Annotated in this window: 51 protein-coding genes, 4 pseudogenes and 1 other annotated feature (1 of these 56 running past the window's edge); of the genes and pseudogenes, 38 read left to right on the top strand and 17 right to left on the bottom strand. The window is 58.1% G+C overall.

The features are described from left to right. Together EIEH_RS13445 and EIEH_RS13440 are read left to right on the top strand one after the other, a co-directional pair. Positions 1–1,082 carry the 3' portion of an HAAAP family serine/threonine permease gene (locus EIEH_RS13445; RefSeq protein ID WP_015871821.1) on the top strand. It extends 211 nt beyond the left edge of the window, so only the last 1,082 of its 1,293 coding nucleotides appear in the window; its start codon lies off the left edge, out of view; its stop codon occupies positions 1,080–1,082. A gap of 98 nt (positions 1,083–1,180) precedes the next feature. Next, positions 1,181–2,548 (top strand): L-serine ammonia-lyase, encoded by a 1,368-nt coding sequence (locus EIEH_RS13440; RefSeq protein ID WP_015871822.1) that lies wholly within the window; start codon positions 1,181–1,183, stop codon positions 2,546–2,548. 108 nt (positions 2,549–2,656) lie between these two features. On the opposite strand, the gene EIEH_RS13435 is transcribed toward EIEH_RS13440, so the two are convergent. Then, positions 2,657–3,856, bottom strand: coding sequence for a serine hydrolase (locus tag EIEH_RS13435; protein WP_015871823.1), 1,200 nt, complete (start codon positions 3,854–3,856; stop codon positions 2,657–2,659). Between the two features lie 430 nt (positions 3,857–4,286). Here EIEH_RS13435 and EIEH_RS13430 point away from each other — a divergent pair, with 430 nt between their 5' ends. From EIEH_RS13430 to rimO, 10 genes and pseudogenes are all read left to right on the top strand, one after another. Further along, the gene (locus EIEH_RS13430; protein WP_015871824.1) at positions 4,287–4,838 is read left to right on the top strand and encodes a kinase inhibitor; all 552 of its coding nucleotides are present in this window, start codon (positions 4,287–4,289) and stop codon (positions 4,836–4,838) included. 19 nt (positions 4,839–4,857) lie between these two features. Next, a complete protein-coding gene (locus EIEH_RS13425; protein WP_015871825.1) occupies positions 4,858–5,658 on the top strand; it encodes a helix-turn-helix transcriptional regulator in 801 nt (266 codons plus the stop codon). Positions 5,659–5,833: 175 nt separating this feature from the next. Then, positions 5,834–6,534 (top strand): annotated as a pseudogene (locus EIEH_RS18580) (IS1 family transposase). A gap of 102 nt (positions 6,535–6,636) precedes the next feature. Continuing rightward, positions 6,637–7,380, top strand: coding sequence for a glycosyltransferase family 25 protein (locus EIEH_RS13420; protein ID WP_015871827.1), 744 nt, complete (start codon positions 6,637–6,639; stop codon positions 7,378–7,380). A 100-nt stretch (positions 7,381–7,480) separates the two neighbouring features. Then, positions 7,481–8,512 (top strand): annotated as a pseudogene (locus tag EIEH_RS13415) (IS630 family transposase). 339 nt (positions 8,513–8,851) lie between these two features. Further along, positions 8,852–9,550 (top strand): annotated as a pseudogene (locus EIEH_RS20130) (IS1 family transposase). A gap of 176 nt (positions 9,551–9,726) precedes the next feature. Continuing rightward, on the top strand, positions 9,727–10,227 hold the full coding sequence (locus tag EIEH_RS19080) for a hypothetical protein (RefSeq protein WP_128574064.1): 501 nt from the start codon (positions 9,727–9,729) through the stop codon (positions 10,225–10,227). Between the two features lie 272 nt (positions 10,228–10,499). Beyond that, complete coding sequence (locus EIEH_RS13405) at positions 10,500–11,240, top strand: glycosyltransferase family 25 protein (protein ID WP_015871833.1); 741 nt, start codon at positions 10,500–10,502, stop codon at positions 11,238–11,240. Between the two features lie 100 nt (positions 11,241–11,340). Further along, a pseudogene (locus EIEH_RS13400) lies at positions 11,341–12,372 on the top strand (IS630 family transposase). Between the two features lie 199 nt (positions 12,373–12,571). Beyond that, positions 12,572–13,897, top strand: coding sequence for a 30S ribosomal protein S12 methylthiotransferase RimO (rimO, locus tag EIEH_RS13395; RefSeq protein ID WP_015871839.1), 1,326 nt, complete (start codon positions 12,572–12,574; stop codon positions 13,895–13,897). 262 nt (positions 13,898–14,159) lie between these two features. Here rimO and EIEH_RS13390 read toward each other — a convergent pair whose 3' ends face one another. Next, positions 14,160–14,990 (bottom strand): SDR family oxidoreductase, encoded by an 831-nt coding sequence (locus EIEH_RS13390; protein ID WP_015871841.1) that lies wholly within the window; start codon positions 14,988–14,990, stop codon positions 14,160–14,162. A gap of 500 nt (positions 14,991–15,490) precedes the next feature. On the opposite strand from EIEH_RS13390, the gene hisL reads away from it, so the two are divergent. From hisL to EIEH_RS13335, 12 genes are all read left to right on the top strand, one after another. After that, on the top strand, positions 15,491–15,538 hold the full coding sequence (hisL, locus tag EIEH_RS19075; RefSeq protein WP_106389040.1) for a his operon leader peptide: 48 nt from the start codon (positions 15,491–15,493) through the stop codon (positions 15,536–15,538). Continuing rightward, positions 15,514–15,646: a sequence feature (His leader region), on the top strand. It overlaps the preceding gene by 25 nt. A gap of 54 nt (positions 15,647–15,700) precedes the next feature. Further along, on the top strand, positions 15,701–16,600 hold the full coding sequence (gene hisG / locus EIEH_RS13385) for an ATP phosphoribosyltransferase (protein ID WP_015871843.1): 900 nt from the start codon (positions 15,701–15,703) through the stop codon (positions 16,598–16,600). A 4-nt stretch (positions 16,601–16,604) separates the two neighbouring features. Beyond that, a complete protein-coding gene (gene hisD, locus EIEH_RS13380; RefSeq protein ID WP_015871844.1) occupies positions 16,605–17,915 on the top strand; it encodes a histidinol dehydrogenase in 1,311 nt (436 codons plus the stop codon). After that, positions 17,912–18,988 carry a histidinol-phosphate transaminase gene (hisC, locus tag EIEH_RS13375; protein WP_015871845.1) on the top strand — a complete coding sequence of 359 codons (1,077 nt, stop codon included), beginning with the start codon at positions 17,912–17,914 and terminating at the stop codon, positions 18,986–18,988. The genes hisD and hisC overlap by 4 nt, the downstream gene beginning before the upstream one ends. Continuing rightward, a complete protein-coding gene (gene hisB / locus EIEH_RS13370; protein WP_015871846.1) occupies positions 18,989–20,068 on the top strand; it encodes a bifunctional histidinol-phosphatase/imidazoleglycerol-phosphate dehydratase HisB in 1,080 nt (359 codons plus the stop codon). After that, positions 20,068–20,673, top strand: coding sequence for an imidazole glycerol phosphate synthase subunit HisH (gene hisH / locus EIEH_RS13365; RefSeq protein ID WP_015871847.1), 606 nt, complete (start codon positions 20,068–20,070; stop codon positions 20,671–20,673). Before hisB ends, hisH begins: the two co-directional genes overlap by 1 nt. Next, positions 20,670–21,407, top strand: coding sequence for a 1-(5-phosphoribosyl)-5-[(5-phosphoribosylamino)methylideneamino]imidazole-4-carboxamide isomerase (gene hisA, locus EIEH_RS13360; protein WP_015871848.1), 738 nt, complete (start codon positions 20,670–20,672; stop codon positions 21,405–21,407). The genes hisH and hisA overlap by 4 nt, the downstream gene beginning before the upstream one ends. After that, complete coding sequence (hisF, locus tag EIEH_RS13355; RefSeq protein ID WP_015871849.1) at positions 21,389–22,165, top strand: imidazole glycerol phosphate synthase subunit HisF; 777 nt, start codon at positions 21,389–21,391, stop codon at positions 22,163–22,165. The genes hisA and hisF overlap by 19 nt, the downstream gene beginning before the upstream one ends. Further along, on the top strand, positions 22,159–22,791 hold the full coding sequence (gene hisIE / locus EIEH_RS13350; RefSeq protein WP_015871850.1) for a bifunctional phosphoribosyl-AMP cyclohydrolase/phosphoribosyl-ATP diphosphatase HisIE: 633 nt from the start codon (positions 22,159–22,161) through the stop codon (positions 22,789–22,791). Before hisF ends, hisIE begins: the two co-directional genes overlap by 7 nt. Before the next feature lie 279 nt (positions 22,792–23,070). Further along, positions 23,071–24,240, top strand: a complete 1,170-nt coding sequence (locus tag EIEH_RS13345) for a NapC/NirT family cytochrome c (RefSeq protein ID WP_015871851.1) — start codon at positions 23,071–23,073, stop codon at positions 24,238–24,240. Continuing rightward, entirely contained in the window at positions 24,240–26,732 is a 2,493-nt protein-coding gene (gene torA / locus EIEH_RS13340) for a trimethylamine-N-oxide reductase TorA (RefSeq protein WP_015871852.1), read from the top strand. The genes EIEH_RS13345 and torA overlap by 1 nt, the downstream gene beginning before the upstream one ends. Positions 26,733–26,868: 136 nt before the next feature. Next, complete coding sequence (locus tag EIEH_RS13335) at positions 26,869–28,068, top strand: sugar efflux transporter (RefSeq protein WP_015871853.1); 1,200 nt, start codon at positions 26,869–26,871, stop codon at positions 28,066–28,068. Positions 28,069–28,073: 5 nt separating this feature from the next. Here EIEH_RS13335 and EIEH_RS13330 read toward each other — a convergent pair whose 3' ends face one another. After that, positions 28,074–28,334 (bottom strand): hypothetical protein, encoded by a 261-nt coding sequence (locus EIEH_RS13330; RefSeq protein ID WP_015871854.1) that lies wholly within the window; start codon positions 28,332–28,334, stop codon positions 28,074–28,076. 284 nt (positions 28,335–28,618) lie between these two features. Here EIEH_RS13330 and mtr point away from each other — a divergent pair, with 284 nt between their 5' ends. Both mtr and yeiP read left to right on the top strand, forming a co-directional pair. Further along, entirely contained in the window at positions 28,619–29,869 is a 1,251-nt protein-coding gene (mtr, locus tag EIEH_RS13325; RefSeq protein ID WP_035609896.1) for a tryptophan permease, read from the top strand. 185 nt (positions 29,870–30,054) lie between these two features. Next, positions 30,055–30,627: an elongation factor P-like protein YeiP gene (yeiP, locus tag EIEH_RS13320; RefSeq protein WP_015871856.1), complete on the top strand. Its 573-nt coding sequence runs from the start codon at positions 30,055–30,057 to the stop codon at positions 30,625–30,627. An 81-nt stretch (positions 30,628–30,708) separates the two neighbouring features. On the opposite strand, the gene uxuA is transcribed toward yeiP, so the two are convergent. Continuing rightward, positions 30,709–31,899 carry a mannonate dehydratase gene (gene uxuA, locus EIEH_RS13315; RefSeq protein ID WP_015871857.1) on the bottom strand — a complete coding sequence of 397 codons (1,191 nt, stop codon included), beginning with the start codon at positions 31,897–31,899 and terminating at the stop codon, positions 30,709–30,711. A gap of 406 nt (positions 31,900–32,305) precedes the next feature. Between uxuA and EIEH_RS13310 the strand changes: the two genes are divergently transcribed. After that, positions 32,306–33,778 carry a mannitol dehydrogenase family protein gene (locus EIEH_RS13310; RefSeq protein ID WP_015871858.1) on the top strand — a complete coding sequence of 491 codons (1,473 nt, stop codon included), beginning with the start codon at positions 32,306–32,308 and terminating at the stop codon, positions 33,776–33,778. A gap of 66 nt (positions 33,779–33,844) precedes the next feature. On the opposite strand, the gene EIEH_RS13305 is transcribed toward EIEH_RS13310, so the two are convergent. From EIEH_RS13305 to EIEH_RS13290, 4 genes are all read right to left on the bottom strand, one after another. Then, positions 33,845–35,431, bottom strand: a complete 1,587-nt coding sequence (locus EIEH_RS13305; RefSeq protein WP_015871859.1) for a methyl-accepting chemotaxis protein — start codon at positions 35,429–35,431, stop codon at positions 33,845–33,847. A 190-nt stretch (positions 35,432–35,621) separates the two neighbouring features. Continuing rightward, positions 35,622–37,166: an EAL domain-containing protein gene (locus tag EIEH_RS13300; protein ID WP_015871861.1), complete on the bottom strand. Its 1,545-nt coding sequence runs from the start codon at positions 37,164–37,166 to the stop codon at positions 35,622–35,624. A gap of 177 nt (positions 37,167–37,343) precedes the next feature. Then, a complete protein-coding gene (locus EIEH_RS13295) occupies positions 37,344–38,096 on the bottom strand; it encodes an FCD domain-containing protein (RefSeq protein ID WP_015871862.1) in 753 nt (250 codons plus the stop codon). A 212-nt stretch (positions 38,097–38,308) separates the two neighbouring features. Continuing rightward, on the bottom strand, positions 38,309–38,635 hold the full coding sequence (locus tag EIEH_RS13290) for a hypothetical protein (protein ID WP_015871863.1): 327 nt from the start codon (positions 38,633–38,635) through the stop codon (positions 38,309–38,311). 382 nt (positions 38,636–39,017) lie between these two features. On the opposite strand from EIEH_RS13290, the gene EIEH_RS13285 reads away from it, so the two are divergent. The 3 genes from EIEH_RS13285 to cycA all read left to right on the top strand — a co-directional run bounded on the left by EIEH_RS13285 (position 39,018) and on the right by cycA (position 42,754). Beyond that, on the top strand, positions 39,018–40,013 hold the full coding sequence (locus tag EIEH_RS13285) for a CobW family GTP-binding protein (RefSeq protein WP_015871865.1): 996 nt from the start codon (positions 39,018–39,020) through the stop codon (positions 40,011–40,013). A 435-nt stretch (positions 40,014–40,448) separates the two neighbouring features. Beyond that, positions 40,449–41,045 (top strand): bifunctional murein DD-endopeptidase/murein LD-carboxypeptidase, encoded by a 597-nt coding sequence (gene mepS / locus EIEH_RS13280; RefSeq protein WP_015871866.1) that lies wholly within the window; start codon positions 40,449–40,451, stop codon positions 41,043–41,045. Between the two features lie 290 nt (positions 41,046–41,335). After that, positions 41,336–42,754, top strand: a complete 1,419-nt coding sequence (gene cycA, locus EIEH_RS13275) for a D-serine/D-alanine/glycine transporter (RefSeq protein ID WP_015871867.1) — start codon at positions 41,336–41,338, stop codon at positions 42,752–42,754. Between the two features lie 48 nt (positions 42,755–42,802). On the opposite strand, the gene fruA is transcribed toward cycA, so the two are convergent. Genes fruA through fruB form a run of 3 tightly spaced genes read right to left on the bottom strand, consistent with a single transcriptional unit; the run spans position 42,803 to position 46,586 of the window. Continuing rightward, complete coding sequence (gene fruA / locus EIEH_RS13270) at positions 42,803–44,500, bottom strand: PTS fructose transporter subunit IIBC (protein WP_015871868.1); 1,698 nt, start codon at positions 44,498–44,500, stop codon at positions 42,803–42,805. 14 nt (positions 44,501–44,514) lie between these two features. Beyond that, the gene (gene fruK / locus EIEH_RS13265) at positions 44,515–45,453 is read right to left on the bottom strand and encodes a 1-phosphofructokinase (RefSeq protein ID WP_012849132.1); all 939 of its coding nucleotides are present in this window, start codon (positions 45,451–45,453) and stop codon (positions 44,515–44,517) included. Continuing rightward, positions 45,450–46,586: a fused PTS fructose transporter subunit IIA/HPr protein gene (gene fruB / locus EIEH_RS13260; RefSeq protein WP_015871869.1), complete on the bottom strand. Its 1,137-nt coding sequence runs from the start codon at positions 46,584–46,586 to the stop codon at positions 45,450–45,452. The genes fruK and fruB overlap by 4 nt, the downstream gene beginning before the upstream one ends. A gap of 278 nt (positions 46,587–46,864) precedes the next feature. Here fruB and EIEH_RS13255 point away from each other — a divergent pair, with 278 nt between their 5' ends. From EIEH_RS13255 to glnQ, 4 genes are all read left to right on the top strand, one after another. Beyond that, positions 46,865–47,293 (top strand): nucleotide triphosphate diphosphatase NUDT15, encoded by a 429-nt coding sequence (locus EIEH_RS13255; protein ID WP_015871870.1) that lies wholly within the window; start codon positions 46,865–46,867, stop codon positions 47,291–47,293. Positions 47,294–47,627: 334 nt separating this feature from the next. Continuing rightward, positions 47,628–48,374 (top strand): glutamine ABC transporter substrate-binding protein GlnH, encoded by a 747-nt coding sequence (gene glnH, locus EIEH_RS13250; protein WP_015871872.1) that lies wholly within the window; start codon positions 47,628–47,630, stop codon positions 48,372–48,374. Between the two features lie 81 nt (positions 48,375–48,455). Further along, the gene (glnP, locus tag EIEH_RS13245; protein WP_015871873.1) at positions 48,456–49,112 is read left to right on the top strand and encodes a glutamine ABC transporter permease GlnP; all 657 of its coding nucleotides are present in this window, start codon (positions 48,456–48,458) and stop codon (positions 49,110–49,112) included. Beyond that, positions 49,109–49,831 (top strand): glutamine ABC transporter ATP-binding protein GlnQ, encoded by a 723-nt coding sequence (gene glnQ / locus EIEH_RS13240; protein WP_015871874.1) that lies wholly within the window; start codon positions 49,109–49,111, stop codon positions 49,829–49,831. The genes glnP and glnQ overlap by 4 nt, the downstream gene beginning before the upstream one ends. Before the next feature lie 42 nt (positions 49,832–49,873). Here glnQ and rlmF read toward each other — a convergent pair whose 3' ends face one another. Continuing rightward, entirely contained in the window at positions 49,874–50,803 is a 930-nt protein-coding gene (gene rlmF / locus EIEH_RS13235; protein WP_015871875.1) for a 23S rRNA (adenine(1618)-N(6))-methyltransferase RlmF, read from the bottom strand. Between the two features lie 188 nt (positions 50,804–50,991). Here rlmF and EIEH_RS13230 point away from each other — a divergent pair, with 188 nt between their 5' ends. Then, complete coding sequence (locus tag EIEH_RS13230) at positions 50,992–52,842, top strand: extracellular solute-binding protein (protein WP_015871876.1); 1,851 nt, start codon at positions 50,992–50,994, stop codon at positions 52,840–52,842. Here the strand turns inward: EIEH_RS13230 and EIEH_RS13225 are convergent. From EIEH_RS13225 to rsuA, 5 genes are all read right to left on the bottom strand, one after another. Next, positions 52,817–53,164, bottom strand: a complete 348-nt coding sequence (locus EIEH_RS13225) for a YejG family protein (protein ID WP_015871877.1) — start codon at positions 53,162–53,164, stop codon at positions 52,817–52,819. The two genes, EIEH_RS13230 and EIEH_RS13225, sit on opposite strands and share 26 nt — an antisense overlap. Positions 53,165–53,323: 159 nt before the next feature. Next, positions 53,324–53,485: a hypothetical protein gene (locus EIEH_RS19800; RefSeq protein ID WP_015871878.1), complete on the bottom strand. Its 162-nt coding sequence runs from the start codon at positions 53,483–53,485 to the stop codon at positions 53,324–53,326. Between the two features lie 216 nt (positions 53,486–53,701). After that, positions 53,702–53,902 (bottom strand): hypothetical protein, encoded by a 201-nt coding sequence (locus EIEH_RS19795; RefSeq protein ID WP_226092347.1) that lies wholly within the window; start codon positions 53,900–53,902, stop codon positions 53,702–53,704. Next, the gene (locus tag EIEH_RS19790; protein WP_231292174.1) at positions 53,892–54,116 is read right to left on the bottom strand and encodes a hypothetical protein; all 225 of its coding nucleotides are present in this window, start codon (positions 54,114–54,116) and stop codon (positions 53,892–53,894) included. The genes EIEH_RS19795 and EIEH_RS19790 overlap by 11 nt, the downstream gene beginning before the upstream one ends. A gap of 134 nt (positions 54,117–54,250) precedes the next feature. Next, complete coding sequence (gene rsuA / locus EIEH_RS13215; RefSeq protein ID WP_015871881.1) at positions 54,251–54,958, bottom strand: 16S rRNA pseudouridine(516) synthase RsuA; 708 nt, start codon at positions 54,956–54,958, stop codon at positions 54,251–54,253. Positions 54,959–55,204: 246 nt separating this feature from the next. Here rsuA and EIEH_RS13210 point away from each other — a divergent pair, with 246 nt between their 5' ends. From EIEH_RS13210 to rplY, 3 genes are all read left to right on the top strand, one after another. Beyond that, positions 55,205–55,447 carry a YecH family metal-binding protein gene (locus EIEH_RS13210; RefSeq protein ID WP_015871882.1) on the top strand — a complete coding sequence of 81 codons (243 nt, stop codon included), beginning with the start codon at positions 55,205–55,207 and terminating at the stop codon, positions 55,445–55,447. Continuing rightward, positions 55,447–57,207, top strand: a complete 1,761-nt coding sequence (gene radD / locus EIEH_RS13205) for a DNA repair helicase RadD (protein WP_035609893.1) — start codon at positions 55,447–55,449, stop codon at positions 57,205–57,207. Before EIEH_RS13210 ends, radD begins: the two co-directional genes overlap by 1 nt. 138 nt (positions 57,208–57,345) lie before the next feature. After that, the gene (rplY, locus tag EIEH_RS13200; protein ID WP_015871885.1) at positions 57,346–57,630 is read left to right on the top strand and encodes a 50S ribosomal protein L25; all 285 of its coding nucleotides are present in this window, start codon (positions 57,346–57,348) and stop codon (positions 57,628–57,630) included. The last annotated feature ends 41 nt before the right edge of the window (positions 57,631–57,671 follow it).

Raw genomic sequence — 57,671 nt, 5'->3', positions numbered from 1 at the left:
GTCTGACCCGCTTCGTGCTGTCCGGCAAAAAACCGGGCGAAGATATCACTGAAGTGGTCGAAGAACACTTCGGCATTGGCGCGGGTAAACTGATAACCCTGCTGTACTTCTTCGCTATCTACCCTATCTGCCTGGTATACAGCGTAGCGATCACCAATACCGTGGAAAGCTTCATCACTCACCAGCTGGGTATGAGCGCACCGCCGCGTATCATCCTGTCCCTGATTCTGATCCTGGGCCTGATGACCATCGTCCGCTTCGGTGAGCATCTGATTGTGAAGGTGATGAGCATCCTGGTATATCCGTTCGTTGCCGTTCTGATGCTGCTGGCCCTGTATCTGATCCCGAACTGGAACAGCGCCATCTTCGACAGCGCAGCCATCGCCAGCTCTGCCTCCGGCAGCGGCCTGTGGATGACCCTGTGGCTGGCTATCCCGGTTATGGTGTTCTCCTTCAACCACTCTCCTATCATCTCCGCTTTCGCCGTTGCCAAGCGTGAAGAGTATGGTGATGAGCTGGCTGAGAAAAAGTGCTCCAAAATCCTGAGCTACGCACACATCATGATGGTACTGACCGTTATGTTCTTCGTGTTCAGCTGTGTACTGAGCCTGTCTCCGGCCGACCTGGCCGAAGCCAAAGCCCAGAACCTCTCCATCCTGTCGTATCTGGCCAACCACTTTAATACGCCGGTTATCGCCTTCGCTGCACCGATCATTGCGTTCGTTGCCATCACCAAATCTTTCCTGGGCCACTACCTGGGTGCCCGTGAAGGCTTCAACGGTCTGGTCATCAAATCACTGCGTGGCCGCGGTAAGAGCATCGAAATTGGCAAACTGAACAAAATCACTGCTCTGTTCATGCTGATCACCACCTGGGTTGTGGCCACCCTGAACCCATCCATTCTGGGGATGATTGAAACCCTGGGCGGTCCGGTTATCGCGATGATCCTGTTCCTGATGCCGATGTACGCCATTAACAAGGTACCGGCCATGCGCAAGTACAGCGGCCACATCAGCAACGTCTTCGTTGTGATTATGGGCCTGATTGCCATCTCTGCAATCCTGTATACCCTGTTCGGTTAATAACAGTAACAGCCCGACCGGTGCGGCTTCCGCACCGGTCGTTTTTTTATCCTGGCAACAGTTTCAATTTCCAGCCTTGATAAATCATTGGAGGCGATATGATTAGCGTTTTTGATATTTATAAGATCGGCATTGGCCCATCCAGTTCCCATACCGTAGGGCCGATGAAGGCCGGTAAGCAATTTTGCGATGACCTTATCGAAAAAGGTCTGCTAAACGACGTCACCCGCGTCGTTGTTGACGTTTATGGCTCCCTGTCCCTCACCGGCAAGGGTCACCACACCGATCTGGCCATCATCATGGGGCTGGCCGGTAACCTGCCGGACAGCGTCGATATCGACAGCATCCCCGTCTTCATCAAGGACGTAGAGACCCGCGGCCGTCTGCTGATGGCCAACGGCCAGCATGAGGTGGCGTTCCCGCTGGAAAGCAGCATGAACTTCCACGAAGACAATCTGTCTCTGCATGAAAACGGTATGCGCATTACCGCGCTGGCCGGTGATAAGGTGCTCTACAGCAAGACCTATTACTCTATCGGCGGCGGCTTTATCGTTGATGAAGAGCACTTTGGCCAGCAGAGCAGTCAGCAGGTTGCCGTCCCGTACCCCTATAGCAGCGCTGCCGATCTGCAGCGTCACTGCAAAGAGTCCGGGCTCTCCCTGTCCGGCCTGGTGATGCAAAATGAGCTAGCCCTGCACAGTAAGGATGAGATCGCGGCCCACTTCTCCCGGGTTTGGGACGTGATGCGTACCGGCATCGAGCGTGGCATCAACACCGAAGGCGTTCTGCCCGGGCCGCTGCGCGTACCGCGCCGAGCCTCTGCCCTGCGCCGTATGCTGGTCACCAATGACAAGACCAGCGTCGATCCGATGGCCGTTGTCGACTGGATCAACATGTTCGCCTTCGCAGTGAACGAAGAAAACGCCGCCGGCGGCCGCGTCGTTACCGCGCCGACCAACGGTGCCTGCGGGATCATCCCCGCCGTTCTGGCCTACTACGATAAGTTTATTCGTGAGGTGAACGCCAACTCGTATACCCGCTACTTCCTGGCTTCCGGCGTCATCGGTACGCTGTACAAGATGAACGCCTCCATCTCCGGCGCCGAAGTGGGCTGTCAGGGCGAGGTCGGGGTCGCCTGCTCTATGGCCGCGGCCGGTCTGGCCGAGCTGTTGGGGGGCAGTCCGGCCCAGGTCTGCATGGCGGCTGAGATCGCCATGGAGCATAACCTGGGGCTAACCTGCGACCCGGTCGCCGGCCAGGTTCAGGTACCGTGCATCGAGCGTAACGCCATCGCCGCCGTCAAAGCGGTGAACGCGGCGCGTATGGCACTGCGCCGCACCAGCGATCCACGCGTCTGCCTGGATAAGGTTATCGAGACCATGTACGAAACTGGCAAGGACATGAACGCCAAGTACCGTGAGACCTCTCGCGGGGGCCTGGCGCTGAAAGTGCTCGCCTGCGGCTAAGTCGGCCACTACCGCGATCCCCTCCATCGGAGGGGATTAGCGTTGATAAATGAAATGCCCGGCAACGCCGGGCATTTTTTTATGCGACAAGCGGTGCGCTCGGCGCTCTTAGCCGAACCAACCGCCGAACAGGCTGTGCAACTTCAGCATGACAAAGTCAATGATACGGCCGAAAAAGCCAGCCTCCGGCACATCCTCCAACACCACCAGCGGACGCTGCTCAATGGTTTTGCCGTTAAGCTGAAAATCGATGGTACCCACAGCCTGTCCCTTCTTCAGCGGCGCCTCCAGCTGCGACTGCGTCAGCGTATAGCTGGCCTTAAGATCCTTCATCTGTCCGCGGGGAATGGTGACCGAGGCACTTTTATCCACGCCCAGCGGTACCTCGCGGCGCTCGCCGTACCACACTTTCTGGGTGGTAAAAGGCTGACCTACCTTGAGCGGAGTGACGGTTTCATAGAAGCGAAAGCCCCAGGTCAACAGCTTTTTACTTTCATCAAACCGCACCCGATCGGTTGGTGCACCCAACACCACCGAAATCAATCGCATGGGGCCATCTATAGCCGATGCGACCAGGTTATGTCCGGCGCCGCTGGTAAATCCCGTCTTCACCCCGTCCACGTTCAGACTGCTGTCCCACAGCAGACGGTTGCGATTGATTTGGCGGATCTTATTAAAGGTAAACTCCTTCTCTTTATTCAGCTGATACTCATCCGGCACATCGGCGATCAGGCGCTGGCTAATCAGCGCCATATCCCGCGCTGAGCTGTACTGTCCCTCGGAATCCAGGCCATGGACGGTCTGAAAATGGGTATTTTTCAGCCCCCAGGCACTAACGTACTGGTTCATCAGGTTGACAAATGTATCCTGACTGCCGGCCACGTGATCTGCCAGCGCGATGCTGGCGTCATTGCCGGACTGAATAACCACTCCGCGGTTCAGCTCCGCAACCGGCACCCGATCGCCGGGTTTTAGAAACATCAGCGAAGAGCCGCGCAGCAGCGGATTTCCCGTCGCCCAGGCATCCTTACCAACCACCACCATATCGCCGGGCGCGATCTTACCGCTCTTCAATGCCTGGCCGATAACATAACTGGCCATGATTTTGGTCAGACTGGCAGGATCCAGACGCTCGTCGGCGTTGCCCTCCGTCAACACCCGGCCGCTATCATAGTCCAGCAGAATATAGGCCTTGGCATTGACCTGCGGCGGTGCCGGATCGGCGGCCTGCAACGGTAAGGCAACCAGAGACAGGCTTGCACCCAACGTTAGCCTGCGAATAAAAACGGTAAGTGCACGATTCTTCATGATAAGACCAGTGTATCCATTCATATGATCAAATAATATGCCATTGCCCCGGGCAACGCACCTGATGCAACCCGACATGCTGACCATCGGCAGGGCAACGGACTCCACCGTCACCATTACCGCGGCGGCTAAGCCTGCCGAGAAGTAATTCATTAATTTTATGACATTCCTCGGGACTATTAACATAATCCCTGGGATTTTTTCAGCATAACGACACTTCTTGACGCATGATTGTGGACGGGGGCACACTTTTTCGATATCGCCCCGCATCTTCTCCGTCATCCACTCCGCCACGATGTGCCATAACGTCCATTATCAGCCCCAGAGAAGACGCCAACTGAGCGATCCTGCATAATTGTAGAGCGTTTCGGCACAGCATCCCCGCGCGAACTCCAGTAGCCTGTATCCACTATCACACAGGAGAAACATCATGAGTAAAACCACCTTCTCTCTGGCGGCCCTCGCGCTGCTCTCTTTGCCGGTACACGCCCAGAGCTTCACCCTGAGCAGCCCGGAGATCCAGAACGGTAACCAGATGAGTAATCAGCAGGTCTTCGCTGGCTTTGGCTGCGAAGGCGGCAACAGTTCACCGGCCCTGAGCTGGTCCGGCGCCCCAGAAGGCACCAAGAGCTTCGCAATTACCGCCTATGATCCCGACGCACCGACCGGCAGCGGCTGGTGGCACTGGACGCTCGTCAACATTCCGGCCGATATCCACCAGCTAAGCGCTGGCGCAGGAGCGCAAGACAGCACCACCCTGCCAGCCGGGGCAGTTCAGGGGCGTAATGACTTTGGCTATGCCGGCTTCGGCGGCGCCTGTCCGCCTCCGGGGGACAAACCGCATCGCTACCAGTTTACCGTCTGGGCGCTGAAAACCGACAAACTGCCGATCGATAATACTTCCAGCGGCGCCTTGGTTGGCTTTATGCTGAACGCCAACAAACTGGCCACTGCACAGCTGGTGCCGGTATACGGTCACTGAGTTTTGGAGACAGCAGCAGATGCACGATCCCGTTACTCCCACGCCAACGGTACAGCAGATCAGCGCACGCCAAAGCCACCAGCTGCGGCGGGTCACCCTGTTCAGTCCGGCGTTGTGCCGGGTTCGGCAGGGCAGCAAGACCATCCAATGGGGCGAGCGTTATGAAGTGACAGGAGGAGATTCACTGGTGCTGTTCCCCGGCGGCAGTGAAGTGAGCATGGCCAACCAGACCGGCGCGGGCTACTATCGTGCCGAAATGCTCTATCTGCCCGCGGCGCTGCTACGCCAGTTTCGAAAGCACTATCCACAGGCGGTGCCCTCCGACGGGACGACCGCCTCACTGTCGCTGCCCATGACGCCAGCGCTGACGCTGCTGTGGGACACCATGATGGATGCGCTGCGGGCGCCGCTGGCGCCACCGCTGCTTAACCATCTGGCCGAAAGTCTGCTGCTGGCGCTACAGCCCAGCGGCCATACCGCGCTGCTGCTTAACGAGCGCCACGATCGTCTCACGGAGCAGATCCAGCAACTGCTGTTACTCGATCCCGCCTATGCCTGGCAGGCAACCGACATCGCCCAGCGCCTGCATATGGCCGAGTCCACCCTACGCCGCCGCCTGAACGCCGAAGGAAAACGCTTTCGCGATATTCTGGACGATGTGCGCCTTGGCCAGGCGCTGCTGGCGCTGCAGTCGGGGAATACGCCCATCGGCGATATCGCCAGCCAAAGCGGCTATGCCAGTCCCTCGCGTTTCACTGCCCGCTTTGTCCGCCGCTACGGCCTCACCCCCAGCGCTCTGCGCCAGGCCATGCGCCGATAAGCGCTAACAGTAAACTCGCGTCATCGAACATAATAACGACGAAAAATATGGTGTCCCCAAAAACAGACACGTCGAAATTGAGTCTATCTTGAACAAAAGCATACCATCGGATATGGCAAAAACCGGTGGTGACTCCAAATTAGTGTTATTGTATTATTTGTTCTTTGGATAAGAAATGGCAAAGATTGATGTGGTTTGCCCCCGCGGCGCCAAAACTCAGGATGTTATCCGTAATGGTCACGCCACTTCAGGCGCCCAGGTCTATCGCTGTAAGCTCTGCCTGAAAACCTTCCAGCTCAGCGTTCAATCAATATAACGCCGCTAAACCCAACACCCATCAATCCATTATTGCTATGGCAATGAACAGCTCCGGATGTCGTGACACGGCACGGGTTCTTGATATCAGCCTCAATACCGTCCTCCGCCATCTAAAAAACGGGGACCGAAACAACTAGCGCAATACGTTGATCCTGAAGCTGAAGTCGTTATCTGCCGTGACGCGAATGAACAGTGGTCATTCATACGTTGCAAGGGTAATCCTCGCTGGCTCTTCTATGCGTATGACCGTATCCGAAAGTGGGTTCTTGCTCACCTCTTTGGCCCTCGAAATACGTTGACGCTACAAGGGATTCTGGCTTTGCTGAGAAAATTGTATATTGTCTTCTACATGACCGACGCTTGGCCGGTATACCGGACGGTGTTAGATTCAGTTCACCATGTAGTCAGCAAAAAATAGACTCAACGCACAGAATGCCATAACCTGAATCTGCGGACTCATCTTAAACGGCTTACCCGAAGGACCATCTGCTTTTCAAATCAGAAGAAATGCGCAATAAGGCCATTGACTGGTGTTTGACAATCAACCATTACCACTAAGTTGGAACCATGATCCAAAAACCCGATCATATGATAAAAATCTGGATTTAATTAGATGTAAAATGTATCATGTGCAATCAAATTTAAAAAACACAACTACAAATGAAAGTATTTATTATAAATTTAAAAAGAGATCTTCAGAAGAAGCACGAAATAATAAATGAGTGCGACCAATTAAACATCAGCCATGAAATTATCGAGGCGGTCTCTGGCATCGATCTCAGCGCTACAGAGATAGACCATTTAATTGACAAAGATGCTCAAATATATTTAACAAAAGGTGAGATAGGTTGTTCCCTTAGTCATCTGCGTATATATCAAAAAATAATATCAGAAGACCTTCCATACGCGTTAATTCTCGAAGATGATGCCATATTACATGATGACCTCAGTGAGGTTATTCACGCTATCGAAAACGTTATAGATAAAGAAAAAAGCCATGCATACCTGTTGTATAAAACGAACTGTGTATACAGCAACAAAGAAATAAAGTTATCTGAAAAATATAGTCTTTATGAATCGAACGCGCCAACATATACACATGGCTATGTGGTCACTAACAAAACCGCTCGTTTAATTACAGAAATTAATACCCCAGTTAGACTCGAGGCGGATGCCTGGCGTAATTTTTATTTTGAAAAAAATATTCGCTCATATTCACTTAATATTGACTTAATTACCTCACGGGATCAATCCAAGGAAAACTCGACAATAGAGGAAGAACGCCTATCTCGCTCACCACGACAGATCTCGTTAAGAGAAAATATTGACCGAAAAAATTCGTTTGTGAAATTTTATCATAAAATCTTCCGACGGCCATTTCTAAAAAAAATAAGGCAGAACTAGATAGCTGCGCGGAATAGTAGATCACGTTGAGGGAACTCAGCCCGGATTGTGCGATCTGATCAATTGCCAAATCAAAACAAATCACCAACCGGACTGAGCGATGCCGATCATAGCACCAATTCCCCGTGACGAACGACGCCTGATGCAGAAAACTATCCATAAAACGCATGATAAAAATTATTCCCGCAGGCTGACCGCCATGCTGATGCTGCACCGGGGTGACCGCGTCAGCGACGTTGCCAGAACGCTCTGCTGTGCCCGTTCCTCCGTCGGACGCTGGATTAACTGGTTCACGCTGTCGGGTGTTGCAGGACTGAAATCACTACCTGCCGGACGAGCCCGGCGCTGGCCTTTTGAGCATATCTGCTCGCTGTTACGTGAGCTGGTAAAACACGCTCCCGGCGATTTTTGCTACCAGCGTTCACGCTGGAGTACAGAACTTCTGACAATAAAAATCAATGGGATAACTGGTTGCCAGTGACATACCGGAACCGTTCGCCACCGGTTGCCGTCTGCGGGTCTGGTGTGGCGCAGGGCAGCACCAACCCTGCGTAGCCGTGACCCGCATAAGGATGAAAAGATGGCGGCAATCCACAAAGCACTGAACCAATGCAGCGCAGAGCATCCGGTATTTTATGAAGATGAAGTAGATATCCATCTTAATCCTAAAATCGGTGCGGACTGGCAGCTACGCGGGCAGCAAAAACGGGTGGTAACACCGGGGCAGAATGAAAAATACTCTCTGGCCGGAGCACTGCACTGCGGAACGGGCAAAGTCAGCTACGTGGGCGGCAACAGCAAAAGTTCAGTACTATTCATCAAGTTGCTGAAGCAGCGTAAAGCGATGTAACGGCGGGCAAAAACCATCACGCTCATAGTGGATAACTACATTATCCATAAAAGCCGGGAAACGCAGCGCTGGCTGAAGCAAAATCCGAAGTTCAGGGTGATTTACCCGCCAGTTTACTCGCCGTGGGTGAATCATGTTGAGCGGCTATGGCAGGCGCTTCACGACTCGATAACGCGTAATCATCAGTGCCGTTCAATGTGGCAACTGTTGAAAAAGGTTCGTCATTTTATGGAAACCGTCACTCCATTCCCCGGAGGGAAACATGGTCTGGCAAAAGTGTAGCGGCATTAGGCGCAGCTATTTAGGCGTGGAAGATATGACCATCCACAAAAAATTGCGTACTCAATGGCATCATTGATCACCTTGTTTTTATGATAGGTGATAATAACTCTCCGAATCCGTCTCATATTATTAAAGAGCAAAACCTGCAAAGCAGGCCTACTCACCGAGTGACCGTTCATGCGGCCATGGTTAAGTGGTAACTATTGCAACCACCTTATTTTGTCATGTCAACAACATAGGAAAAATAAGGTGAAGGTATCAAACTACTGGGTTGATTAAGCAAAAAAGGGCAGTGACTCCAAATTAGTGGAGTGGTATTATCCTCGTTTTGGATAAGAAATGGCAAAGATTGATGTGGTTTGCCCCCGCTGCACCAAAACTCAGGGAGTTATCCTTAATGGTCACTCCACTTCTGGCGCTCAGCTCTATCGCTGCAAGCTCTGCCTGAAAACCTTCCAGCTCAACTTTCAATATAACGCAGCTAAACCCAACACCCATCAATCCATTATTGCTATGGCAATGAACGGCTCCGGATGTCGTGACACGGCACGGGTTCTTGATATCAGCCTCAATACTGTCCTCCGCCATCTAAAAAACTGGAACCGAGACAGCGAGCGCAACACGTAGAGCCGGGAGCCGAAGTCGTTATCTGCTGTGAAGCTGATGAACAGTGGTCATTCGTTCGTTGTAAGAGCAATCCTCGCTGGCTCTTCTATGCGTATGACCGTATTCGAAAGCGGGTTCTTGCTCATGTCTTTGAGCCCTCGAAATGCGTTGACGTTACAGCGGATTCTAGCGTTAGTGAGAAAATTTAATATTGCCTTCTACATGACCGATGCCTGGCCGGTATACCGGACGCTGCTGGATCCAGCTCACCATGTAGTCAGCAAGAAATATACCCAACGCATAGAACGCCATAACTTGAATCTGCGAACTCATCTCAAACGGCTTACCCGAAGGACAATCTGCTTCTCCAAATCAGAAGAAATGCACGATAAGGTCATCGGCTGGTATCTAACAATCAACCATTACCACTAAATTTGAGTCATGACCCAGTTAGTGGTTGATTTGCTGAGTAAGGTCTCACATAATAAATTAAATAACGGAAGCCCCTGTACTTATTGTGATTAACTATACCACCTAACACGATCATATTAGATATAATTTCATATAAATTAGATTTAATCAAAGGGTTAAAATGGAGACATGTCCGCATGGGAAAACGTAGCAGGAAAAAGCAAGAGATAAGAGCGCAGGGACAACAAAAAATTGAACTTAAATTTAATGATGGTATTACGGACTACATTGCAGCTATCATTATACTTGCATTTATATTTTTAATAGTTTGGTGTTTCTATGATGATACGCCAGCTCCCAGATACGTAAGCTATCACAATTATCATTACTACTATAATACAACGATATATTTTAAGGCAAAAATAAAAAATACGCATAAAATAAATCATAGTGATGAGTATGGTAAAAGCAAATATCGGTATGAGATTACATGGCATGGATGGGACCCTGAATACAAAAGGTATGATGACATCACATGCACAACAATCACATCTAAAGAAAAAGCTTATCAAAAAGGTGATATCTTGGCATTTCTTGAGCATAATGAACGTGATGCAAGGGATTGTAGAATCCCGACTAAAAATCCAGAAAGCGTATATTTATATTTAAAATGGTACCTGTCGAAATTGTTCAGGTGATATGTTTGCTTCCCTGACTCTGACCAAAAATCCTGTTTCTGAATGGTGCAGGATTTTTGGTCAGAGTCACTCATTAACAAAGCACAGAAATGATCATTTTTTATTAATAACAACTCCTTTTTTGATAAAGGCTTAATATAGTTAAAAATAAAGCATTTGTAATTTAACATAAAACAATTAAATATTAAAAAATACAATATCTCAAAATGTAGATTTAATTATTAAACTTGGGTACCCTCCAGCTTTGATTGGGATATTTTACAGGAATCAGCATGCAGGTATTTATTATAAATCTAAAGCATGATATTCAAAAAAAGAATGCAATACAACGGCAGTGTAAACGACTCAGGATTAAATTTGAAATAATTGATGCTGTATGCGGCATTGATTTAACCGATAGCGATCTGGATAGCTTTATCGACGCCGATGCACGTTCCTACTTAAGCCGTGGCGAAATGGGCTGTGCGCTCAGTCATAACTCGCTCTATCAGCGGATCATCGCAGAGCAACTCCCTTTTGCACTCATTCTTGAAGATGATGCTATCCTGCACAACGATACAGCCCATGTGATTGCGCTGATAGAAAAGAGGATAAGTAAAGAAGATAATATCGCACTATTGCTATATAAAACTGAATATATTTATAAAAATAAACTGATAACGTTGTCTGATGACTATATTTTTTATGAATCCAATACCCCGACGCTGACGCATGGCTATGTGATAACCAATAAGGCGGCGCGCACCCTGCTTACCCTCAACACTCCTGTCAGGGTAGAGGCAGATGCCTGGCGCTACTTCTACTTCACGCGCTTTGTTCGTGCTTACTCCCTTAATACTGATCTCATCCTCTCCCATGACGTGGATAAACAGACATCAACGATAGAAAAGGAGCGACAGCTCAAGAGCGATGCACAAAAGCATAAAAGGAAAAGCCTTGATAGAAAAAACTCAGTGATAAAAATATATCATAAACTAATTAGACGAATGTTTTTAAAAAAAGTGAGAGGCTAAATAGCTGTGCGGAATAGTAGATCACGTTGAGGGAACTCAGCCCGGATTGTGCGATCTGATCAATCGCTAAACCAATCAAAATCACCAACCGGACTGAGCAGTGCCGATCATAGCACCCATTCCCCGAACTGACCGACGCTTGATGCAGAAAACTATCCATAAAACGCGTGACAAAAATCATGCCCGCAGGCTGACCGCCATGTTGATGCTGCATCGGGGCGACCGTGTCAGCGACGTTGCCAGAACGCTCTGCTGCGCCCGCTCATCGCTGGGACGCTGGATTAACTGGTTTACACTGTCGGGTATTGAAGGACTGAAATCATTACCCGCCGGGCGCTCCCGCCGTTGGCCGTTCGAGCATATCTGCTCGCTGTTACGTGAGCTGGTAAAACACGCTCCCGGCGATTTTGACTACCAGCGTTCACGCTGGAGTACAGAACTTATGACAATAAAAATCAATGAGATAACCGGTTTCCAGTGACATGCCGGAACTGTTCGCCACCGGTTGCCGTCTGCGGGTCTGGTGTGGCGCAGGGCAGCACCAACCCTGCGTAGCCGTGACCCGCATAAGGATGAAAAGATGGTGGCAATCCACAAAGCACTGAACGAATGCAGCGCAGAGCATCCGGTATTTTATGAAGATGAGGTAGATATCCATCTTAATCCCAAAATCGGTGCGGGCTGGCAGCTACGCGGGCAGCAAAAACGGGTGGTAACACCAGGACAGAACGAAAAATACTCTCTGGCCGGAGCACTGCACTGCGGAACGGGCAAAGTCAGCTACGTGGGCGGCAACAGCAAAAGTTCAGTACTATTCATCAAGTTGCTGAAGCAGCGTAAAGCGATGTAACGGCGGGCAAAAACCATCACGCTGATCGTGGATAACTACATTATCCATAAAAGCCGGGAAACGCAGCGCTGGCTGAAGCAAAATCCGAAGTTCAGGGTGATTTACCCGCCAGTTTACTCGCCGTGGGTGAATCATGCTGAGCGGCTATGGCAGGCGCTTCACGACACGATAACGCGTAATCATCAGTACCGTTCAATGTGGCAACTGTTGAAAAAGGTTCGTCATTTTATGGAAACCGTCACTCCATTCCCCGGAGGTAAACATGGGCTGGCAAAAGTGTAGCGCTATTCGGCGCAGCTATTTAGCCCTCCCAGACGATATCTGATCGGGCCGACGACGGCAATCCGTACACGACGCGAAACGCACGGTGAGGCCGGAAAGGCGTACGTCGAGCCATCAGGATAAATAGCGGTACAATTTCAACGCAGAGCGCTGTAAAATCCCTGCCCTATCATAACCAGACACGATGAATTTTTACGCTATGAGCAATCAATCCCGCCAACCGACAATCGGTTTCGTCTCCCTCGGCTGCCCGAAAAACCTGGTCGACTCCGAACGTATCCTGACCGAGCTGCGCACCGAAGGCTACCTGGTGGTGCCTACCTATGAAGATGCCGATCTGGTGATCGTTAACACCTGCGGCTTTATCGACAGCGCGGTACAGGAGTCTCTGGAGGCCATCGGCGAGGCGCTGCATGAAAACGGGAAAGTCATCGTGACTGGCTGCCTGGGCGCCAAAGAGAACCAGATCCGGGAGGTCCACCCCAAGGTGCTGGAGATCTCCGGGCCGCACAGCTATGAGCAGGTGCTGCACCACGTGCACAAATACGTGGCCAAACCGCAGCACAACCCTTTCACCAGCCTGGTTCCGGAACAGGGCGTCAAGCTAACACCCAAGCATTTCGCCTATCTGAAAATCTCGGAGGGCTGTAACCACCGCTGCGCGTTCTGCATTATCCCCTCCCTGCGCGGCGATCTGGAGAGCCGCTCCATCGGCTCTGTACTGGACGAGGCCAAGCGTCTGGCCGACTCCGGCGTCCGTGAGCTGCTGGTCATCTCGCAGGATACCGCTGCCTACGGCGCGGATATCCAGCACCGCACCGGCTTTTGGAACGGTCAGCCGGTCAAAACCAGCATGCTCAGCCTGTGTGAACAGCTGGCGACGCTGGGAGTCTGGATCCGCCTGCACTATGTTTACCCCTACCCGCACGTGGATGACGTTATCCCGCTGATGGCACAGGGCAAGCTGCTGCCCTATCTGGATATCCCGCTGCAGCACGCCAGCCCACGTATTCTGAAGCTGATGAAGCGCCCCGGCGCCGTTGAGCGCACGTTGGAGCGGATCAAACGCTGGCGCGAGATCTGCCCGCAGCTGACCCTGCGTTCGACCTTTATCGTCGGCTTCCCCGGCGAGACGGAAGAGGATTTCCAGATGCTGCTGGACTTCCTGCGCGAGGCTCGCCTGGATCGCGTCGGCTGCTTCCAGTACAGCCCGGTTGAAGGCGCCGCCGCCAACGAACTGCCCGATCAGGTACCCGACGAGATCAAGCAGGCGCGCTTCGATCGCTTTATGCAGCTGCAGCAGCAGATCTCCGCCGAGCGGCTGCAAGAGAAGGTGGGGCTGACGCTGCCGGTGATCATCGACGAGGTCGATGGGGAAGGCGCCATAGGCCGCAGCATGGCCGATGCGCCGGAGATCGACGGCGTGGTCTATCTGAATGGCGAGCGCAGCGTGAAACCGGGCGACATCGTCAATGTCACCATCGAAAATGCCGATGAGTACGACATGTGGGGCTCTCTGGCCTAATGTCCGTGGCGCACCGTGCCTGCGGTGTGCCGTTTCAGCCACATAAGCTGACTGCCCCTTCTCTCATTAACCCTATCAAAAAATCTTTTTGCTGGCGTTCCACATAAAAGAGCCATCTTGAAGATAAATATGATGAAAATACTATTTTATGGTAGCGATCCCCCGCTGCACACCATGGGACGATGTGCTTTTTTCCCCGCGGAGACAAAAAACATCACCCGCAAGAAAAATAACGCCGCCATCGTAGGCACTGCATAACACCTTATTCATAAGGCATCAGGTTAGGGTCGGAGTAACGATAGACAAACCCCAGCTCATGGTGAATGCGCGAACCATCCACCGACTTACCCGGCGCTAGCGCTTCATCCGTCGCACGGAACTGGGGTGGCATCAAGCCGAGGGCGCGCGCCAATGAGGGATAAAACTGCTGGCGTGCCGGATGATGTGGTGCACACAGGTTATAGATATGCCCCCCCTGTGACTGTTCGAGCAGCCGCTGGATCGCCGCGATCGCATCGTCCCGATGCAGCAGATTCACCCCGGCATTGCCATCCGGAAGATCGGTTTTCCCCGCCAGGAAGCGCCCCGGATGACGCCCCTCACCCACCAGGCCAGCCAGACGTAATACGTCGACCGAGGTATGGGGAAGATCATGCAACCAACACTCCAGATCGGCCAGCGCCTTGCCAGCCTGACTCGTGGGATGCAACGGTGTATCTTCGTTCACCTCACCTGTCACATCGCCATACACCGAAGTCGAACTGAGGAAAATGATACGCGTCACTCCGTAGCCCAGCGCACTGTCCACCAACTGACGCACCGCCTGACGATAGGCGATGCCTCCGTCGCTGCCGCAATTGGCCGGTAAGGTGATCACCAAGGCATCAACACGCAACAACTGCGCCAAATCCTCCTCGTCGCACTCCAGCTGCGGTGCCAGCAGCAATGGATAACACTCCACGCCGCTCAAGCGCGCCGCCTCAACCCCATCTGGCGTGGTTTTACTGCCCACCACCTGATAACCCCGCGCCAATAGCGATAACGCCAGCGGCATCCCTAACCAGCCTAACCCTACGATAGCCACCCGCTTCATTGCCCTCTCCTCATCTCGGCCTCACCACTCCCCGTCGCCGGGTTATCTCTCCCTAAGGCTACGCTGCCCACAGCGGTTATACAATTGTTCCCCGCAATAACGAAGGCGACACGATGCACCGACCCCTCTGCGCTCAAGAGGGCAAGGACGAGAAGGTCGCTGACGGCGGACGCTGCCACAGCACCATGCCATAGGCCAAGATGCCCCCACAGCGGGAAAGCGATGGCATATGCCAAACAGCGGCGGTGAGCAGAGCCAGCGCCACCGCGATGCGCTCAGCCCCTGACCAATCAAATCATTACCCAGCTGACTCAGGACGCCAACACCGGGTATCAGTTTACCGGCGCCTGATGCCCCCGTAACGATGGGCGAACAGCGCCCATCGTCAATCGGACAAAAAAGCACTTGCCATACGCCGTACACTTGGTTTAGCTTAAAAACCACTGAGCGCATCTTGCGCAGCGTATCAACGCAACACAAAACTACGGACTACATTTATGCTGACTCGCGTACTGTTCAACCACCATCATCACCATCATCCTGACTAGCTCTTTCAGGCGGATAAGTGCTGGAAGACGGTCAAAGGATCTTCCAGTGGCGACAGACGCAAGATGTGAAAAAGCCCTCGGAAGATCTTCTTCCGAGGGCTTTTTTGTTGTTCATCATTCACGGGCGCCGCGGCGCCGGCTGGGGAATACAGGAGTAACACCATGTTGGACAAAACACGTTTACGCATCGCCATGCAAAAATCTGGCCGTCTGAGCGAAGACTCGCAGGCGCTGCTGGCCCGCTGCGGGATCAAAATCAACCTGCATCAGCAGCGACTGATCGCCTTCGCCGAAAATATGCCCATCGACATCCTGCGGGTGCGCGATGACGATATTCCCGGCCTGGTGATGGATGGCGTGGTTGACCTGGGCATCATCGGCGAGAACGTGCTGGAAGAGGAGCTGCTCACCCGGCGGGCCCAGGGTGACGATCCGCGCTATACCCTGCTACGGCGCCTCGACTTCGGTGCCTGCCGCCTCTCCCTGGCCATGCCCATCGATGCAGCCTATGACGGTGCCCGCGGTCTGCAGGACTGCCGCATCGCCACCTCTTATCCCCACCTGCTCAAGCGCTATCTGGATGGGCAGGGCGTCCGCTTCAAATCCTGTCTGCTCAACGGCTCGGTAGAGGTTGCCCCGCGCGCCGGATTGGCCGATGCCATCTGCGATCTGGTCTCCACCGGTGCCACCCTTGAGGCCAACGGCCTGCGCGAGGTCGAGGTTATCTACCGCTCCAAGGCCTGCCTGATTCAGCGCGACGGCGAGATGCCTCCCGCCAAGCAGGCGCTGATCGAACGCCTAATGACCCGGATTCAAGGGGTGATCCAGGCGCGGGAGTCCAAATACATCATGTTGCACGCGCCGAGCGATCGTCTGGAAGAGATTATGGCGCTGCTGCCGGGGGCTGAGCGCCCGACCCTGCTGCCGCTGGCCGGTGACAAGCGCCGCGTCGCTATGCACATGGTCAGCAGCGAAACCCTGTTCTGGGAAACCATGGAGCAGCTCAAGGCTCTGGGGGCCAGCTCGATCCTGGTACTGCCGATTGAAAAGATGATGGAGTGACGCCATGATCCGCTTTGATACGCTTATCCAATGGGACGACTGTAGCCCCGAACAGCAGCACTGCCTGCTACAGCGCCCGGCGATCGCCAGCGCCGCGCAAATCAGTGCAAACGTTGAGGCGATCATCGCCCAGGTTCGCCACGACGGTGATGCGGCGCTGCATCGCCTCAGCCAACGCTTTGACCGGGAGGCACCTGCCATCCTGCGCGTTTCACGTCAGATCCGCGACGTCGCCGGCGACAGTCTGCCCGACGCACTGACCCGCGCCATGGGCCAGGCGGCCAAGAATATTGAGGTCTTTCATCGCGCCCAGTGCCCGGCCCCTGTCGAGGTCGAAACCCAGCCCGGCGTCTGCTGCCGCCAGATCTCCCGCGCACTGGACACCGTCGGCCTGTATATTCCCGGCGGCAGCGCCCCGTTGCTCTCCACGGTGCTGATGCTGGGGATCCCGGCCCGCGTGGCGCAGTGCCGTAGAGTGATCCTCTGCTCACCACCGCCGATTGACCCGGCGATCCTCTACGCCGCACGCCTGTGCGGCATCGACGAAATTTTTCAGGTCGGCGGCGCGCAAGCAATCGCCGCCATGGCCTTCGGAACCGAATCCGTCCCCCGCGTCGACAAAATCTTTGGCCCCGGAAACGCCTATGTCACCGAGGCCAAACGGCAGGTCAGCCAAAGCCCTCGGGGCGCCGCCATCGATATGCCCGCCGGCCCCTCCGAGGTGCTGGTGATCGCCGATTCCGGAGCCAACCCGGAGTTTATCGCCGCCGATCTGCTCTCCCAGGCGGAGCATGGCCCCGACTCACAGGTGCTCCTGCTGACGCCCGATGCCCCGCTGGCCCGCCGGGTCGCCGAACGGGTCAAGGCGCAGCTTGCCCTCCTGCCACGCGCTGACATCGCCCGCCAGGCGCTGGCGCAGAGCCGCCTGATCGTCACCCGTTCGCTGGCGCAGTGCATCGAGATCAGCAACCGCTATGGGCCGGAGCACCTCATCATTCAAACCCGCGACGCCGAGGCGTGGCTCGATGCCATCACCAGCGCTGGCTCCGTGTTTCTGGGCGACTGGTCGCCCGAATCCGCGGGGGACTATGCCTCCGGCACCAATCACGTGCTGCCGACCTACGGCTACACCGCCACCCACTCCAGTCTGGGGCTGGCAGATTTCCAGAAACGCATGACCGTCCAACGCCTCAGCCCCGCAGGCCTGCTGACGCTGGCCCCGACGGTCGAGGCCATGGCGCAGGCTGAGTGCCTTGACGCCCACGCCAACGCCGTCCGCCTGCGGGTCGCCGCCATCCGGGAGAGCCAATCATGAAGCCGATAACCGCACTGGCGCGGGAAAACATACAGCGCCTGACCCCCTACCAGTCCGCCCGACGCCTCGGTGGCAGCGGCGACGTCTGGCTCAATGCCAACGAGTACCCGCAGCCGGTCAGCTATCCGCTGCGCAGCGAGGCCTTTAACCGCTACCCGGAGTGCCAGCCCGCCGAGCTTATCGCCAACTACGCCGCCTATGCCGGCGTCACGGCGCAGCAGGTGCTGGCCAGCCGCGGCGCCGATGAGGGCATCGAGCTGCTGATCCGCACCTTTTGCGAACCGGGGCGCGACGCCATGATCTACTGTCCGCCCACCTACGGCATGTACGCCGTCAGCGCGGAGAGCAGCGGCGTCGAACGGCGCTGCGTCGCGCTGGGCACCGACTGGCAGCTGGACGTGCCAGCCATCGCCGCCACCCTCGACGGCGTCAGGCTGGTGTTTGTCTGCAGTCCCAACAACCCGACCGGCAACCTGCTCAATCCCGACGATCTGCGCACACTGCTCACGCTGACCGCCGGGCGGGCGCTGGTGGTGGTGGATGAGGCCTACATTGAGTTTGCCCCCGACGCCAGCGTGGTCTCCTGGCTCGCCGACTACCCCCATCTGGTGGTGCTGCGTACCCTCTCGAAGGCCTTTGCCCTGGCCGGGCTACGCTGCGGCTTCACGCTGGCCAGCGCCGAGGTGATCGCTTTGCTGCAGAAAACCATCGCCCCTTATCCTTTGGCATCACCGGTCGCCGACATCGCGGCCCAGGCCACCTCGCCCGCCGGGATTGCCGCCATGCGGACGCGGGTTGCCTACGTGATTGAACAGCGCCAGGCGCTGATCGCACAGTTATTGCGCTGCGACTGCATTCAAGAGGTCTATCCTTCTCAGGGAAACTATCTAATCATCCGCAGTGACCGCGCAGGATCGATCTTTCAGGCCCTGTGGCAGCAGGGCATCATTCTGCGCGATCAGCGCAGCCAGCCCTCGCTGGCCGACTGCCTGCGCATCACCATCGGCAGCACCGTGGAGCATGAGCGGGTTCTTGCGGTACTGCGCCATTTTAGCCAGGAAGGAGAGGCGTAAATGAAGAAATATCTGTTTATCGATCGCGACGGCACCCTGATCGCCGAGCCGCCGCAGGACTTTCAGGTAGACCGTCTGGACAAGCTGGCGCTGATGCCCGGGGTCATTCCGGCGCTGCTGCGACTGCAGCAGGCCGGCTATCATCTGGTGATGGTCAGTAATCAGGATGGACTGGGCAGCGAACGCTTTCCGCAGGCCGACTTCGATGCGCCACACGCGCTCATGATGCAGATACTGACCTCGCAGGGCATCCTGTTCGAGCGGGTGCTGATCTGTCCACATCTGCCGCAGGAGGGGTGCCGCTGCCGCAAACCCGCCACCGGGCTGCTCACCGACTATCTGCAGCCCGGCGTGCTGGATACGGCCAACGCGTGGGTGATCGGCGACCGCGACAGCGATCTGCAGCTGGCGCACAACATGGGGATCAACGGACTGCGCTACGCCGCGACCCCAACCGATGGCGCCAGTCTGGACTGGCCGCAGATTGCCGAACGCCTGACCCGCCGCGATCGCCATGCCCAGGTGGAGCGCGTCACCCGTGAGACCGCGCTGCTGGCGGAAGTGTGGCTGGATCGTCAGGGCGAGAGCTACATCCGTACCGGTATCGGCTTTTTTGATCATATGCTGGATCAGATAGCCACCCACGCCGGCCTGCGCCTGCATATAGAGGCCAAGGGCGATCTGCATATCGATGATCATCACACCGTCGAAGATACCGCACTGGCGCTCGGCGAAGCCCTGCGCATCGCCCTGGGGGACAAGCGCGGCATCGCCCGCTTTGGCTTTGTCCTGCCGATGGACGAGTGTCTGGCCCGCTGTGCCCTGGATATCTCGGGCCGCCCCTACCTCTCCTTCAAGGCCGAATTCAGCCACCAGCGCGTCGGGGATCTCAGCACCGAAATGGTCGGACACTTCTTCCACTCCCTCGCCTACGCGATGGGCGTTACCCTGCACCTGAAAACCAAGGGTAAGAACGACCACCACCGCGTAGAGAGCCTGTTCAAGGCCTTTGGCCGCACCCTGCGCCAGGCGATCCGCATCGAAGACGACCGCTTGCCCAGCTCAAAAGGAGTATTGTGATGGCCACAGCGTGCAACGTGGTGATTCTGGATACCGGCTGCGCCAACCTGGCCTCGGTGCGCTATGCCCTGGAGCGCCTGGGCTGCCGGCCGACCGTCAGCCGCGATGCACAGGCGGTGCTGGCGGCTGACAAACTGCTGCTGCCCGGCGTCGGCAACGCCGCCGCCGCCATGGAGCAGCTGCGCCAGCGCGATCTTATCGACCTGATCAGGGCCTGCACCCAGCCGGTGCTCGGCATCTGCCTGGGGATGCAGCTGCTGGCCAGCCGCAGCGCCGAAGGGGATGTCCCCGGCCTCCATCTGATCGACACCCCGGTCGAACGGATGACCGACACCGGCCTGCCGCTGCCGCACACCGGCTGGAATCAGGTCACCTCTCTGGCCGGTAATCCCCTGTTTCGCGGGATTCCCGACGGCAGCTACTTCTATTTCGTGCACAGCTACGCCTATCCCCTGTGCGCCGACACCCTGGCGCAGTGCGACTACGGCTATACCTTTAGCGCCGCGGTGCGCCGCGATAACTTCTACGGCGTGCAGTTTCACCCCGAGCGCTCCGGCAAGGCCGGTGCCCTCCTGCTGAAAAACTTTCTGGAGATGCCGTCATGATCATTCCGGCACTGGACTTTATCGACGGCAGCGTCGTTCGCCTGCACCAGGGGGACTATGGCCGTCAGCGCGACTATGATGGCGATGCACTGGCGCGGCTGCTGGAGTATCAGCGTCAGGGCGCAGCACAGCTGCACCTGGTCGACCTGAGCGGCGCGCGCGATCCCGCCCGCCGCCAGCTCCCCATGTTGACCCGCCTGCTGCGGGCATTGAGCGTGCCGGTACAGGTCGGCGGCGGCGTTCGCAGCGCAGAGGACGTGGCCACACTGCTCGACGCCGGGGCGACGCGGGTGGTGGTCGGCTCAACGGCGGTCCGCCAGCCGCAGGAGGTCGCCCGCTGGTTCACGCGCTTCGGCGCCGATCGGCTGGTGCTGGCGCTGGATGTACGTATCGCCGCCAACGGCGATAAACGTGTGGCCGTCAGCGGCTGGCAAGAGGACTCCGGCGTGACCCTGGAACAGACGGTAGCGCATTTTCTGCCGCTGGGACTACGGCACGTACTGTGTACCGACATCGCCTGCGACGGCACCCTGGGCGGCGCCAATGTGGCGCTGTACCGCCAGATCTGCCCGCGCTATCCGCAGATCGAATTTCAATCCTCCGGCGGCATCGGCGCGCTGCAGGACATTACTGCCCTGCGCGGCAGCGGCGTGCAGGGCATCATCGTCGGCCGTGCCCTGCTGGAAGGCAAATTCAGCGTGAAGGAGGCCATCGCATGCTGGCAAAACGCATAATTCCCTGTCTGGACGTTCGCGACGGCCAGGTCGTCAAAGGCGTTCAGTTTCGCCATCACGAGATCATCGGCGATATCGTTCCGCTGGCCCGGCGCTACGCCGATGAGGGTGCCGATGAGCTGGTGTTCTATGACATTACCGCCTCTGCCGACGGCCGTGTGGTCGACAAAAGCTGGGTGGCCCGGGTCGCCGCGGCGATCGATATTCCCTTCTGCGTCGCCGGTGGGATCCGCAGCGTCAAGGAGGCTGGGCTGCTCCTGAGCTACGGCGCGGACAAGATCTCCATTAACTCGCCGGCGCTGGCCGAGCCGACGCTGATCACCCGTCTGGCGGATCGCTTCGGCGTGCAGTGTGTGGTGGTCGGTATCGATACCTGGCACGACGCCGCCAGCGACAGCGACCGGGTCTACCAGTTCACCGGCGATGAGGCGCGCACCCGCGCCACCGCCTGGCAGACGGCGGACTGGGTGCAGGAGGTGCAGCGCCGCGGCGCCGGGGAGATCGTGCTGAACATGATGAATCAGGACGGCGTACGCAGCGGCTACGATCTGCGCCAGCTAGAGCAGATCCGTGCCGTCTGCCGCGTCCCGCTGATCGCCTCCGGCGGTGCCGGTGCCCCCGAACACTTTCTGGCGGCCTTCAGCCAGGCCGACGTGGACGGCGCGCTGGCGGCCTCGGTATTTCATAAACAGATTATTCAAATCGGTGAACTCAAGCGCTATCTGGCGCTCAACGGAGTGGAGATTCGATTGTGCTGACTCAAGGTTTTCTTTCGCAACAGCAAAAAGAGCGTCTGGACTGGAGCAAAGTGGACGATATGATGCCGGCGATCGTGCAGCACGCCGGCTCTGGCGATGTCCTGATGCTGGGCTATATGACGCCAGAGGCGCTGGATCAGACCGAGCGCTGCGGTAAGGTCACCTTCTATTCCCGCACCAAACAGCGGCTATGGACCAAGGGCGAAAGCTCCGGCCACACCCTGAACGTGGTCAGTATCACCCCGGACTGTGACCGCGATACGCTGCTGATTCTGGCCGATCCCCAGGGGCCGACCTGCCATCTCGGCAGCGACAGCTGCTTTGCCCCGGCCCGAGCACAATGGCCGTTCCTGTATCATTTGGAGCAACTGCTGGCCGCACGCAAAACGGCCGATCCACAAAGCTCGTATACCGCCCGGCTGTACGCCAGCGGCACCAAACGTATCGCCCAGAAGGTCGGCGAAGAGGGAGTGGAAACGGCGCTGGCGGCCACCGTACATGACCGCAATGAGCTGATCAACGAATCCGCCGATCTGCTCTACCATCTACTGGTACTGTTACAGGATCAGCAGCTGTCACTGGGCGATGTCATCAGCTGTCTGCAAACCCGCCACCACCGGGCTTAACCCGACCATTGCCACCGCTCAGCGCGGTGGCACCTCTCCCGGCCCGCCGGAGTAGCCAAAGTGTGACCCACCTGTAGCACCGGGTTAATCCCGGCGTTCAAAAGCGTCTACCCGCTCACGAAAATGCCTCTGCCTTCTACTCAAAATGGGTTACCTACCATAAATAGTAATATGATTTACCAAGGGATAATGTACCGAGCGGCCCAGCCTGGCGCTCAGTGATGCTCCCGACAACAATGGCAAGTAAAAACTCTCTCCCATAATAATAAGGTCATCATTATGAGCAATCGTTACGCCGCCTCCGGGCGACGCCGGCGTTGGCCGTGGCTGGTACTGCTGGGGATCATCCTCGGCATCGCCCTGCTGGCTGCGACCTTCACCGTTCTGCACAAAACCAGCAGCACCGAGTTTTGTGTTTCCTGCCATACCATGCAACAGCCTCTGGCCGAATATCAGGGCAGCGTCCACTTCCAGAATAAACCGGGGATCCGGGCCGACTGCGCCGATTGCCACATCCCGCAGCAGCCCCTCGACCTACTGAAGACCAAGGCGCTGGCGTTGAAGGATGTCTACGGCGAACTGACCGGAAAAATCGATACGCCGGAGAAGTATCAGGCTCACAAGCTGGCCATGGCACAGAGCGTCTGGAGTACCATGAAGGCCAATGACTCCGCCACCTGCCGTTCCTGTCATAGCTACCAGGCCATGGACATCATCGATCAGAGCGCAGAGGCCCGTAAGCAGCACCCCGTCGCCATCAAGAAAGGGGAAACCTGTATCGATTGTCATAAGGGGGTCGCCCATATTCTGCCAGATATGAGCGCCCTGAGCGCCGCCGGTGCCAGCGAGCTGGCCGCCACCGCCGCCAAAACACCCGACAACGTCAGTACCCTCTACGCTATCTCGACGCAGCCCTTCTTCCTGGCACCTCAGGCCGGAGCGCACAGCGACGGCAACCTGATGCCATCGACGGAGATCCGGGTGCTGCAACGCCGCGGGGAGATGGTAGAGGGTGAGCTGAGCGGCTGGCAGCAGAATGGTGTTAGCCAGGTGATCTATGCAGCGCAGGGTAAACGTATCCTCTCCGCGCTGCTGGGAGAGGCGGCCCGTAAACAGGTGAAAGTGCTGTCCAGTGACACCGACGCCGCGACCGGGCTGGTATGGCACCGGGTCACGCTGTCCATCTGGCTGCCCAAGGCCAGTCTCATCGGCAGTGAACAGCCCATCTGGCGCTATGCCGCCGATATGATGTCTGCCAACTGCACCGGCTGCCACGGCCTGACCGCGTTGGATCGCTTCAACGCCAACCAATGGATCGGGGTGGTGAAAGGCATGGCATCGCGCACCTCGCTGAATGAAGAGCAGCTGCGACTGCTGACCCAATATGTCCAGAAACACGCCAGCGATATGTCCGCTAGCGGTGCAGATCACACCAAGGAGCCCAAGTGATGAGCAAGACAACATCCCTGCCCGCTGCGCCGCTGTGCGTATCCCGCCGCCGCTTTATCGCCGGTGGCGCGGCCCTGCTGGGCGCCCCCCTGCTGACCGGACTGTGGCCGAAATCGGCGCTGGCGCAGGCGATTAGCCAGACGCTGCCCCAGTTTACCGCCCTGCAGCCGGCACAGAAGGGGATCCTGACCGGCGCCCACTGGGGCGCCTTTGAGGCTATCGTCGAATCGGGACGCATGGTCGGCGTGCAGCCGGTCAGCGACGATCCCTGTCCCAACGACCTGATCACCATGGCACCTTACCAGGTGCACGCCGCCAACCGGATCAAGTATCCCATGGTGCGCAAAAGCTGGCTGGAGGGCGGCGCAGAGCACGGCCGCCCCGAGCTGCGCGGGTGCGATGAGTGGGTGCGCGTGAGCTGGGATCAGGCCCTGACGCTGGTCAGCGGGCAGATTGCCCGCCTGCAGAAACAGTACGGGCCGCAGTCCATCCACGCCGGCTCCTACGGCTGGAAAAGCGTCGGCATGCTGCATAACAGCCGCACTCTGCTGCAGCGGCTGATGAACCTGAGCGGGGGCTTCCTCGGCTACGCCGGTGACTACTCCACCGGCGCGGCCCAGGTAATCATGACCCATGTGGTCGGCTCCATGGAGGTCTACGAACAGCAGACCGCCTGGCCCAACGTCATCGAGCACAGTGAGCTGATCGTCCTGTGGGGATGTAACCCCATGATCACCCTTGAGAACAGCTGGAATATCCCGGACCACGTCGGCCAGACCGGCTTTGAGGCGCTGAAGAAAAAAGGCACCCGCATCATCAGCATCGATCCGGTACGCAGCGCCAGTACCACCCAGCTCAACGCGGAATGGATCGCCCCGCACCCCTATACCGACTCGGCCATGCTGCTCGGTATCGCCCATACCCTGCTGAGCGAAAAGCTGCACGACAGCGACTTCCTCACCACCTATACCGTGGGATTCGATCGCTTTGCCGACTACCTCAACGGCAAGGATGACGGCGTAGTTAAAGACGCCGCATGGGCGGCCGCCATCAGCGGCGTCGACGCCGATGCCCTGCGCAGCCTGGCGCGGGATATGGCGCACCACCGCACCATGCTCATGGCCGGCTGGGGCATTCAGCGCCAGCACCACGGTGAACAGCCCCACTGGCTGCTGGTCACCGTGGCGGCCATGCTGGGGCAGATCGGCCTGCCCGGCGGCGGCTTTGGCTTTAGCTACCACTACTCCTCCGGCGGCAGCCCGACCGCGCGCGGCGGCATTATCTCCGGCATCTCTGCCGGCAATGCCCCGCAAAACAGCCCCACGCCGATCCCGGTGGCACGTATCGCCGACTGCCTGGCCAACCCGGGGAAAACCATCGACTTTAACGGCGGTAAGGTCACCTACCCTGATGTGAAGATGGTCTACGTCGCCGGCGGCAACCCCTTTGGCCACCATCAGAACACCAATAATCTGATCGACGCCTGGCGCCGTCCGGAGACCATCGTGGTCAACGAGCCCTACTGGACCGCCACCGCCAAGTATGCCGATATCGTCCTGCCGGCCACCACCAGCTATGAGCGTAACGATCTGGAGATGGGCGGAGACTATTCGCAGCTGTATGTCTTCCCGATGCACCAGTGCGTTCCCCCGCAGCATGAGGCGCGCAACGACTTCGCCATCTTCGCCGGTCTGGCCGAAAAGCTGGGGGTGCTGGACGCCTTTAGCGAGGGTAAGGATGAAGCCCGTTGGCTGAAAGGGATGTACGATGGCATGACGGCCCAGGCACGCAACGCGCGCGTCGCGCTGCCGCCGTTCGATATGTTCTGGGCGTCCAATAACTACATCCGCTTCCCGATCCCCGCCGCCAATAAGAACTGGGTGCGCTACGCCGACTTCCGCGAGAACCCGCTGCTGAATCCGCTCGGGACCCCCTCCGGCAAGATCGAAATCTACTCCGATACCATCGCCGCCATGCACTACAGCGACTGTCGGGGCCTGCCCAGCTGGCTGCCCCCCCATGAGTGGTATCAGAGCGAGGTCGCCCAGCGCTTCCCGCTCTCCCTGAGCACCGCCCACGCCGTCAACCGCCTGCACTCACAGCTGGACAACACCCCGCTGCGTGAGAAGTATGCGGTCGCCGATCGCGAGGCGATCCTGATCCACCCACAGGACGCCAAAGCGCGCGGAATTGCCCACGGCGATGTGGTGCGGGCCTGGAACGATCGCGGGCAGATCCTGGTCGGCGCCATCGTCACCGAGGATATTCGTGCCGGCGTCGTGCGGATCAGCGAAGGCGCCTGGTTCGACCCGGCTGATCCGGCGCAGCCCGGTTCACTGTGCAAGAACGGCAATGTGAACTGCCTGACCTTCGACATCGGCTCCTCGAATCTGGCCCAGGGCAACTGCGGCCATATGGCGCAGCTGGAGATCGAGAGGTTCCGCGGCACGCCGCCGCTCAACACTGCGCACGACGTGCCACGCGGCGCCTAACCCCTTATGCGGCTGGGGAAACCTGGCCGCTTCTCCTGGCGCAGATAAATATTGAAACCCCTTTTCATTTTAGAGAATTACCGGTAACATGCGCAGCGCATATCCCCTGACGCCCTGACCCGATACCGGTTTTCTCATGCTGACTTTTGCCCACCATCTTGCCCGGCGTTTACCCGATCGTACCGGCAGCGCCTTCCTGATCGTCGCTTTTCTGACCGGAATTGCCGGGGCGCTACAGACTCCGACGCTGAGCCTGTTTCTCTCAAGTCAGATTACCGGCAGCCCGCTGATGGTCGGGCTGTTTTATACCGGCAGCGCGGTCATTGGCATCATCGTCAGCCAGTGGCTCGCCAACCTCTCCGATCGGCGCGGCGATCGTAAACAACTGATCCTGCTATGCTGCCTGCTGGGAGCACTGGGCTGCCTGCTGTTCGCCTACAACCGTAACTACTATCTGCTGCTGATCGTCGGCGTCTGTCTGACCAGCTTTGGCTCCACCGCCAACCCGCAGATGTTTGCCCTGGCGCGGGAGTACGCCGATCGCTGCGGCAAAGAGGCGGTGATGTTCAGCTCCGTACTGCGCGCGCAAATCTCCCTGGCCTGGGTGATTGGTCCACCGTTGGCCTTTGCCATGGCGCTGGGCTGGGGCTTTACCTTTATGTATCTGGCCGCCACCCTCACCTTTCTGCTGTGCGCCGCCATTGTCTGGCGCTGGCTGCCGTCCATGCCGCGGACGGCAGAGACGCCACACGGCGGCACGCAGGCGCCGCGGCGTAATCGGCACCAGACCCTGCTGCTGCTGGCCTGCGCCACACTGATGTGGACCTGTAACAGCATGTACCTGATCAATATGCCGCTGTATATCTGCGGCCAGCTGCAGCTGCCGGAGCGCCTGGCGGGTCTGATGATGGGAACTGCCGCCGGGCTGGAGATCCCGACGATGCTGCTCGCCGGCGTCTATGCCGGACGGCTGGGAAAGCGGCGACTGATGCTCCTGGCGCTGATAGCCGGTCTGCTGTTTTACGGCGGGCTGCTGTGGCTTACCCAGCCCTGGGCGCTGTTGGCCCTACAGCTGCTCAACGCGGTATTTATCGGTATTCTGGCCGGGATCGGCATGCTCTACTTTCAGGATCTGATGCCGGGACAGGCGGGTTCAGCCACGACGCTGTTCACCACCAGCGGACGTATCGGCTGGATCATCGCCGGCTCCGTGGCCGGTGCACTGGCCGAAATCTGGAGCTACGCATCCGTATTCCCGGTGGCGCTGGTGATGCTGTTCATCGCCCTCGCCTGCCTGCTGCAGATAAAGCCGGATCGCCCGGCCGTAACGACGTAGAGCGGCTATCCGTCCGGCGCCGTCTCCTGCTCCAGATGCCGCAGATAGCCCAGGGCCGCTTCGCGGCTCTGTCCGCACATTTCAGCACAGGGTTTAAGTTGCCCACACACCGCCGGACGCGCGGGGCTGTAAAACAGGCGGCAGCGCATTACTCCATTCAGCTGCGGGCAGGGGATCCCCGCCGGTTTACCCTGCGGCAGCCCCGGGATCGGGCTGGATATCGACGGGGCAATACAACAGGCACCGCAGTCGCTACGACACTCCATCACTCTCTCCTTCCCGCCTAAAGGCGGTCACTGATGCGCACGGGTGGATAAAAAAACGCCGCCCCTCGTGCCGGGCGCATACCCTACCAGAGCACCGCCACCGCCGCTAGCCCCGCCGCAGCTGAAATTCACCGCGCAATGGGCAAGGCTCCCGCATCATTACTATATATATAGTGAATATTATCCATTTTTTTATTCACCATCCGTCTAAATAGTTTACTTTCCGCGCACGACGTCGTACCATTGAGCTAGTACACAAGAATTATACCCAGGAGCAACACCCTATGACCATGGAGCAGACCTTGACCCATTCGCTGCAACGCCCCTCCGTTCTGGGCGGCGCGATGATCATCGCCGGCACCGCCGTCGGCGCCGGTATGTTTTCGATCCCTGTCGTCACCGCCGGCGTCTGGTTTAGCCTCTCCGTCGTGCTGCTGCTCGTCACCTGGGCCTGCATGTATCTGTCCGGTCTGATGATCCTGGAGAGCAACCTGCACTACCCGGCGGGCGCCAGCTTTCACACCATGGTCGGCGATCTGCTGGGGAAGGGATGGAACAGCGTCAACGGGCTGTCGATCGCCTTCGTGCTGTATATTTTGACCTACGCCTACATCTCCGCCGGCGGCTCCATCATCACCCATACCCTGGCGCCGCTGGCCGAGGTAGGGCAGCCGCTGGCCGGCGGAGTCTTCGCCCTGCTGGTTGGCTTTATCGTCTGGCTGTCAACCCGCGCGGTCGATCGCCTGAGCACCATACTGATCGGCGGAATGGTGATCACCTTCCTGCTGTCAACCGGTGACATGTTTACTCACGTCGACCGCGCGATCTTGTTTGACAGCGCGGATACCCAGGCGAACTACCTGCCCTACGCGCTGGCGGCGCTGCCCTATCTGCTGACGTCGTTCGGCTACCACGGCAACGTGCCGGGGCTGGTTAAGTACTACAACAAAGACAGCCGCGCCGTGGTACGCAGCCTGCTGTACGGCACCCTGATCGCCCTGGTGATCTACATTTTTTGGCAGTACGTGATTCAGGGCAATATCAGCCGCGCCGCCTTCCGCCAGATCATCGCCGAAGGTGGCAATATCGGCAGCCTGCTCAAGCAGATGGGCAGCGTCGCCAGCGGCCCATTGGTCACACAGTTGCTGAACGCCTTCTCCTATATGGCGCTGGCCAGTTCGTTCCTCGGCGTCTCGCTGGGTCTGTTCGACTACATCGCGGATATGCTGCGCTTTGCGGATACCCCGAGCGGACGGGCCAAAAGTGCACTGGCCACCTTTGTGCCGCCGACGATCGGGGCCCTGCTGTTCCCCAATGGCTTTTTGTATGCCATCGGATTTGCCGGTCTGGCCGCAACGATCTGGGCGGTGATCGTCCCTGCGCTGATGGCGCACGCCAGCCGCCGTCGCTTTCCACAAGCGAGCTATCGCGTCCCCGGCGGGACGGCGGTCATCATCCTGGTTATCGCCTTTGGCCTGCTTAACGCTGCAGCCCATATCCTCTCCCTGTTCAATCTGTTACCGATTTACCGCTAATGCCAGAGCGCCCTCTCCTACGGGGGCGCTTTTCCCCGCCGATCCGACTTTTTACACCGCCTCCCCTTGCCTGAACGGCAGCGGGCGGGTAGTGTGTCGCCACCTGACTGCGTCCCGCCAGAGGCATCCCTGCCGGGCGGGAGCGCGGCCGAATAACCCCGCTGTTTTTTTAAGGTATTGCAATCATGGCCAGAGCTAACGAGATCAAACGCGGTATGGCGGTAAACTACAACGGTAAACTGCTGTTGGTCCGCGATATTGATATCCAGTCCCCCAGCGCGCGCGGCGCGGCAACCCTGTACAAAATGCGCTTTTCCGACGTGCGTACCGGGCTGAAGGTCGAAGAACGTTTTAAGGGTGACGATCTGCTGGAAACCATCACCTTAAGCCGCCGTCCCGTCACCTTTTCCTACATTGACGGCGACGAGTATGTGTTTATGGATGACGAGGACTACACCCCATACACCTTCAAAAAAGAGCAGATCGAAGACGAACTGCTGTTTATTCCGGAAGGCGGCATCCCGGGCATGCAGGTGCTGACGATGGAAGGCCAGGTGCTGGCGCTGGAGCTGCCGCAGACCGTTGATATGGAGATCGTCGAGACCACGCCTAGCATCAAGGGCGCCTCCGCCAGCGCACGTACCAAACCGGCCGCCATGTCAACGGGCCTGGTAGTGCAGGTGCCGGAATACCTGAGCAGCGGCGAGAAGATCCGTATTCACGTCGAAGAGCGCCGCTTTATGGGCCGCGCCGACTAAGCCCGACGCCTAGCGCAAAATAAAGGGGGGGCGCCCATGCGTCCCCCCCTTTATTTTCAGGCCATCACCCGCGCCGTTACTTTACTTCATCTGCGGAAAATAGACCCGCTTGATGGCCAGCTCGACCCCGCGCACCTCGGCCAGCCCTTTCAGACGGCCAATGGCGGAGTAGCCCGGGTTGGTTTTCTTCTTCAGATCATCCAGCATCTGATGACCGTGGTCCGGACGCATCGGAATCAGACGCATGTCGCCGGCCTGCTGACGACGGGACTCTTCCGTCAGGATCGCCTTGACCACCGCAAACATATCGACATCACCCTGCAGATGAGCCCCTTCGTGGAAGCTCTTCGGGTTGGCTTCGCGACAGGTGGCGCGCAGGTGGGTAAAATGAATGCGATCGCCAAAACGCTCGATCATCGCCACCAGGTCATTGTCGGCACGCACGCCGTACGACCCGGTGCACATGGTAAAACCGTTGTATACGCTGTCGACAACCTCTTTCAGCCACTGCATATCCTCTACAGTGGAGACGATGCGCGGCAGACCCAGAATCGGACGCGGCGGATCATCAGGATGCACCGCCAGACGCAGGCCGCAGGCCTCCGCTACCGGTACGATTTCACGCAGGAAATGGGCCATGTGTTCACGCAGCGTCGCTTTATCAATACCGTCATACTCCGCCAGACGGGCGCGGAACTGATCCAGGGTATAGCCCTCCTCCGCCCCCGGCAGGCCGGCAATGATATTGGCGGTCAGCTTGGTCACCTCGGCCTCGCCCATCGCGTCGAAGTAGGACTTGGCCTGTGTCTGCTCTTCCGCGCTGTAATCCTCTGCGGCGCCCGGGCGCTTCAGGATATGCAGCTCAAAGGCGGCGAAGGCAATCTGATCGAAGCGCAGCGCCTTGGAGCCGTCCGGCAGCTGGAACTCCAGATCGGTACGCGTCCAGTCCAGCACCGGCATGAAGTTATAGCAGACGGTATCGATCCCACAGGCCGCCAGATTGCGCAGGCTCTGCTTGTAGTTGTCGATATGGCGCTGGTAGTTGCCGGTCTGGGTCTTAATCTCCTCATGAACCGGAACGCTCTCCACCACCGACCAGGTCAACCCCTTCTCAGCCAACAGCGCTTTACGCTTTTCAATCTCTTCCACGCTCCAGACTTCGCCGTTTGGAATATGGTGCAACGCCGTCACTACGCCAGTGGCCCCAGCCTGGCGGACATCATCAAGGGAAACCGGATCGTTCGGGCCATACCAACGCCAAGTTTGTTCCATCTACTGTTACCTTCTGCGGTGTGTTAACGGGGCTTCCTGTGACGGGTCAGACAAATTTTACGCTTCACGGCCTTCACCGGCATAATCTGTCATACCAAATCGACACAGATATCACTCAGCTTTACCCTGACGCATCCGGGTGCCACTGTCAAAATCGAAAGTGTGATTGGTTGATCCGCCTCACGATTATCGGGGAATTTTGGACTAACCAATTTAATTTTCTATCACATCAATTTAGACTGCAAGCCTGTGCAATGCTGTCAGACCAAACCGACGTCGCCGGGAAAAGCAGGCGCCATGCCGCTAAGCCCTATCAGTAAGTGGTCTAACACCTTTTATGGCTATAGCAACGAAACAGGCCGCTGAAGGCGGCGCTGCTTCCGTCATCCATCAGATGGAGTTACGAATGAACAACCTCGCCAACTATACTTTAGCGGCCGACGTACAGCGCCCCACCTACGATCGCAGCGCCCTGAAATCCCGCCTCGTGCACCTGGGATTTGGCGCATTTCATCGGGCTCATCAGGCGCTGCTTACCGACCGCGTGCTGAATAAGCTGGGCGGTGACTGGGGCTACTGTGAGATCAACCTGATCGGCGGTGAGACCCTGATCGAACAGCTGCGCCAGCAGGATCATCTGTACAGCGTACTGGAGAAGGGCGCCAGTCATAATCAGGCCATCGTCATCGGTGCGGTACATGAGTCGCTGCATGCCACCCTCGACGGTATCCACGCCGTGGTAGAAAAGATGGCCGAGCCGCAGGTGGCCATCGTCTCCCTGACGGTCACCGAAAAAGGTTATTGTATTGAGCCTGGCAGCGGTCGTCTGGATCTCAGCAACCCGCTGATTAAGGCCGATCTGGCGCATCCGCAGCAGCCGGCATCCGCCCCCGGTGCAATTGTAGAGGCCCTGCGCCTGCGCTGCGAACGCGGCCTGCCGCCTTTTACCGTGCTCTCCTGCGACAACATTCCGGAAAACGGCCACGTGGTGAAAAATGCGGTGCTGGATCTGGCGCAGGCGCGCGATCCGCAGCTGGCGGCGTGGATCGCCGACAGCGTCACCTTCCCCAGTACCATGGTCGATCGCATCGTACCGGCGGTCACCGAGGAGACCCTGACCCAGATCAGCGCGGCCCTTGGCGTCGATGACCCGTGCGGTATCGCCTGCGAACCCTTTATTCAGTGGGTGGTCGAGGATAACTTCGTCGCCGGACGCCCCGAGTGGGAAGCCGTCGGCGCCGAGCTGGTCAGCGACGTACTGCCCTATGAAGAGATGAAGCTGCGCATGCTCAACGGCAGCCACTCTTTCCTGGCTTACCTGGGCTATCTGGCTGGCTATCAGCACATTAATGACTGTATGGAAGATTCCGCCTATCGCCAGAATGCCTATCGCCTGATGCTGCTGGAGCAGGCGCCAACCCTGAGCGTTAGCGGTGTCGATCTGGCACGCTATGCAGCGCTGCTGATCGAACGCTACAGTAATCCCTCCCTGAAACACCGCACCTGGCAGATAGCCATGGATGGAACCCAGAAGCTGCCGCAGCGAATGCTGGACTCCATTCGCTGGCATCTGGCCTACGGCAGCACCTTCCCCTGCCTGGCGCTGGGCGTCGCGGGATGGATGCGCTATGTCGGCGGCACCGATGACGCAGGCCTGGCCATCGATGTCCGCGATCCGATGGCAGAAACCCTGAAACAGTGCGTGGCTAACAGCGCTGATGGCGCGGAGCGTGTTCAGGCACTGCTGAGCGTCAGCGCAGTATTCGGCGATGTGCTGCCGCAGGAGCCTCGCTTTGTCGAGGCGGTGAGCGCGGCCTACCTGTCGCTGATGCGCCAGGGCGCGGCCCGTACCTGCGCCGCGCTGGCAAGTCAGGAATAATCCTGTCCCAACGCAGTCTGCCGCCCGACGGCGGTAGACTGCGGCGCACCCGACACGGGCGTACCCTTATCTCAAAGCTGCCGTCGTCTCCAGCGGCACATCGCTAACGTTGAACGCCGCTACGATCTCGGTCAACGCCTTGGCCTGTCCTTCCAGCGCATGGGATGCCGCCGTAGACTCCTCCACCAGCGTAGCGTTATGCTGGGTCACGGTATCCATCTGGTTGATGGCCTGATTGATCTGGGCAATCCCACGGCTCTGCTCTTCTGCGCTCGACGAGATTTCCCCGATCAGACCGGATAAATAGGTAATTGCGCTAATGATATTTTCCATGGTGGCGCCGGCTGCCGACACATTGACACTGCCCTGATTGACCCGTTCGACCGACGAGGCGATCAGCGTATTGATCTCTTTCGCCGCCTGGGCGCTACGCTGTGCCAGGCTGCGTACCTCACTGGCCACCACGGCGAAGCCACGTCCCTGATCGCCGGCACGCGCTGCCTCCACGGCGGCGTTAAGCGCCAGTATATTGGTCTGGAAGGCAATGCTATCGATGACATTGGTAATAGAGGCGATATGTTTAGAGTTGCCGGCGATCTCTTCCATGGTCTTCACCACCTCTGCGATGGCCTGTCCACCGGACTCCGCCGTGTGGGTTGCCTCGCCGGCCAACTGCGCTACGTGGCGTGAACTATCCGTATTCTTATCAACAATGGCGGTCATTTGCTCCATGCTCGCGGCGGTCTCCTCCAACGCAGCGGCCTGCTCCTCGGTACGGGAGGCCAGATTGCTGCCCCCAGCTGCAATCTCGCCGGAGCCGGAGTAGATGGCACTGGCGCTGTGACGAACGGAGGCGACGATCTCTCGCAGCGCCCGCTGCATATCATCGATATGTGCGGCCAAAAGCCCCATTTCACTCTGACTATGGCGCTGAAAGCGCTGCGTCAGATCACCCTTGGCAATACGCTGTACACTGCGGATGATGCTCTGCAGCGGTATCAGCATCGCCTGCTTAACCGACACCCAGCACAGCAGCAGGCACAGGATCGACAACAGCGCCAGCAGCAGCAAGGCCCACTTCATGGTCTGACAGGCACCCTGGCTTTTCTGAACGCTGATCTCCATTAATCGATCATGTTCTTCCTGCCATATATTATATGCATGCTGTGTTTCAATATTCAGTGAAATAAGCTGTTGATTCAACTCTATCGCGCGTTGAATATCGTTCTGCTTAAGCAACTCAACTATTTCAGAAACCGTGGAAAGATATTTCGTGAAGTCATTATTAACCCGATTAACAACACTCACGTCGAGTCCGTCAACGTCAGGGATATCCTTATAGGCCTCATAATTGCTGCGCGCTTCTGCGATCCTCCCCCCAGCCCGGGAGAAGAGCCCCTGTAACCGCTCCCGGTCGACTGTGACCGCAGCGGCCTGATTTTGAGCCTCTCGCAGCGTGGATCGTGCCTGAACCAGGTTGATCCATGCATCGCTAAAAAACATAACGTTACGCCGCGACTGGTAGTTTTCCTGAATATGCTCAGCATCACTATTAATAACATTGTAAAAGAATATAAATGAAACCGCTTGAATTAAAAAAATTGCAATAATTACGATGGGAAGCAGTCTGGCTATTTTAATTTTAGAAAACATGTGACCGATATTCTCTTGTCATTTGTACTCATGAGTTAGAGGTTATCGGCTGGGCTTCTTTTTTCTTTATCATTTTTTAAAACATAAATGACCGCACATAAATCATACAAACATTGAATAACACCTATCTGGTAGAGGCCGTGTCCCGGACCTCCGCCCGGGGTCATCTCTGGCGCTACTGACGCGCCCGCTAAACGACGCTCTTCAACCATTCCCGGGTAAAATCAGGCAACGGCTGCGGGCAGCCAAACAGGTATCCCTGCAGATAATCCAGCCGATAGCCGCGCAGATGCTGTAGCTGTTCCCCGCTCTCAACCCCTTCCGCCAGGGTAATCATATCCAGTCGCTTGGCCAGCGCGATCACCGTATCCACAATGTGTCCCGACAGCATATCGCTGCCGATCATCCGCACAAAGCTTCGATCGATTTTTATAATGTCAAAGTGGTAACGCTGTAGATAGGCTAGGCTGGAGTGTCCGGTGCCAAAATCATCCAGCGCCAGCAGTACCCCCAACCCCCGCAACTTGTGAAAGATTTGCTCCGTCAGCTCGCCGTCCGGCACCCGCTGACGCTCGGTCAGCTCCAGCACCAGCCGGATCGGATTGGCTTCAAAGGCATCAATAAAGCGTCGACACTCCTCAACCAGACTCAAATCGTTAAAATGGCTGGCGCTGATATTGAAACCAAAGTGAAAATGCGTCGGCAGGCTACGGCAGCGCGGCGCAAAATAATCGCTGACCTGCCGCATAATATCGCGCGTCATCGCTACGATAAGGCCGCTGTCCTCCGCCAATGGGATGAAGTTATTCGGCGGGATCAATCCCATCTGGGGGTGCTGCCAGCGCATCAGGATCTCGCAGCCGCTCAGCGACTCATCCGCGCCATCGACCACCGGCTGAATATAGGGGATAAACTGGCGCTGCCGCAGCGCCTCGCGCAGATAGAAAACCGGCGAATTTACCTGCCCCACCAAACGGTAGGTGCCAACCCCAAAAACGAAGGCCAGCACCAGGAACAGCACCAGGCTGCCGCGGGAGTAGTCCAGCATATACGTCCAGTGACTATCGATCGGAACGGCCGTGGTGACCGAGATCGGGTAGCGTGACGAATGACGGACAAAGCGACGCCCGTCCACCGGCGGCAACGCATCGACGACCTGCCCCTGAGGATCCATCCAGCCCGCACCGATACGCAAATACAGCGGTGTCGGGGTACTGAGCGACCTCAGAATATTCCGCAGATAGTAACCGTCTATCCCCACCAGCACGCTGGCATCTCCCGGCCCAGGTTCACGAAACACCACCAGCGAGCGATGCGGTGTAATCCGATTGCCAGACATCAGGGTCAAGCGCTTATTGGTGTAATGGTCATCGCCGACTTCAGCATGAAAGGCACCGTAGAGAGAGGAGCAGTAGATAACGCTCGCCTGCGCCAGACTGACCGAACGCACATCGGGTACCGTTGTCGCCTGAAATGCCAGCATATTATGCAATGTCGTATCACAGGGCTGTCCGGCATAGCGCCGGACCGCATCGACCGCCGTCTGGGCATTGTCCAGCGCCTCATCGATCTGCCCGATAGCCAGCGTCAGGCGCTGTTTTGCCGACTCTGCCAACCCCCGAGAGGCCTGCCAGGAGATGGTAACAGTAGCCAATAGCAGCACCATACCCACCGCGCCCGCAGACAGCAGCGGACGCAGATAGCTGCGCCATCGTTCGCCGCCCAGAGGAATCATTTGCGTTTGTTACCTCCCGCTCAGCGCACCCGTTCAGCGCGTAGGCAGAGCGTGCCGCGTATAGACTGCCCCACACGCAGAGGCTGTAACAAGGGAAAGGCCCGCTCTCCAGACTGTGGCAGCCCCACGGCAACCACCAGTATATACACGCAGTGCAGGTGGATGTGTAGCGATGCGCTATGGCGCAATGTCACCCAGCACCACCGGCGTAGAGTCAAACAGATAGCCGTCAAATCCCGGATCGTCTGGATTGGAGATCTCCAATAGTTTAGCCTTAACATTCTCTAAATGCTGCCACATCGCCTGCTTAGCGTCGCGCGCGTCGCGCCGCAGCACGGCCTGAAGGATCCTTTGATGATCCTCCAGCCAGTCCCAACGGTAGCTGAAATCCTGGGTATGGCCATGCAGCCCCGCCCACAGCGGGTTATGTTTGCGCGCACGCCAGGCATCTTCCACCATTCCGGCCAGTACGCTATTCTGAGTCGACTGCGCCAGCAGGCAGTGAAACTGCTCATCCGCGCTCTCATCGGCACACCCTGCGTTTAGCGCCAGACGCTCCTGCTCAATAGCCTGACGCATCTTCAGAATATCGGACTTGGTCGCCTGCATCGCGGCAAAGGCCGCGACCTCACTCTCCAGCAGCTGGCGTGCCTGCAGCAGTTCAAAGGGGCCAAAGGTATTCTCATCCAGATTCCGTACCCGCGGGGAAGACACATTTTGTGGCAAAGCGACGACGTATACCCCTGAGCCTTTACGGACATCGATCAGGTGCTCCAGCTCCAGCATGATCAGCGCCTCGCGCACGACGCTGCGGCTTACGTCAAAATATTCGGCAATATCACGCTCCGGCGGCAGGCGACCTCCGATAGAATAGTCGCCGCGTGCAATGGCGGCGCGCAGCGTATTGCCGACTTCCTGATACAATCTCATGACGAGCCCCTCTGGCTGTGCCGCATCTGTAGAGTAAAAGCACCAATTGGACAGCCCAATTGTCACTATTAACGTGCCGCTATAGTGACTTTGATTATATCACAGCATGAATTCATTAATAAAAAGGAGGGCGCGGACGCGCAGGCAGATAACGGTTAAATATGATAATGAAGAACGCCCCTGCCCTGACAGGGACGTTCCAGGCAGGACACTTAACGATAAGAGACAGTGATTAACGCCTGCGCATGCGCATTATCCAGCCAGCTCAGATGGCTCTCGCCAACCTGGGCCGGTAGAGCCATGGCCCCCTGCTGTACCTGCTCAACGCTGTGTGTAGCCGTCTGGGCTTTACCGTCCCGATAACATTCGGAATAGACCTGATTATTTACTATTTTAAACTGACAACCATCCTCCACAATCATACCACCAAACTGTACCACTCCCGAGCCAGCGGCCTGGACAGGGGTACCGGCCAATCCGGCCCCCAGTAACATCCCCATAACGACAATCTTCACCAGTGATAAGCTTTCACGCTTCATATATCACTCCCGTCGTCAAGTTACTGCGTATTTTCATCTCGCCAAACGTCGATCGCGAATGAAAAAGCGGTGACACTCCTTGTTAACACCTCTCCTAAAAAATAGCAGAACTCTTTGATTACTAACGGCAATGCAGTTAAAAACTTCAGTTATTTCTTTTCAGAAAGTAAAAACAGAATCACAAACCAATAAAAAACAATTGATTAGCATAAAAAATAATTACCACCCATATATTTACCGATAACGTCGTGAATACGTTACCACCGATAAGAGAACGCTTTAAAAATAGGGTTGTTTCCAAGCATATTTTTCCTAAGAATGTCTGTTATCTCACAAAAGCACCTGGCGCTCTCTACGGCCTCCAATAACAAAGGAACCACGCATGACCCGCGTAAATGTGATCACCGGTTTTTTGGGCAGCGGAAAAACCACCACCCTACGCCACCTGCTGGCATGTAAACCCACACAGGAGCGCTGGGCGATATTGGTCAATGAGTTTGGTGAGATAGGCATCGATGGTGCGCTGCTCGCCGACAGCGGTGCGCAGCTGAAAGAAATTCCCGGCGGATGTATGTGCTGCGTCAACGGTCTGCCGATGCAGATAGGGCTGAATATGCTGCTGAAAACACAGCCTGACCGGTTGCTGATCGAACCGACAGGACTGGGTCACCCCAAGCAGATCCTGCGCCTGCTGGAGAGCAACGTCTACAGCGCCTGGCTGACGCTGCAGGCGACGCTGTGTCTGCTGGATGCCCGCCAGCTCAACGATGAGCGACTGCAGAACAACGAGAACTTTCGCGATCAGCTGGCAGCGGCAGATATTATCGTCGCCAATAAAATGGATACCTATGACGGAGACGCATGCGACGCGCTGCGTCACTGGCAACTGGCCCAGGGCGATGAACGGACACTGCTCGAAACCCAGCACGGACAGATCGATCCCGCATGGCTAGATCGCCCGCGAACCCACACGACAACGCTGCCTGACGCACACCATCACCACACGCCATCCGCCCCGGTATCAGGCATCGCCGCGCTGCGGCTACGACCTGGACAGGGTTGGCGACGGGCACTCAACCAGGACCAAGGCTACTTTAGCTGTGGCTGGATCTTCAGTGAAGAAAGCGTCTTTGACACCATCGGCCTACTGGAGTGGGTGCGTTTAACCCCGCTGCTCCGCATTAAGGGCGCGGTACGGATAGTCGAAGGTACCCTTTGTATTAACCGTCAAGGCACGGATTTACAGATAGAGACCCGCCAAACGCCGCCGCCAGACAGCCGTATTGAAGTGATCCATGATGCAGAGGCCGACTGGAACGCACTGCAAAGTGCCCTGCTGGCGCTGCGCATCCGTCGACAGGAAACGCCTACGATATAGCTTTGTGGGTACGCCCTCACCTTTCCGGCACAGGTAAATTACCGCCGAACATATTACCAAGTGTGTCAAATTAAACTATTGCTTACCTTTGGATAAGATATCTCTCCCCGTTTATTTTTTTCCTCAATATAATAGAGGGGTACATAATTTAGAAAACAGGTCATATAATTGACCTGTTTTACATATGATTAGCACAGTGGCTTCTACTGAATATATAGGTAGGGTACGCAATAACGCACAGTTTAATCCGGTAATGCCCCCCCCCGATCGTAGAGTGACTTCGCTGCGAATAACGGAAATTAGGGCAAAAAGTGTGTTCTGCTGCACAATTCCACCTCAGCGCGATTGTCAGTACCCCACGTGGAAATTAGTCTCTGGAAGGGTAATTTTCGGATAGCGACAGCTCGTTAAGGACAACAAGGGAAACAATTTATAATGGTCAAGTCTCAACCAGTTCTGAGATACATTCTGCGTCTGGCACCCGCCATTGCCGCCGCAGTGTTGCTTTCGGCATGTACTACAGCTCCCTCCGATCGCTACGCACAAACTGATACGCATGTAGTCAACAATAAAGACAATCTATTACTACAGGCGTCTCAGGATGAGTTTGAGGAAATGGTGCGCACTCTGGATGTTAAATCCAAGATTATGGATCAATACGCCAGCTGGAAGGGCGTACGTTATCGCCTGGGCGGCAACAGCAAGCGCGGTATCGACTGCTCTGCATTTGTTCAGCGTACTTTCCGCGAACAGTTTGGCTTGGAGTTACCGCGCTCAACCTCGCAGCAGGAGGATACCGGCCACGCTATCAAACGCTCTAAGCTGCGTATCGGCGATCTGGTTCTGTTCCGCACCGGCTCCACGGGTCGCCACATCGGTATCTATCTGGGCAACGACCAGTTTGTTCACGCCTCCACCAGCAGCGGTGTCATGATCTCCAATCTAAACGATTCCTACTGGAATAAACGCTACCGTGAAGCGCGCCGGGTACTCTCCGGTACCCAGCGGGCGCAGGCTGACAACCACAGCTAAATTGCCCCTGCTTTTTCTCCCATCCTAAAAAACGCTGCTGTTGCAGCGTTTTTTATCGGTATTAATATAATATCGAAGATAAAACGCTACTTCGTAGCAATACTAAGGCACACTCCCCTCACAACCCGCTGACAAACACTATTTTTTAACATTTAATTAAACTCCCCATATTCAAACCTGCCATTCTTTTCTACTATCGTTAACGGAGGACGGCCACAGGGTATAACTGTCGCAAGAAGCGAACCGTCGGATCCACGCATTTCGAACAGCTCACTCGGGGGAGAGCAGACATGGAGAAACGATCTACAGCGGCAACAAAGCAACGCGACACGACGTCCGACGGACACCTGCAGCGTAATCTTAATAACCGCCATATTCAGCTCATTGCCATCGGGGGCGCTATCGGAACCGGCCTGTTTATGGGCTCCGGAAAAACCATCAGCCTGGCCGGACCATCTATTATTTTCGTTTATATGATTATCGGATTTATGCTTTTTTTTGTAATGCGGGCAATGGGCGAACTACTGCTCTCCAACCTGGAGTATAAATCCTTCAGCGATTTCGCCACCGATCTACTCGGTGCCCGCGCCGGTTATTTTACCGGATGGACCTACTGGTTTTGCTGGGTCGTCACCGGTATGGCCGACGTAGTCGCCATTACCGCCTATGCCCACTTCTGGTTTCCTCATCTGGCTGACTGGATTATTTCGCTCTCCTGTGTCGTACTGCTGCTCTCGCTCAATCTGGTCACGGTTAAAATGTTCGGTGAAACCGAATTTTGGTTCGCGATGATTAAAATCGTCGCCATTATCGCCCTGATCCTGATCGGGCTGGGCATGGCCATCGGCGGCTTTCGCGCCCCTTCCGGTGAGCAGGCTGCCTTCAGCAACCTGTGGCACGGCGGCCTCTTTCCCCACGGGATCGGTGGTTTCTTCGCCGGATTTCAGATCGCAGTCTTCGCCTTTGTCGGCATTGAGCTGGTTGGCACCACGGCGGCGGAAACCCGCGATCCGCAACGCGTGCTCCCCAGAGCAATCAATGCGATACCGCTGCGTATCATCATGTTCTATGTACTGGCTCTGTGCACCATCATGATCGTTACCCCCTGGCAGCAAGTGGTGCCCGACAAGAGCCCCTTTGTGGAGCTGTTTATCCTGGCCGGGCTGCCGGCCGCAGCGGGGATCATCAACTTTGTGGTGCTGACCTCAGCAGCCTCCTCCGCCAACAGCGGTATCTTTTCGACCAGCCGCATGCTTTACGGACTGGCAAAAAGCGGCCTGGCCCCCGCCCGCTTCGCCCGTCTGTCCCGTCAATCGGTGCCCGCCTCCGGGCTGTTTTTCTCCTGCCTGTGCCTAATGGGGGGCGTCGTGCTGCTCTATCTGATCCCCAACGTGATCACCGTCTTTACCCTGATCACCACCGTCTCGGCCGTGCTGTTTATGTTCGTCTGGTCGATCATTCTGTGTAGCTACCTGGTCTATCGCCGCCGCTATCCGCAGCGACACGCCGCCTCGGGCTACAAGATGCCGCTGGGCCGCGTTATGTGCTGGATCTGTCTCGCCTTTCTGTTTGGTGTACTGATCCTGCTCACGCTGGAAACCGATACGCGCCAGGCGTTGATGGTCACGCCGCTGTGGTTTATCGCGCTGGCTATCGGCTGGCGTTTCACCCAGCGTCCCCCGGCGCTTTCCTGTGACGAGGCCGCCTAAAAAAATAGGGGAGCCTCCCGGCTCCCCCACACGCTATCATTCAAATGACTATGCCGTTTTCGTCACCCGCTCCTGTGGTGCAACATCTGGACGCTTGAGCAGCGCATACAACAGCCCACTCAGCAGCGTTCCGGCCAAGATCGCCAGCAGATAAGGCACTACCGGGCTGATCGCGCCGGGGATCAGCAGAACAAACAGTCCGCCGTGCGGCGCCATCAGCTTCGCGCCAAACAGCATCGACAGCGCCCCGGTCAGCGCCCCGCCCAAAATGCAGCACGGCAGTACCCGCATCGGATCCCGTGCGGCAAAGGGGATCGCCCCTTCGGTGATGAAGCACAGCCCCAGCACCACGGCCGCCTTACCGCCCTCACGCTCGCTCTGGGCAAACTTGCGGCGCGCGACCAGCGTCGCCAGCCCCATCGCCAGCGGCGGAACCATCCCGGCGGCCATGATGGCCGCCATGGGACCGTAAGTCTGGGTACTGAGCAGACCTACACCGAAAGCATAGGCCGCCTTATTCACCGGTCCGCCCATGTCGGTACACATCATCGCGCCAAGTACCGCCCCCAGGATCACCGCATTAGCCGTGCCCATGGTCTGCAGCCAGTGGGTCAGCCAGGCCAGGAGCTTCGCCACCGGCGTACCGATGATGTAAATCATCGCCAGGCCGACGATCAGGCTCGACAGCAGCGGAATGATCAGGATCGGCTTAAGTGCCTCCATGCTCGCAGGCAGAGTCAGCCTGCTGCTGATGGCCCGGGCAACATAGCCGGCGAGAAAGCCGGCGATGATCCCGCCGATAAAGCCCGAGCCCAGGCTAACCGCCAGCATCCCGCCGATCAGTCCCGGCGTCAGACCGGGGCGATCGGCGATGGAGAAGGCGATATAACCCGCCAGCACCGGCACCATCAACGCAAAAGCGGTGCCGCCGCCGATCTGCATCAGCGCGGCCGCCAATGTGCCAGGCTCCTTGAAGGCCTGAATACCAAAGACGAACGAAAGCGCGATACACAGGCCGCCGGCCACCACCATCGGCAACATGTAGGAGACGCCGGTCAGCAGGTGACGGTACGCACCGCCCGCCTCTTTCCGGCGCCCCGATGCCGCGGCCCCGGACGGCGCCGATGTCTGAGGGCGATATATCTCCGCTTCCTGCAGCGCCCTGTCCAGCTCCTGAGACGTCTTCTTCAGCGCCAGGCCTGTGCTGGTGCGGTACATCGGTTTACCGGCGAACTTTGCCAGATCCACCTCAATATCCGCCGCCACCACCACCAGATCGGCCTCCGCGACCTCCTGCGGCGTGATAGCGTTGCCTGCCCCTACCGATCCCCGCGTCTCCACCTTTACCTGCCAGCCGCGACGGCGCGCCTCTGCCTCCAGCGCCTCCGCCGCCATGAAGGTATGCGCAACCCCCGTCGGACAGGCGGTAACCGCGACCAGCCGCAGGCATTGCGATCGATCCTGTCGCGGCGCCGCACAGTGATATGGCGAGGCATCGCGCAGCGCGCGGGCCAGCAACTCCGCCGGCTGGCGAATGGCTTCGCCCACCGAGCCCCGGTACAGCGGTTTCCCCTCCAGCGCGGCGTCCTGCGGGGTATCGTCACCGATAAACAGCACCAGCGCCGCATCCTGCGGGCGGGTAACCCAGGTAATCTGCTGCTGGGCGGCGACGGCCTCCAGCATACGCCTGGCAAGGAAACAGCGGGCCTCGCCCTGCGCACCTTCCGTAATCAGTAGGGTATTCATATGACCTTCCACAATCAGTTAAAAGGATCGAGCTCCACGCGTGCCATCATCGCCGCCAGCTGCGTGCGGTCGCTGATGCCGACATTGCTCTGACTGACCGCCAGGGCAGAAACCGCCGTAGCCAGCCGCAGCGTGTGTTCACTGGACTCCCGCATCATCAGGCCATAGATCAGTCCGCCCACCATCGAGTCACCGGCGCCGACGGTACTGATAACATCCACCTCAGGAGGCTTAGCCAGCCAGGCACCGGAGGCGTTGACCCACAGCGCCCCCTCCGCGCCCAGCGAAATCACCACGTGGGCAATCCCCTGATCGCGCAGCGCGTGGGCGGCACCGACGACGTCTTCCAGCGTCGGCAGCGCCCGGCCAGCCCAGATTTCCAGCTCGCGGCGATTGGGCTTCACCAGCCAGGGGGCCGCCTTCAGCCCGGCGACCAGCGCCTCGCGGCTGCTATCAAAAATGATGCACGGGCACTGGCTACGCAGGCGGCGCATCCAGTCGGTAAAATCATCCGCCGCGACGCCGGCCGGCAGGCTGCCGCTGACGCACACCATGTCAAACTGCCCGAGCCAGCTCAGGGAATCATTAACGAAGCGATCCCAGTCGCTCTTGCTGACGTCGAAACCGGAGAAGTTAAAGTCGGTGACCGCCCCATCCTTCTCGGTCAGCTTTACGTTGATACGGGTGCGCCCCGGGACTACCTGAAAACGGTTGGCGATGCCCAGCTCGCTGAACAGCTGCTGAAACCCATCCTGGTTATCCTTGCCCAGGAATCCGCCCACGGTCACATCGATGCCGAGATCCTTCAGCACCTTGGCAACGTTAATCCCCTTACCCGCGGCATGAAGCCCGGCGGTTTGTACCCGGTTAACCTCACCGCGCTCAATCTCCGCACAGTAACCAACCAGATCATAGGCCGGGTTTAAGGTAATGGTTGCAACTCTTCTGCTCATGATATTTCCTCGCCAAGGCCACTCGCGATGGCCTGGCCAATAACGTCTAATGCCTGCTGCGCATCACTGCCGCTGGCAGTAAAGCGCAGACGATGGCCTTTTTGAACCCCCAGTGCGACAACCTTCATCAGACTGCGGCCATTGACCGGAACCCCGTTGCCATCAAGGTTGGCAACGGTTATCTGGCTTGCAAACTGCTTAATGGTATTCACCAACTGCGCGCCCGGTCGGGCGTGCAGGCCATGCTCATTACGAACGGTAAAGCTGGCGCTCAGGCTCTCACCGCTCTCTGTCAGCTCGCTGGTCAGCAACGCAACGATCTCTGCCGGGGTCTGCGCCGTCAGCAAACGTTCCGCCAGCTGACGCTGCAGCAGACGGCTCAGATAGTCCAGCATCCCCTCCGGCTGCGCATCGGCCATCGCAACGGTCAGCAGCAATGCCACCGGCTCCCCATCGAGGGTAAAGGGCTGACGGGGACGCGCCAGCGCTGCCGCGCTGCCCTGAACACCCAGCGCGCTGTCGCAGAGCCAAATACCCTGCCCCAGACACAGCGGCGCGCGGCGGATGACATCGCTGACAAACTCGCCGCTGACCGCCCCCACCTGCTGCAGGCGCCCGGCGTTCAGCGCCTGCAGCGTCATCAGGCTGTCGGTCTCCACCCCCAGTGTCACCATGCTGATATCAAAGCGGAATTCGGCAACGCTGCGCTCACCCAGCAACAGGCTGCGCAGCGCCTCCACCGACGTGGTCTGCGCCAGCTCCCGGCTTACGCCGTCGTCGCTCAGCACGTGGGTCAGCTGACGCAGCAGCATCAGGTGCTCATCGGACTTGGCGGCGATACCGATCACCACATAGGCCCGCTGCCCCTCGCCCCACGCAATCCCCTGCGGAAACTGAAACACCTGAACTCCGGTGTTCAGCACCTGATCCCGGGTATCCGTCGTGCCATGGGGAATCGCGATACCGTTGCCCAGGTAGGTCGACGTCTGCTTCTCGCGCTGCAGCATGCCCTGTACATAGCCCTCGCCGACGTAGCCCGCCGCGACCAGCGCCGCCGCCACCTGCCTGATGGCCTGCTCTTTACTGTCAGCCCCCGCTGCCAGATGGATATCCTGTAGGGTCAGATGAAACATAGATGCTCCTCGTCCGTCATACCATGTGCGTTGTGCGTCACTGGGAAATTGAATCGTTTCAGCTCGATTGGGAAAGAAAACCCGGGTTGCCGCGCTTCCCCCGTAGACCAAGACGCTGAATCGTTTTTGTAAGTGTGGTTCGACGCACGGCATTACGCAAGGGTCCCCCGCCGTATCTGTACATATTTTAGACCTTCAGCACATTTTTGCTGACGTTTGTTGTCAACACCGCTGACGTGCGACAATACGCGCTGAAATGTGCTGATGGAGAAACAAGCATGACGGTAAAAGTAGGGGTTGGGGTGATCATCGTGAACGCCGCTGGCCAGATTTTGCTCGGAAAACGCTGCGGCAGCCACGCGCCCTACTGGTCTATCCCCGGCGGCCACGTTGAACAGGGAGAAACCTTTGAACAGACGGCGATACGTGAAGTGGCCGAGGAGTGTGGCCTGCACATCGATGCGCCGCGCTTCGTCGGCGTGACCAATAACCTGCGAACCTGGCATGACGAAGGGGTACACAATGTCTCTGTCATTATGCAGGTCAGCGCACCAGCGGCGGCGGCCCCTCAACGCTGCGAGCCGGAGAAATGCGAACGCTGGCAATGGTGCGATCCACATCAGCTGCCGCAGCCTTGCTTTGACGCCTGTCAGCAGGGTGTTCAGCTGTGGCTTACCCGACAGACCTATTGTGCTACACCAGCCTAGCAGCGCTGCGGTGTGGTCAAACCCGCACCGCTCCAGTGCACACACTCAGCTGAACAAAAATAAAGCAATATGAGTAAGATAATATTCTCTCGCACCATACCCCTCCACTAGTGCACCAAAATAGTTAACGCATAAACCGCTATCGCACCAGTATAGAACGCAACGCACTAAAATAGTGCAACTCACCACCCCACACCTGCCCCAGCGCTGTATCTTTTGGCCAGAGATAAATGTAACTAATTGATAATGAATATAAATAAATAGTTGGCATGTTTTTTTCATTACATCCCGGTCAAATACAAGCGGCTTATCGCAAAGACAAGGAACCATTACGATGAAAGCAATGTTGAAAGCCTCCGTGGCAGCCCTGGCGCTGGCCTTCGCCGTCAGCGCTCAGGCTGCGGAAAAACCGCTGATCGTCGCCACCGATACGGCGTTCGTCCCATTCGAATTTAAAAAGGGCGATAAATATGTCGGTTTCGATATCGACCTGTGGGATGCCATCGCCAAGCAACTACACCTAAGCTATACGCTGAAACCAATGGACTTCAGCGGGATCATTCCCGCGCTACAGACCCGTAATGTAGATCTGGCGTTGGCCGGTATCAGCATTACCGAAGAACGTAAAAAAGCCATCGACTTCTCCGACGGCTACTACAACAGCGGACTGATGGTCATGGTGAAGAGCGGCAACGCACAGATCCACGGAGTGAAGGATCTGGACGGCAAAGTACTGGCCGTGAAGAGTGGCACGGCCGGCGTAGACTATGCAAAGGCGCACGTAAAGAGCAAGGATCTGCGTCAGTTTCCCAATATCGATAACGCCTATCTGGAACTGGCGACCGGCCGCGCCGACGCCGTCCTGCACGATACCCCCAACATCCTTTACTTTATTCAAACCGCGGGCAACGGTCAGTTTAAGGCCGTCGGCGACTCGCTGGAGGCACAGGCCTACGGTATCGCCTTCCCGAAGGGCAGCGATGCGCTGCGCGGGCAGGTCAACGACGCGCTGAAAACCCTGAAGGCGGATGGGACCTACGCGGCTATCTATAAAAAATGGTTCGGCGTCGAACCGAAGTAATGCTCTGGGCGCCCGCCGGGCGCCCCTTTGTCCTCACGGGCGTTGCACGGTAACAAATACGGTTTTACCAGGAGAATCAACATGCAGTTTGACTGGAGCACCATCTGGGATGCCATCCCGCTGCTGCTGGAAGGCGCCAAACTCACCCTCTGGATCTCGGTGCTGGGACTGCTCGGCGGCCTGATCATCGGCCTGGCCGCCGGTTTTGCGCGCGCCTTCGGCGGCTGGCTGAGCAACCACATCGCCCTGGTGTTTATCGAGCTTATCCGTGGTACCCCCATCGTAGTGCAGGTGATGTTTATCTACTTCGCCCTACCGATGATGATGCCGCTGCGCATCGACCCTTTCAGCGCTGCCATTATCACGATCATGATCAACTCCGGCGCCTATATCGCCGAAATCACCCGCGGCGCGGTGCTCTCCATTCACAGCGGCTTTCGCGAGGCGGGACTGGCTCTGGGCCTCTCCCGCCGCGATACCCTGCGCCATGTGATCATGCCGCTGGCGCTGCGTCGCATGCTGCCCCCGCTGGGGAACCAGTGGATCGTCAGCATCAAGGACACCTCGCTGTTCATCGTCATCGGCGTGGCCGAACTGACCCGTCAGGGACAGGAGATCATCGCCGGAAACTTCCGCGCCATGGAAATCTGGAGCGCTGTCGCTGTGATCTATCTGATCATGACGCTGGCCCTGAGCTTTGTCCTACGCCGCCTGGAAAGAAGATTAAAAATTATATGATTGAATTTAAAAACGTCGATAAAAGCTTCGGACAGACCGCCGTTTTGCACGATATCAACCTGCGAATTCAGCCGGGTGAGGTAGTCGTGATCATCGGTCCCTCCGGCTCGGGGAAGTCGACCCTGCTGCGCTGCATCAACAAGCTGGAGGTCATCAGCCGCGGTCAGCTGCTGGTGGATGGGATGGACGTCAACGATCCCAGGGTGGATGAACGCCTGATCCGCCAGGAGGCGGGGATGGTATTCCAGCAGTTTTATCTGTTTCCCCACCTGACTGCGCTGGAAAACGTCATGTTCGGCCCCATCCGGGTCCGCAGTATGAGCCGGGCCGATGCCGAACAGCGCGCCCGTACCCTGCTGGCCAAAGTGGGACTCTCCGAACGTGCCCACCACTATCCGTCAGAGCTCTCCGGCGGGCAACAGCAGCGGGTGGCGATCGCCCGTGCGCTGGCGGTCAAGCCCAAGCTGATGCTGTTCGATGAGCCGACATCCGCGCTGGATCCCGAGCTGCGCCATGAGGTGCTGACGGTGATGAAAGATTTGGCAGAGGAGGGCATGACCATGGTCATCGTCACCCATGAAATCGGCTTTGCCGAAAAGGTGGCGTCACGGCTGATCTTCGTCGATAAAGGGCGTATCAGCGCCGACGGCAGCCCGCAGCAGCTGATCCATACGCCGCCCAACGAGCGTCTGCGCGAGTTCCTGCAGCACGTCGCGTGATCGTCCGCCGGGACCGCCCACGCAGGCGGCCCCGGTGCGGTATCAGAATCGCCAGGCGATAAAGCGGCTCACCTTCTGCCCCTGCGCCATCGTCACCTCACGCATCTCCTGCACCGGGATTGCGCGCAGCGCTCTGCGCAGCGCCGGCAGCGTCTCCCGTCGGGACACCAGCGAGGTAAACCACCCCACCTGCGTCGCAAACGCGCGGCTCTCCGCGATCATCCGCAGAATGAACGCCTGCTCACCGCCGTCGCACCACAGCTCATCCGCCCTGCCGCCAAAGTTCAGTCGCGCCGCCTGCGGCGGTCGCAGCCCCAGGTTGGTCAGCTTTCTCTGGCTGCCCGCGGCGGCCTCCGCCGCGCTGCGGTGAAAGGGCGGATTGCACATCGTCGCGGCGTAGTACTCTCCGGCCTTGATAATCCCCTGAAAAATCGCCTGCGGCTGACGCTGACGACGCAGGCGAATCCGCGTGCCCAGCGCCGGATTGGCCCGGATGATGGCCGCTGCCGCCGCCAGCGCCTGCGCCGAAATATCGCTGCCGGTAAAGCGCCAGCCGTATTCGGCTTGCCCCAGCAGCGGGTAGATACAGTTGGCACCGGTGCCGATATCCAGCACGCAGGTCTGCGCGCCGCGCGGAATGGCGCCGTCTGAACGGGTGCTGGCCAGCAGATCGGCCAGATAATGCAGGTAGTCGGCCCGGCCCGGGATCGGCGGACAGAGAAACTGTGCGGGAATATCCCAGTGCGCGATGCCATAGTCCTGCGCCAGCAGCGCCCGGTTGAGCGCCCGGACCGCCTGTGGATCGGCGAAGTCGATGCTTTCGCCGCCGCCCGGCGTCACCCGGACAAAGGCCCCCAGCGCGGGAGAGATCCGGCACAGCACCGCCATATCGTAGCGGCCATGATGGCGGTTGCGCGGGTGCAGGCCCGCTTTCTGGTGCCGATCCGACGGCGTGACTGGCTTATGGTTCATGATTCACTTCGGGGGAGTCGCTCAAACAGGGCGGCAAGTATACCCATTTCCGCGCCGGACACCTACCCTCCTGCGCTTTCCCTCAGCAACCCGTCGCCGGGTAGCGTATACTGCGCACACGGAGAGTGACTGCGTCGATCCCATGACCGCCGATCGTCTGCAGTCACCGGTTATGGAGCCCGTTTCCCATGCGCTTACCCGCTCTGCTCGGTCCGATACTGGGACTTACACTTCCCCTGCTCTGTGCGGCGGCGCAACCGGATACCATCGACGAACGCTACGCCATCGCCCTCAGGGGCGAGGCCAAATATACCGCGGGCTTTAGCCACTTTGACTATGCCAATCCCGCCGCGCCCAAGGGCGGTACCCTGCGCCTGGCCGCCATCGGCAGCTATGACAGCTTTAACCCCTACGCCGAGTACGGCACCCCGGCCATCCGCAGTGCGCGGCTGTACGATACCCTGTTCTGCCCCTCCGCCGATGAGCTCGACAGCGCCTATCCGCTGATCGGTGCCTCGATCCGCTACGATCGCCGTTTCCGCTGGGCCGAGGTGTCCATCAATCCCGACGCCCGCTTTCAGGACCGCACGCCTATCACCTCCCGGGATATCGCGTTCAGTTTTCGCGCGCTGATGACCCAGGGCCCCGCGGCCTTCCATCAGCGTTTTCAGGGCGTCACCCTACGCCCCCTCTCGCCGTTGACGATACGCATTGAGCAGCCATACCCCGACAAGGCACGCATTCTGGCGCTGCTGACCCGGCTGCCGATCCTGCCGCAGCACGCCTGGCATCAGCGATCGCTGCGTCATCCCTTGCGCCAGCCGCCCATCGGCAGTGGCCCCTATCGCATCATCCACTACCGCCTGGGCCACAGCGTCACCTATCAGCGACTTGCCGACTATTGGGCGGCCAACCTGCCGGTCAACCGAGGACGCTATAACATTGATACCCTGCACTATATCTACTATCCCAGCCAACGGGCAGCACAAGCGGGCTTTCTGCACGATCAGATCGATGTGTGGCTGGAGACCTCCCCGGCCCGCTGGGCGACCCAATACCCCGAACGCAACGTGGCCCGCGGCGCGATCGTCAAAGCCGATATTCTCAGCCACGCCGCCCAGGCAACCCGCTGGCTGGCGTTCAATAACCAGCTTCCCCTGTTCCGCGACCGGCGGGTACGGGAAGCCATCTCGCTGGCCTTCGACTTTCCGACGCTCAACTGCAGTCTCTACCATAGCGACTACCGACGCGCCGACAGCTATTTCCAGAATACCCCCTACGCCGCGCACGGCTACCCCAGCGCCGCAGAGCTGCTCTGGCTTGCCCCCCTCCAAGGCGAGGTGCCGTCCGCCGTCTTCCTACAGCGCTACCGCCCAAGCGGAGAGAATCCCCTGGCTGACCAACGGCGGGCGCAGACGCTGCTGACGCAGGCAGGCTGGCATCGCCACGGCGCATGGCTGGTCAACCAGGCGGACGGGCAGCGCTTCGCCTTCACCCTGCTGCTGCCGTACGGCAGTCGGCTACACTACGTCGTCCCCCTGCGTGACAGCCTGGCCCGCCTGGGGATCGATATGCAGATCCACGAGGCGCCGCGCGGCCAGTTCAGCCGCCTGGCCCGACGCCATGCCTTTGGCATGATCCCGCTGATCTATCCGGCGACCCCCTTTCCCTCCCCGGCGCTGCTGATACGTTGGGGATCCCGCTACGCCGATGGCCGCGGCAATATCGCCAACGTCCGCGATGGCGCAGTCGACGCGCTGCTGACCCACATCGCGGCACAGCAGCGCTCGCCTGATGCGCTGCGGGCGCTGGGCCGGGCGCTGGACAGGGTCTTAACCTGGAATGCGTTTATGCTGCCGCTGTGGTATTCCGACCACCGGCATCTCGCCTATTGGAACCGGTTTACGATGCCGGCGCAGCGGCCGCGCTACGGTCTGGGATTGGATTATTGGTGGTATGACGTAAATCGTGCGGCCCGTCTGCCGCCTCAGGGGGACGCCGGGGTCGATGGGATCACAAAAACGCGTGCGCCGCGATAGGCTCCGCGATCGCCACCCCGTCATTCTTCAGGCGGCACATCACCGTACTCTCATCCTCAGGATCGACAAACAGACAGGGCTCGCCGTCAAGCGCAACGATAGCGCAGGCAACAGGCATCTCCTGCAGGGAGAGATACATGTCACGCATCACCTGCCAGGCGCTCTCGCCGCGCTGGCTCAACAGCTTCAGACCGATCAGCCGGTTGGCCGCGCCCTGCGCCTCCGGCTCCGAAATGGGCTCAACCTGGACGCCGGTGCACCCAGACGCCCAGCGGTAGCGCTGAGGCAACCGATGAACTATCGATAGCTGGAGATTCTTCACGTTAATACTCTGATGATAAACACAGCACAATTTTTTCACAAAAAAATCACACCGTAAATGCTGAATCGCGAAAATTAGTGCAAATAACCGATTGACAGCAATTAATTTCGTTAGAATTGATTACATATCACCAACATTGTCGTTATTCTCCCACCGCTGTCAGATCTCCGGATACCCCACTCCACACACCACATACAGGAAGAGCGCCATTACCAGGGGACTGCACAGCGCTATCGGGCCAGCCAACGGCCAAAATCCCAGCACCCGCAGCACACAGGCCAGCCCCTGCCACAAACGGCACGCCAACCCAACGTGCAGCATCGCCTGTACTCCGTAGCGGTGCTACGTTACGGCGGTTAATCAAGGTCATCAGAAACAGAATATTCAGGGCAAATCAGGGCAAAATAGTAGCCGAAATGCTGATGAGAGCGATGTAGACAAAGGGGCACGCGCTGAAAAAACGTCCCGGAGAAGAGGAACCCGCGGGTCAGATATAGCACAACGCGCGAAAATGGCGGAACTGAGCGGCGAAATGGGTCAGGGTGGCCACAGCCGGAATGGCTGACGCCGCGCACGCGACAGCGTCTTCCGGATAAACAAGGCCACCAGCAGCGCCATCGCCCATAAAATGGCGTGCCAGCTAAACCGCAGCATCAACGCACCGCCCGGCAACGGGGCGCAGGTCATAACCAGTGCCACCAACGAGATCATGCGCGAAAATTTATCCTTACTGAACATCTCGCATATCAGGGCATTGATCACCGCACGGGCAACGGCCACAGCAGGCCAGCAGAACGATGCAGTGCACCAGCACACAGGTAGCCCCGGTCAGGGCAAACAGGAAAGTACCGAACAGGATCACCAGATTACGCCCTACGCTGTCGGCCCGCGGGCCGTACACCCGCTGACCGCAGAAAAAACCTAACGTATCGGCCCTCAGGGGCATCGGCACCGGACACGCCAGACTGTACGGCGATGACGGACAGACTGGGCAGATAGATGCCGATGACCAGCGGCATCAACATCGGCAGCACTCCTAATATCAGGAGAAGCCTCAGATGAGGCCCTCTTTACACGCCGGGCTCCTTACCCCCTGCCAGCCAGTGCGCTGGCCACCTCATCGTCGCTCAGCGCACGGTACTCGCCGGGCGCCAGCGCCGCATCCAGCGCAATGGCACCGATACGCTCGCGGTGCAGTCCCACCACCCGGTTACCCACGGCGGCGAACATGCGTTTCACCTGATGATAGCGCCCTTCGCTGATGGTCAGGCGGACATGATGCTCGTCGAAAGCCTCCAGCTGCGCCGGTTTGGTCAGATCCGTTTCACCGTTCAACATAATCCCCTGGGCAAACAGCGCCGCGGTCTGCGGCGCCAGCGGCTGCTCCAGCGTCACCAGATAGCTCTTCTCACAGTGATGGCGCGGCGAAGTGATGCGGTGAGACCACTGCCCGTCGTCCGTCAGCAGCACCAGACCGGTGGTGTCCAGGTCCAGACGCCCGGCGGCGTGCAGCTTTTCTGCCATCGGCTCATCGATAAAGTAGAGAATGGTGGCATGGTCCGGATCGTCCGTCGAGCAGACGTAACCCTCGGGCTTATGCAGCATAAAGTAGCGCGGCCCGGTGATAAACGTCAGCACGTTGCCCTCATAGGCAACCTCCTGATCCGGCGTGACCTGCAGCGATCCGCTGCGGGCGACGACACCATCGACGGTGACGCGCGCAGCCCGCAGCTCGCGGATCACCAATGAGCGGCTGATCCCCAGCTGCTGGGAAATAAATTTGTCCAGTCTCATGAAACCTGCTCTGTTATAACCAAGGCGAAATAAAAACCGATATTGTCCGCGGCACTGTACCGAACGCGGGAATCTCCCACTGCCGAGGCAAACGCAGACCGCTCAGTCTACCATACCGCCCATACCGCCAGCTATCGCCGCGCAGGAAGCGATGCGATAGGCTGGATCTCGCACGCCCGATGAGTAAACTGGAACCCGTCCGCAGTGCGGGCACCCTATTCCCCCCTTCCAGCCAGAGGTTATATTATGTCTGCATCCATTCACGGCCATGACGTCATGCATATGATGCTTTCCAGCGACACGACCTATACCCGCGACACCCTGATCGCCGCCATTGACCGGCGCTTCGGTGCCAATGCCCGTTTTCACACCTGCTCTGCCGAGGATCTCAACGCCGCCGGGCTGGTGGATCTGCTGGCCAAGCGCGGTAAGTTTGTCCCCGCCGAAGGTGGCTTTATCACCCGCGCAGATAAAATCTGCCGCCACTGATGGCCTTTACCCTGCGGCCATACCAGCGTGAGGCTGTCGATGCCACGCTGGCCCACTTCCGGCGCCACCGGGAACCGGCGCTGATCGTTCTGCCGACCGGCGCCGGGAAAAGTCTGGTGATCGCCGAACTGGCCAGACTGGCGCGCGGACGGGTCCTGGTGCTGGCCCACGTTAAAGAGCTGGTGGCCCAAAACCATGCCAAATACCTGGCCTGGGGACTTGAGGCCGACATTTATGCCGCCGGGTTAAAGCAAAAGGGCAGCCAGGCCAAAGTGGTCTTTGGCAGCGTCCAGTCGGTCGCACGCAATCTGTCCGACTTCGATGCCGCCTTCTCCCTGCTGATCGTCGATGAGTGTCACCGCATCGGCGACAGCGAGGAGGGACAGTACCAGCAGATACTGCAGCACCTGCGCGGCCATAACCCGCAGCTGCGGCTACTCGGGCTCACCGCGACCCCCTACCGACTCGGCAAGGGCTGGATCTACCGCTACCACTATCACGGCATGATACGCGGCGGCGATGACTGTCTGTTTCAGGACTGCATCTATGAGCTGCCGCTGCGCTATATGATCCGCCATGGCTTTCTGGTGCCACCGGAGCGGCTGGACATGCCGGTGGTACAGTACGACTTCAGCCGTCTGCAGCCGTCGGAGGCCGGGCTCTTCAGCCCCGAGGATCTCAATCGAGAGCTGCGCGATCAGCAGCGCATTACGCCGCACATCGTCAGCCAGATCGAGGAGTATGCGGCCACCCGGCGCGGCGTGATGATCTTCGCCGCCACCGTCGAACACGCCCGGGAGGTGCTGGGCCTGCTGCCGACGGGTAGCGCGGCGCTGATCAGCGCGCAGACGCCCCATGACGATCGGGACGCGATCATCCGCGATTTCAAGGCGCAGCGACTGCGCTACCTGGTCAATGTGGCGGTGCTCACCACCGGCTTTGACGCGCCGCACGTGGATCTGATCGCTATTCTGCGACCGACGGAGTCCGTCAGCCTGTACCAGCAGATCGTCGGGCGCGGCCTACGCCTGTGCGACGGCAAGCAGGACTGTCTGATCCTCGATTACGCCGGTAACCCACACGATCTCTATACGCCCGAAGTCGGCAGCCGTAAGCCCCACGGCGACAGTCAGCCGGTGCAGGTGTTCTGCCCCGCCTGTGGTTTTGCCAATACCTTCTGGGGCAAGTGTGACGGGCAGGGCCGTATCGTCGAGCACTACGGGCGGCGCTGCCAGGGCTATTTTGAGGACGACGAAGGGCGACGCGAGCAGTGTGACTATCGCTTCCGCTTTAAAAACTGCCCGCAGTGCAATGCGGAAAACGATATCGCCGCCCGCCGCTGCCATCAGTGCGCCGCGCTGCTGGTCGACGCTGACGATATGCTGAAGGCGGCGCTGAGGCTGAAAGATGCGCTGGTGCTACGCTGCGGCGGAATGCAGCTGCGCGACGGGGAGGATGCCAAGGGCGAGTGGCTGCAGATCACCTACTACGACGAGGACGGTGCCGACGTCAGCGAACGCTTCCGCCTGACCACCCCGGCTCAGCGCACTGCCTTTACCCAGCTATTTCTACGCCCGCACCAGCGGGCGCCGGGCTGTGAGCTGAGCTGGCAGCGGGCGGCCGATATCGTAGCGCAGCAGGAGGCCCTGCGCGCGCCCGACTTCGTGGTGGCGCGCCGACGGGGCCAGTTCTGGCAGGTGCGGCAAAAAGTATTTGACTATCAGGGGCGTTTTCGCAAGGCGAACCAGCTGCGCGGCTAATTTATTTGCCGTCCCGGCGCGGATCGGCTAGAATGCCGCCCGCCTTGTCGAGGGTGTTTAGCCTGAGACGGGCACACGATATCCCGTCTGCTGCTGGGTCGCCTGTAGCAGGCTTCATTTTTTTAAAGAGACAGATCAATGTTCACGATCAACGCTGAAGTACGTAACGAGCAGGGTAAGGGTGCGAGCCGCCGCCTGCGCACTGCCGGCAAATTCCCGGCAATCGTTTATGGTGGTAGCGAAGCCGCGCTGTCCGTTACCCTGGACCACGACTCCACCATGAACCTGTCTGAAAAAGACGGTTTCTACACCGACGTTCTGACGCTGTCCGTTGACGGCAAAGAGATCAAAGTGAAGATTCAGGCGGTACAGCGTCATCCGTACAAGCCGAAAATCACGCATATCGACTTCGTTCGCGCTTAATCGCCCGTTCGCGTCAGATGATAAAAAAAACGCCGCTCTGC

This window comes from Edwardsiella ictaluri ATCC 33202 (genome assembly GCF_000264785.1).
Lineage (GTDB): Bacteria > Pseudomonadota > Gammaproteobacteria > Enterobacterales > Enterobacteriaceae > Edwardsiella > Edwardsiella ictaluri.
Note: the sequence above shows the minus strand (reverse complement) of the source record. Positions and strands in the feature narration are given on the sequence as shown.

What these genes read in the sequence shown, in the direction of transcription:
- uxuA (WP_015871857.1), bottom strand. Translation starts at nt 31,899, where the DNA reads ATGGAACAAACTTGGCGTTGGTATGGCCCGAACGATCCGGTTTCCCTT.
- hisH (WP_015871847.1), top strand. Translation starts at nt 20,068, where the DNA reads ATGGCCACAGCGTGCAACGTGGTGATTCTGGATACCGGCTGCGCCAAC.
- rsuA (WP_015871881.1), bottom strand. Translation starts at nt 54,958, where the DNA reads ATGAGACTGGACAAATTTATTTCCCAGCAGCTGGGGATCAGCCGCTCA.
- hisB (WP_015871846.1), top strand. Translation starts at nt 18,989, where the DNA reads ATGAAGAAATATCTGTTTATCGATCGCGACGGCACCCTGATCGCCGAG.
- hisC (WP_015871845.1), top strand. Translation starts at nt 17,912, where the DNA reads ATGAAGCCGATAACCGCACTGGCGCGGGAAAACATACAGCGCCTGACC.
- glnH (WP_015871872.1), top strand. Translation starts at nt 47,628, where the DNA reads ATGAAAGCAATGTTGAAAGCCTCCGTGGCAGCCCTGGCGCTGGCCTTC.
- fruK (WP_012849132.1), bottom strand. Translation starts at nt 45,453, where the DNA reads ATGAGCAGAAGAGTTGCAACCATTACCTTAAACCCGGCCTATGATCTG.
- EIEH_RS13345 (WP_015871851.1), top strand. Translation starts at nt 23,071, where the DNA reads ATGAGCAATCGTTACGCCGCCTCCGGGCGACGCCGGCGTTGGCCGTGG.
- hisG (WP_015871843.1), top strand. Translation starts at nt 15,701, where the DNA reads ATGTTGGACAAAACACGTTTACGCATCGCCATGCAAAAATCTGGCCGT.
- glnQ (WP_015871874.1), top strand. Translation starts at nt 49,109, where the DNA reads ATGATTGAATTTAAAAACGTCGATAAAAGCTTCGGACAGACCGCCGTT.
- torA (WP_015871852.1), top strand. Translation starts at nt 24,240, where the DNA reads ATGAGCAAGACAACATCCCTGCCCGCTGCGCCGCTGTGCGTATCCCGC.
- fruB (WP_015871869.1), bottom strand. Translation starts at nt 46,586, where the DNA reads ATGTTTCATCTGACCCTACAGGATATCCATCTGGCAGCGGGGGCTGAC.
- glnP (WP_015871873.1), top strand. Translation starts at nt 48,456, where the DNA reads ATGCAGTTTGACTGGAGCACCATCTGGGATGCCATCCCGCTGCTGCTG.
- EIEH_RS13300 (WP_015871861.1), bottom strand. Translation starts at nt 37,166, where the DNA reads ATGATTCCTCTGGGCGGCGAACGATGGCGCAGCTATCTGCGTCCGCTG.
- EIEH_RS13255 (WP_015871870.1), top strand. Translation starts at nt 46,865, where the DNA reads ATGACGGTAAAAGTAGGGGTTGGGGTGATCATCGTGAACGCCGCTGGC.
- EIEH_RS13420 (WP_015871827.1), top strand. Translation starts at nt 6,637, where the DNA reads ATGAAAGTATTTATTATAAATTTAAAAAGAGATCTTCAGAAGAAGCAC.
- EIEH_RS19795 (WP_226092347.1), bottom strand. Translation starts at nt 53,902, where the DNA reads ATGTTCAGTAAGGATAAATTTTCGCGCATGATCTCGTTGGTGGCACTG.
- rimO (WP_015871839.1), top strand. Translation starts at nt 12,572, where the DNA reads ATGAGCAATCAATCCCGCCAACCGACAATCGGTTTCGTCTCCCTCGGC.
- mtr (WP_035609896.1), top strand. Translation starts at nt 28,619, where the DNA reads ATGACCATGGAGCAGACCTTGACCCATTCGCTGCAACGCCCCTCCGTT.
- EIEH_RS19080 (WP_128574064.1), top strand. Translation starts at nt 9,727, where the DNA reads ATGGGAAAACGTAGCAGGAAAAAGCAAGAGATAAGAGCGCAGGGACAA.
- EIEH_RS13230 (WP_015871876.1), top strand. Translation starts at nt 50,992, where the DNA reads ATGCGCTTACCCGCTCTGCTCGGTCCGATACTGGGACTTACACTTCCC.
- rplY (WP_015871885.1), top strand. Translation starts at nt 57,346, where the DNA reads ATGTTCACGATCAACGCTGAAGTACGTAACGAGCAGGGTAAGGGTGCG.
- EIEH_RS13330 (WP_015871854.1), bottom strand. Translation starts at nt 28,334, where the DNA reads ATGGAGTGTCGTAGCGACTGCGGTGCCTGTTGTATTGCCCCGTCGATA.
- EIEH_RS13440 (WP_015871822.1), top strand. Translation starts at nt 1,181, where the DNA reads ATGATTAGCGTTTTTGATATTTATAAGATCGGCATTGGCCCATCCAGT.
- rlmF (WP_015871875.1), bottom strand. Translation starts at nt 50,803, where the DNA reads ATGAACCATAAGCCAGTCACGCCGTCGGATCGGCACCAGAAAGCGGGC.
- EIEH_RS13285 (WP_015871865.1), top strand. Translation starts at nt 39,018, where the DNA reads ATGACCCGCGTAAATGTGATCACCGGTTTTTTGGGCAGCGGAAAAACC.
- EIEH_RS13430 (WP_015871824.1), top strand. Translation starts at nt 4,287, where the DNA reads ATGAGTAAAACCACCTTCTCTCTGGCGGCCCTCGCGCTGCTCTCTTTG.
- hisF (WP_015871849.1), top strand. Translation starts at nt 21,389, where the DNA reads ATGCTGGCAAAACGCATAATTCCCTGTCTGGACGTTCGCGACGGCCAG.
- EIEH_RS13295 (WP_015871862.1), bottom strand. Translation starts at nt 38,096, where the DNA reads ATGAGATTGTATCAGGAAGTCGGCAATACGCTGCGCGCCGCCATTGCA.
- radD (WP_035609893.1), top strand. Translation starts at nt 55,447, where the DNA reads ATGGCCTTTACCCTGCGGCCATACCAGCGTGAGGCTGTCGATGCCACG.
- cycA (WP_015871867.1), top strand. Translation starts at nt 41,336, where the DNA reads ATGGAGAAACGATCTACAGCGGCAACAAAGCAACGCGACACGACGTCC.
- hisA (WP_015871848.1), top strand. Translation starts at nt 20,670, where the DNA reads ATGATCATTCCGGCACTGGACTTTATCGACGGCAGCGTCGTTCGCCTG.
- mepS (WP_015871866.1), top strand. Translation starts at nt 40,449, where the DNA reads ATGGTCAAGTCTCAACCAGTTCTGAGATACATTCTGCGTCTGGCACCC.
- EIEH_RS13310 (WP_015871858.1), top strand. Translation starts at nt 32,306, where the DNA reads ATGAACAACCTCGCCAACTATACTTTAGCGGCCGACGTACAGCGCCCC.
- hisD (WP_015871844.1), top strand. Translation starts at nt 16,605, where the DNA reads ATGATCCGCTTTGATACGCTTATCCAATGGGACGACTGTAGCCCCGAA.
- EIEH_RS13335 (WP_015871853.1), top strand. Translation starts at nt 26,869, where the DNA reads ATGCTGACTTTTGCCCACCATCTTGCCCGGCGTTTACCCGATCGTACC.
- EIEH_RS13425 (WP_015871825.1), top strand. Translation starts at nt 4,858, where the DNA reads ATGCACGATCCCGTTACTCCCACGCCAACGGTACAGCAGATCAGCGCA.
- EIEH_RS13390 (WP_015871841.1), bottom strand. Translation starts at nt 14,990, where the DNA reads ATGAAGCGGGTGGCTATCGTAGGGTTAGGCTGGTTAGGGATGCCGCTG.
- EIEH_RS13210 (WP_015871882.1), top strand. Translation starts at nt 55,205, where the DNA reads ATGTCTGCATCCATTCACGGCCATGACGTCATGCATATGATGCTTTCC.
- EIEH_RS13405 (WP_015871833.1), top strand. Translation starts at nt 10,500, where the DNA reads ATGCAGGTATTTATTATAAATCTAAAGCATGATATTCAAAAAAAGAAT.
- EIEH_RS13435 (WP_015871823.1), bottom strand. Translation starts at nt 3,856, where the DNA reads ATGAAGAATCGTGCACTTACCGTTTTTATTCGCAGGCTAACGTTGGGT.
- EIEH_RS13305 (WP_015871859.1), bottom strand. Translation starts at nt 35,431, where the DNA reads ATGTTTTCTAAAATTAAAATAGCCAGACTGCTTCCCATCGTAATTATT.
- EIEH_RS13290 (WP_015871863.1), bottom strand. Translation starts at nt 38,635, where the DNA reads ATGAAGCGTGAAAGCTTATCACTGGTGAAGATTGTCGTTATGGGGATG.
- EIEH_RS19800 (WP_015871878.1), bottom strand. Translation starts at nt 53,485, where the DNA reads ATGCTGCACGTTGGGTTGGCGTGCCGTTTGTGGCAGGGGCTGGCCTGT.
- fruA (WP_015871868.1), bottom strand. Translation starts at nt 44,500, where the DNA reads ATGAATACCCTACTGATTACGGAAGGTGCGCAGGGCGAGGCCCGCTGT.
- yeiP (WP_015871856.1), top strand. Translation starts at nt 30,055, where the DNA reads ATGGCCAGAGCTAACGAGATCAAACGCGGTATGGCGGTAAACTACAAC.